The organism is Blautia sp. MSJ-9 (assembly GCF_018919065.1).
Lineage (GTDB): Bacteria > Bacillota > Clostridia > Lachnospirales > Lachnospiraceae > Blautia_A.
Genome location: NZ_JAHLQG010000017.1, coordinates 1 through 57,671, shown reverse-complemented (window position 1 = coordinate 57,671; position 57,671 = coordinate 1). Strand labels below are relative to the sequence as shown.

General features: G+C 41.9%; 45 protein-coding genes, 1 other RNA gene and 1 pseudogene (1 of these 47 running past the window's edge). 39 read left to right on the top strand and 8 right to left on the bottom strand.

The features are described 5' to 3' along the window. The 3 genes from KQI87_RS04340 to KQI87_RS04330 form a co-directional block, all read left to right on the top strand. Window positions 1–571 carry the final stretch of an AAA family ATPase gene (locus KQI87_RS04340; RefSeq protein ID WP_216459040.1) on the top strand. It extends 2,780 nt beyond the left edge of the window, so 571 of the gene's 3,351 nt are visible here — the last part of the coding sequence; the start codon falls outside the window, past its left edge; the stop codon is at window positions 569–571. 409 nt (window positions 572–980) lie between these two features. Continuing rightward, the gene (locus tag KQI87_RS04335) at window positions 981–1,532 is read left to right on the top strand and encodes a DUF3793 family protein (RefSeq protein ID WP_216459039.1); all 552 of its coding nucleotides are present in this window, start codon (window positions 981–983) and stop codon (window positions 1,530–1,532) included. Window positions 1,533–1,680: 148 nt separating this feature from the next. Continuing rightward, the gene (locus tag KQI87_RS04330; protein WP_216459038.1) at window positions 1,681–2,103 is read left to right on the top strand and encodes a flavodoxin; all 423 of its coding nucleotides are present in this window, start codon (window positions 1,681–1,683) and stop codon (window positions 2,101–2,103) included. A gap of 146 nt (window positions 2,104–2,249) precedes the next feature. On the opposite strand, the gene KQI87_RS04325 is transcribed toward KQI87_RS04330, so the two are convergent. Then, window positions 2,250–3,158, bottom strand: a complete 909-nt coding sequence (locus tag KQI87_RS04325; protein ID WP_216459037.1) for an AraC family transcriptional regulator — start codon at window positions 3,156–3,158, stop codon at window positions 2,250–2,252. Between the two features lie 117 nt (window positions 3,159–3,275). Here KQI87_RS04325 and KQI87_RS04320 point away from each other — a divergent pair, with 117 nt between their 5' ends. The 14 genes from KQI87_RS04320 to KQI87_RS04255 all read left to right on the top strand — a co-directional run bounded on the left by KQI87_RS04320 (window position 3,276) and on the right by KQI87_RS04255 (window position 19,778). After that, entirely contained in the window at window positions 3,276–4,049 is a 774-nt protein-coding gene (locus KQI87_RS04320) for an MATE family efflux transporter (RefSeq protein ID WP_253292366.1), read from the top strand. Window positions 4,050–4,156: 107 nt separating this feature from the next. Then, window positions 4,157–4,792, top strand: a complete 636-nt coding sequence (locus tag KQI87_RS04315) for a sugar O-acetyltransferase (protein WP_216459036.1) — start codon at window positions 4,157–4,159, stop codon at window positions 4,790–4,792. Window positions 4,793–5,176: 384 nt separating this feature from the next. Then, a complete protein-coding gene (locus KQI87_RS04310; RefSeq protein WP_216459035.1) occupies window positions 5,177–6,466 on the top strand; it encodes an SPFH domain-containing protein in 1,290 nt (429 codons plus the stop codon). 27 nt (window positions 6,467–6,493) lie between these two features. After that, the gene (locus tag KQI87_RS04305; protein WP_216459034.1) at window positions 6,494–7,582 is read left to right on the top strand and encodes a hypothetical protein; all 1,089 of its coding nucleotides are present in this window, start codon (window positions 6,494–6,496) and stop codon (window positions 7,580–7,582) included. An 11-nt stretch (window positions 7,583–7,593) separates the two neighbouring features. Further along, a complete protein-coding gene (locus tag KQI87_RS04300; RefSeq protein ID WP_216459033.1) occupies window positions 7,594–8,433 on the top strand; it encodes a TPM domain-containing protein in 840 nt (279 codons plus the stop codon). A 353-nt stretch (window positions 8,434–8,786) separates the two neighbouring features. Further along, window positions 8,787–9,563, top strand: coding sequence for an ABC transporter permease (locus KQI87_RS04295; RefSeq protein ID WP_216459032.1), 777 nt, complete (start codon window positions 8,787–8,789; stop codon window positions 9,561–9,563). Between the two features lie 40 nt (window positions 9,564–9,603). Further along, window positions 9,604–10,344, top strand: a complete 741-nt coding sequence (locus tag KQI87_RS04290; RefSeq protein WP_216459031.1) for an ABC transporter ATP-binding protein — start codon at window positions 9,604–9,606, stop codon at window positions 10,342–10,344. A 23-nt stretch (window positions 10,345–10,367) separates the two neighbouring features. After that, entirely contained in the window at window positions 10,368–11,477 is a 1,110-nt protein-coding gene (locus KQI87_RS04285; RefSeq protein WP_216459030.1) for an acyltransferase family protein, read from the top strand. Between the two features lie 21 nt (window positions 11,478–11,498). Then, window positions 11,499–12,605 (top strand): glycosyltransferase family 1 protein, encoded by a 1,107-nt coding sequence (locus KQI87_RS04280; RefSeq protein WP_216459029.1) that lies wholly within the window; start codon window positions 11,499–11,501, stop codon window positions 12,603–12,605. Between the two features lie 45 nt (window positions 12,606–12,650). Further along, window positions 12,651–13,643: a Stealth CR1 domain-containing protein gene (locus tag KQI87_RS04275; protein WP_216459028.1), complete on the top strand. Its 993-nt coding sequence runs from the start codon at window positions 12,651–12,653 to the stop codon at window positions 13,641–13,643. Window positions 13,644–13,664: 21 nt separating this feature from the next. Continuing rightward, a complete protein-coding gene (locus tag KQI87_RS04270) occupies window positions 13,665–14,936 on the top strand; it encodes a CDP-glycerol glycerophosphotransferase family protein (RefSeq protein ID WP_216459027.1) in 1,272 nt (423 codons plus the stop codon). A 97-nt stretch (window positions 14,937–15,033) separates the two neighbouring features. Beyond that, window positions 15,034–15,450 (top strand): adenylyltransferase/cytidyltransferase family protein, encoded by a 417-nt coding sequence (locus tag KQI87_RS04265; protein WP_216459026.1) that lies wholly within the window; start codon window positions 15,034–15,036, stop codon window positions 15,448–15,450. A gap of 11 nt (window positions 15,451–15,461) precedes the next feature. Then, window positions 15,462–16,757: a CDP-glycerol glycerophosphotransferase family protein gene (locus tag KQI87_RS04260; protein ID WP_216459025.1), complete on the top strand. Its 1,296-nt coding sequence runs from the start codon at window positions 15,462–15,464 to the stop codon at window positions 16,755–16,757. Window positions 16,758–16,889: 132 nt separating this feature from the next. Further along, the gene (locus KQI87_RS04255; RefSeq protein WP_216459024.1) at window positions 16,890–19,778 is read left to right on the top strand and encodes a CDP-glycerol glycerophosphotransferase family protein; all 2,889 of its coding nucleotides are present in this window, start codon (window positions 16,890–16,892) and stop codon (window positions 19,776–19,778) included. Between the two features lie 191 nt (window positions 19,779–19,969). On the opposite strand, the gene sigG is transcribed toward KQI87_RS04255, so the two are convergent. Together sigG and KQI87_RS04245 are read right to left on the bottom strand one after the other, a co-directional pair. Further along, window positions 19,970–20,749 (bottom strand): RNA polymerase sporulation sigma factor SigG, encoded by a 780-nt coding sequence (sigG, locus tag KQI87_RS04250; RefSeq protein ID WP_216459023.1) that lies wholly within the window; start codon window positions 20,747–20,749, stop codon window positions 19,970–19,972. Window positions 20,750–20,949: 200 nt separating this feature from the next. After that, the gene (locus KQI87_RS04245; protein ID WP_216459022.1) at window positions 20,950–21,204 is read right to left on the bottom strand and encodes a YlmC/YmxH family sporulation protein; all 255 of its coding nucleotides are present in this window, start codon (window positions 21,202–21,204) and stop codon (window positions 20,950–20,952) included. A gap of 213 nt (window positions 21,205–21,417) precedes the next feature. Between KQI87_RS04245 and nrdR the strand changes: the two genes are divergently transcribed. Further along, window positions 21,418–21,867 (top strand): transcriptional regulator NrdR, encoded by a 450-nt coding sequence (gene nrdR, locus KQI87_RS04240; RefSeq protein WP_216459021.1) that lies wholly within the window; start codon window positions 21,418–21,420, stop codon window positions 21,865–21,867. 297 nt (window positions 21,868–22,164) lie between these two features. Here the strand turns inward: nrdR and gdhA are convergent, their stop codons facing one another. Next, window positions 22,165–23,499: an NADP-specific glutamate dehydrogenase gene (gene gdhA / locus KQI87_RS04235; RefSeq protein WP_216459020.1), complete on the bottom strand. Its 1,335-nt coding sequence runs from the start codon at window positions 23,497–23,499 to the stop codon at window positions 22,165–22,167. Between the two features lie 400 nt (window positions 23,500–23,899). Here gdhA and KQI87_RS04230 point away from each other — a divergent pair, with 400 nt between their 5' ends. The 13 genes from KQI87_RS04230 to KQI87_RS04170 all read left to right on the top strand — a co-directional run bounded on the left by KQI87_RS04230 (window position 23,900) and on the right by KQI87_RS04170 (window position 35,833). After that, window positions 23,900–25,261, top strand: a complete 1,362-nt coding sequence (locus KQI87_RS04230; protein ID WP_216459019.1) for a citrate/2-methylcitrate synthase — start codon at window positions 23,900–23,902, stop codon at window positions 25,259–25,261. Between the two features lie 118 nt (window positions 25,262–25,379). Next, on the top strand, window positions 25,380–25,883 hold the full coding sequence (locus tag KQI87_RS04225) for a YqeG family HAD IIIA-type phosphatase (RefSeq protein ID WP_216459018.1): 504 nt from the start codon (window positions 25,380–25,382) through the stop codon (window positions 25,881–25,883). Continuing rightward, window positions 25,880–26,404 carry a shikimate kinase gene (locus KQI87_RS04220; RefSeq protein WP_216459017.1) on the top strand — a complete coding sequence of 175 codons (525 nt, stop codon included), beginning with the start codon at window positions 25,880–25,882 and terminating at the stop codon, window positions 26,402–26,404. Before KQI87_RS04225 ends, KQI87_RS04220 begins: the two co-directional genes overlap by 4 nt. Before the next feature lie 143 nt (window positions 26,405–26,547). After that, a complete protein-coding gene (gene efp / locus KQI87_RS04215; RefSeq protein ID WP_216459016.1) occupies window positions 26,548–27,105 on the top strand; it encodes an elongation factor P in 558 nt (185 codons plus the stop codon). A 101-nt stretch (window positions 27,106–27,206) separates the two neighbouring features. After that, window positions 27,207–28,214, top strand: coding sequence for an aldo/keto reductase (locus KQI87_RS04210; protein ID WP_216459015.1), 1,008 nt, complete (start codon window positions 27,207–27,209; stop codon window positions 28,212–28,214). A 249-nt stretch (window positions 28,215–28,463) separates the two neighbouring features. Next, window positions 28,464–28,812, top strand: a transfer-messenger RNA (tmRNA) gene (gene ssrA / locus KQI87_RS04205). 232 nt (window positions 28,813–29,044) lie between these two features. Then, window positions 29,045–29,368 carry a peptidoglycan-binding domain-containing protein gene (locus KQI87_RS04200; protein ID WP_216459014.1) on the top strand — a complete coding sequence of 108 codons (324 nt, stop codon included), beginning with the start codon at window positions 29,045–29,047 and terminating at the stop codon, window positions 29,366–29,368. A gap of 201 nt (window positions 29,369–29,569) precedes the next feature. Further along, complete coding sequence (locus tag KQI87_RS04195) at window positions 29,570–30,250, top strand: response regulator transcription factor (RefSeq protein ID WP_216459013.1); 681 nt, start codon at window positions 29,570–29,572, stop codon at window positions 30,248–30,250. Next, on the top strand, window positions 30,247–31,860 hold the full coding sequence (locus KQI87_RS04190) for a sensor histidine kinase (protein ID WP_253292365.1): 1,614 nt from the start codon (window positions 30,247–30,249) through the stop codon (window positions 31,858–31,860). Before KQI87_RS04195 ends, KQI87_RS04190 begins: the two co-directional genes overlap by 4 nt. A gap of 206 nt (window positions 31,861–32,066) precedes the next feature. Then, window positions 32,067–32,705: an imidazole glycerol phosphate synthase subunit HisH gene (gene hisH / locus KQI87_RS04185; RefSeq protein WP_216459012.1), complete on the top strand. Its 639-nt coding sequence runs from the start codon at window positions 32,067–32,069 to the stop codon at window positions 32,703–32,705. A 1-nt stretch (window position 32,706) separates the two neighbouring features. Then, window positions 32,707–33,465: an imidazole glycerol phosphate synthase subunit HisF gene (gene hisF, locus KQI87_RS04180; RefSeq protein ID WP_216459011.1), complete on the top strand. Its 759-nt coding sequence runs from the start codon at window positions 32,707–32,709 to the stop codon at window positions 33,463–33,465. A gap of 20 nt (window positions 33,466–33,485) precedes the next feature. Then, the gene (ung, locus tag KQI87_RS04175; protein ID WP_216459010.1) at window positions 33,486–34,160 is read left to right on the top strand and encodes a uracil-DNA glycosylase; all 675 of its coding nucleotides are present in this window, start codon (window positions 33,486–33,488) and stop codon (window positions 34,158–34,160) included. Window positions 34,161–34,204: 44 nt separating this feature from the next. Next, window positions 34,205–35,833 (top strand): putative polysaccharide biosynthesis protein, encoded by a 1,629-nt coding sequence (locus KQI87_RS04170; RefSeq protein WP_216459009.1) that lies wholly within the window; start codon window positions 34,205–34,207, stop codon window positions 35,831–35,833. Between the two features lie 238 nt (window positions 35,834–36,071). Here KQI87_RS04170 and KQI87_RS04165 read toward each other — a convergent pair whose 3' ends face one another. Further along, window positions 36,072–40,313: a 2-hydroxyacyl-CoA dehydratase gene (locus KQI87_RS04165; protein WP_216459008.1), complete on the bottom strand. Its 4,242-nt coding sequence runs from the start codon at window positions 40,311–40,313 to the stop codon at window positions 36,072–36,074. 225 nt (window positions 40,314–40,538) lie between these two features. Here KQI87_RS04165 and tgt point away from each other — a divergent pair, with 225 nt between their 5' ends. The 8 genes and pseudogenes from tgt to KQI87_RS04125 form a co-directional block, all read left to right on the top strand. Then, entirely contained in the window at window positions 40,539–41,690 is a 1,152-nt protein-coding gene (tgt, locus tag KQI87_RS04160; RefSeq protein WP_118410588.1) for a tRNA guanosine(34) transglycosylase Tgt, read from the top strand. Between the two features lie 248 nt (window positions 41,691–41,938). After that, the gene (gene yajC, locus KQI87_RS04155; protein ID WP_216459007.1) at window positions 41,939–42,238 is read left to right on the top strand and encodes a preprotein translocase subunit YajC; all 300 of its coding nucleotides are present in this window, start codon (window positions 41,939–41,941) and stop codon (window positions 42,236–42,238) included. A gap of 166 nt (window positions 42,239–42,404) precedes the next feature. Continuing rightward, window positions 42,405–43,487, top strand: a complete 1,083-nt coding sequence (leuB, locus tag KQI87_RS04150) for a 3-isopropylmalate dehydrogenase (RefSeq protein WP_008703487.1) — start codon at window positions 42,405–42,407, stop codon at window positions 43,485–43,487. Window positions 43,488–43,595: 108 nt separating this feature from the next. Further along, a complete protein-coding gene (ilvD, locus tag KQI87_RS04145; protein ID WP_118410586.1) occupies window positions 43,596–45,269 on the top strand; it encodes a dihydroxy-acid dehydratase in 1,674 nt (557 codons plus the stop codon). Between the two features lie 75 nt (window positions 45,270–45,344). Next, window positions 45,345–47,021, top strand: a complete 1,677-nt coding sequence (ilvB, locus tag KQI87_RS04140) for a biosynthetic-type acetolactate synthase large subunit (protein ID WP_055053869.1) — start codon at window positions 45,345–45,347, stop codon at window positions 47,019–47,021. Further along, the gene (serC, locus tag KQI87_RS04135; protein ID WP_055058074.1) at window positions 47,018–48,100 is read left to right on the top strand and encodes a 3-phosphoserine/phosphohydroxythreonine transaminase; all 1,083 of its coding nucleotides are present in this window, start codon (window positions 47,018–47,020) and stop codon (window positions 48,098–48,100) included. Before ilvB ends, serC begins: the two co-directional genes overlap by 4 nt. Beyond that, window positions 48,100–49,263, top strand: coding sequence for a phosphoglycerate dehydrogenase (locus tag KQI87_RS04130; protein ID WP_216459006.1), 1,164 nt, complete (start codon window positions 48,100–48,102; stop codon window positions 49,261–49,263). Before serC ends, KQI87_RS04130 begins: the two co-directional genes overlap by 1 nt. An 805-nt stretch (window positions 49,264–50,068) precedes the next feature. Beyond that, window positions 50,069–50,314: pseudogene (locus KQI87_RS04125) on the top strand (phosphoglycerate dehydrogenase); the annotation flags it as partial. Window positions 50,315–50,398: 84 nt separating this feature from the next. On the opposite strand, the gene KQI87_RS16515 reads toward KQI87_RS04125, so the two are convergent. From KQI87_RS16515 to KQI87_RS04110, 3 genes are all read right to left on the bottom strand, one after another. Beyond that, on the bottom strand, window positions 50,399–55,009 hold the full coding sequence (locus tag KQI87_RS16515; RefSeq protein ID WP_253292364.1) for an MBG domain-containing protein: 4,611 nt from the start codon (window positions 55,007–55,009) through the stop codon (window positions 50,399–50,401). 139 nt (window positions 55,010–55,148) lie between these two features. Then, window positions 55,149–56,177 (bottom strand): helix-turn-helix domain-containing protein, encoded by a 1,029-nt coding sequence (locus KQI87_RS04115; protein ID WP_216459005.1) that lies wholly within the window; start codon window positions 56,175–56,177, stop codon window positions 55,149–55,151. 142 nt (window positions 56,178–56,319) lie between these two features. Next, complete coding sequence (locus tag KQI87_RS04110; protein WP_216459004.1) at window positions 56,320–57,294, bottom strand: carbohydrate kinase family protein; 975 nt, start codon at window positions 57,292–57,294, stop codon at window positions 56,320–56,322. Window positions 57,295–57,671: the final 377 nt, after the last annotated feature.

Here is a 57,671-nt window from a genome sequence, read left to right as displayed (position 1 = left end):
AACAGAAACCCGCTGGAAATGGATGAAATCTCTCTCAGACACTGCGAATGGAACGATCACAGGCAAAGCAAGGATCATGCTGGAAACGTATATCCAGATGCAATATTTCGACCGCATTCTTGCACGTGCCAATATCCGCCTGATGACCATGAGTAGCGGTCAGTACGAATTAGTCCGTCGAAAAGAGAATAAGAGCAGAGTGGGCAAAACCGGATTGGAACTGGATGTAGTAGATCATTACAATGGAACCGTCCGAAGTGTCAAGACCTTATCAGGAGGAGAAACATTCCAGGCATCCTTATCTCTGGCACTGGGACTTTCCGATGAAATTCAGTCAAGCTCTGGCGGAATCCAGCTTGATACCATGTTTGTAGATGAAGGCTTCGGCTCTCTGGATGAAGATGCACTTGATCAGGCAATCCGTGCCTTAAAAGATCTCAGTCAGGGAAGCAGACTGGTGGGAATCGTTTCCCATGTAGCCGAGCTTAAAGAACGTATAGACAAAAAAATCATAGTAACTAAGAAACGAACAGAGGATGGAGTCGGAAGTGTGATTTGCATAGAAAGTTGAGTTTCTAACCAGATTGAGTAAATTTTGTTGTTTCGGTTTTAAATATTCGCTGGATTCAAGAAGTAATTATTCGGTTATGAGCAAACAGTATCTGGCAGTTGGGAAAAAATAGCAAGAGGAAAAATGATTGAAAACAGAGGGTGTAAGTTTTTTACGCATTCCTCTGTTTTTCAAAAATTACAAAAATAAAAAAGTTATACAAAATTAACTTGACAGAATATCTCAAATAGTATATATTAAGACATGAAGTTAGAGATGAATAACTTGCTCCGCTGCAGGTCTTCCTGCAGCCGCAAATTCAAGCCTTACGGTACACAAGAAGCAATGGAATGTTTCGTAAAGCTTTATTTTTTGACGGCTAGTTAGCATATACTAACTTATATTCTGCCATTGAGAAAGGAAACCTGACATGCTGGAGAAATCTGTGATCGAACATTGCTCGCCTACATTAGCATCTATTAAAACCGGAAATCTTTTTACATATAAATATGAATCTGAGGAAGAATTATGGAAAAGCGTGGAAGGCTTTAATGAATGTGTAAGAGAAAAAGGTGTTTCCCTCACAGTACTTCGCAAAAGCGAGAGCAAGGCATTAATCTATGTCTGCCGTTTTTCCAGTCTGGAGAGAGATCTGAAGAAACCTGGTGTAGCGAATTTCATGAAGAAATATGGATATGAGAGTACAGAACCGGCATACGCGCTGGAGAGACTGAGAAGCCGTCTGGCACAGCGGGAAGATTTTCCTCATGAGATTGGGCTGTTTCTGGGATATCCACTAGGGGATGTGATCGGGTTTATCAAGAATGCAGGGCAGAATTGTAAATGCGTAGGATGCTGGAAGGTTTACTGCAATGAATGTGAGGCAGTAAAAGCTTTTGCAAGATTTAAGAAATGCACCAGTGTATATGTACGTCTCTGGAATCAGGGCAGAAGTGTACGCCAGCTGACAGTGGCAGCATAAGAAAGAAGCTGTATAACAGCAATATACCCGGGACAGAGAGTCCATTTAAGAATCAGTATAATAGAAAAGCCGTACGACTTTTTATTATAATAAATTATGGCTTTGCGGCAAAGAGGAAGCAGAGCGAATTTTAAGGAGGATTTTAATCATGAGTAAAGTAGCAGTTGTATATTGGAGCAGCACAGGAAACACAGAGGCAATGGCAAACGCAGTTGTAGACGGAATCAAAGAAAAAGGCGGAGAAGCTGTTCTTCATACCTGCGAGGATTTTGACGGATCTAAAGTAGCTGAATATGATGCAATCGCTTTCGGATGCCCTGCAATGGGAGATGAAGTTCTCGAAGATACAGAATTTGAGCCAATGTTCGACGGATGTAAAGATGCCCTGAAAGGCAAAAATATCGCTCTGTTTGGTTCCTATGGATGGGGAGACGGCGAATGGATGCGCAACTGGGAAGAGTCCTGTAAAGAAGCAGGCGCAAATCTTGTATGCGACAGCGTAATCTGCCAGGAAGAGCCAGATGATGAAGCAACAGATGCATGCAAAGCTTTGGGTGCTGCATTAGTATAATAGAATAAGTAAGAAATATTGGGAGACTGCCTGCATGAAAGTGTGGCAGTCTCTTTTTTGTGATTTGTCAAAATCAGGTAAACACCCTGCTTCAATGCAAGAAAGTAAACAGTGTGGATTGTGTAAAAATGGTAATGGCAGTTAATTCAAGTTAGTAAGGTTTCATGTTTATGAAGGATTCGATATTCTCTTGGTATACACCCATAACATTCCGCAAAATATTTGGAAAAATAACTCAGATGATTAAATCCGCACAGCATAGCAATTTCCGTAATACTTTTCTGGGTAGTGCACAGAAGCTGACAGCTGATCTTTAACCTATATGCGTTCAGAAAGTCAACGGGCGACTGCTGCATATAATGTTTAAAGATCTGGCAACATTTACTGCGTCCGACATGTCCGGCAGCAGCAATATCATTGAGTGATATTTTTTCAGGATAATGCTGATAAATAAAAGACACCATATCTTTCTGAAGAGTCAGATCCTGATTAATTTCTTCAGCATGTTCAGAAACTGCCAACAATCCGTTTTGGATCAGATATCCCCACAGCTGTAACATAATACCGGTTACCTGCAGCTCATAGGCAGGGGAATTCTGTTTTTTCAATTCAACAATCCGTTGTAATTTTTCTGCGGCTTTTCTACCACTTGTATCTTTTGCGCAAAAATGCAGATATTCCAGAGCACTGTTCTCGAGAAATGGTGCAAAATACTGCTCATAAAGGAGTTGATTATTTCCAAATAAAGAAGGATGAAATAAAATGCAGACAAAATAGCAGTCCTGCTGTTCATAGGCATATCCATAATGCATCTGTCTCGCATTGACCATCAGAGAGTCACCTTCATTTAAAACAAGTCTCTTTCCATTCACATAATATCTCATTTTTCCATTGATAACATAGATCCATTCGATGTCATCATGCCAGTGACAGGGAGCACACATATCATAATAAGAAGAAAGATGTGCAGCTCTGATATACAAAGGAATTCCGGCTCGATCATAAGGAATCACTTCGGAGGAATCCGGCATAAGTTCTGTTTTAATCAAACTCAAAAAACTCACCTCGTGTACGATTTTTATAAAAATTAAAGATTATTCTGATAGATTTCTGTATCTGTGAATACTATAATTATAGCATCTGCAGAAGTAAAAAATCAATCAGAGGGACATATGAAATCAGAAAAAAGAATATTTTACAGAAAGTTATGGGGACTGATACTTCCGATCACGATCCAGAATCTGATGACAGCACTGGTAAGCGCATCCGATGCTTTTATGCTTGGATTTGTCAATCAGACATCTTTGTCTGCGGTTTCACTTGCAACGCAGGTTCAGTTCGTACATAATCTGTTTATGCTGGCACTCACCATAGGGGCAACGACTCTGGCGGCGCAGTACTGGGGCAAAGGCGATACGGATTCAGTTGAGGAGATCCTGGCGATTGTTCTTAAGATTTCCATGGCAGTTTCGTTTGTATTTTTTGCAGCTGCAATGTTTTTCCCCAGAAGTCTTATGAGGATCTTTACAGATGATCAGGAACTGATCCGGGCAGGGATTCCTTATCTTCGGATTGTAAGTGCATCCTATTTGTTTCTTGGATTTTCGCAGATTTATCTCTGCATTATGAAAAACAGCGGAAGAACTGCAAGAAGCACTGTATATGGCTCAGTAGCAGTAGTGATCAATATTGTATTCAATGCGGTCTTTATCTTTGGACTGGCGGGAATTCCGGCTATGGGAATTGCAGGAGCAGCATTGGCTACAACTGTTTCGAGAGCAATCGAATTTTTGCTGACGTTTTATGAGAATACCAAACGTTCTCTGGTTTGTATACGGGTAAAATATATCCGCCACAGTTCAGCAAAACTGAGAAAGGATTTCTGGCATTATACATCACCTATTCTGGAAAATGAACTCAAAGAGCCCTTTCTATACACAGTATAAAATGAATTTTAAACAGAGAATAATTATTTAGTTATGAACAGGCAACGAAACAGATGATTTTATCTGCTTGAGTAACATAAAAATTATAAAATAAAGGAGATACGACAATGAATCAGAGAGAAAGAATGTTAAGCGGACTTCCATATAAGGCATGGTTAGATGGTCTGGAAGAAGACAGACAGGCATGCAAGCAGAAAATTTATGATTTTAATCAGCTGCCGCCATCCAGACAGAGCAAGGAAGCTCCGCAGATGATCAAGAATATTTTTGGAAAAACAGGCGAAAATGTCTGGGTAGAAGCTCCGTTCCACTGTGATTATGGATGGAATATTGAAGTTGGCGAAAATTTTTACTCAAATTATAATCTGACAATCCTTGATGTAGGTAAGGTAACACTTGGAAAAAATGTTCAGATCGCGCCAAACGTGTCTATCTATACAGCAGGCCATCCGGTTCATCCGGACAGCCGTAATTCAGGATATGAGTATGGAATTCCTGTAACAATAGGCGATAATGTATGGATCGGTGGAAACACAGTAATCCTTCCGGGAGTTACCATTGGTAATAATGTAGTAATTGGTGCCGGAAGTGTGGTCTCCAAAGACATTCCGGACAATATGATCGCAGTTGGAAATCCATGCAGAGTAATCCGTGAGATCACAGATGAAGACAGGATCTATTATTTCAAAAAACAGAAATTTGATGAAGAAGCATGGGAAGAAGTAAAGAATAAAAATAAATAAAAGACTTTGTCAGGGTTGCTGTATAAGAAAAAACTTATGTAGCAACTTTTTTGTCTCTGAAGTAATCAGACGTAGGTTCTGCAAACAGGAGTTTTTTAGGATTCTTTTTGGGATATGTTGCAAAATGACAGAAAAGAGGAGTTTTTGCGCATGACAGAGGAAAGGAAGTGTGGTATGATGAATTCATACATAAAAAATTCGCACAATTTAACCGGATCAAGTAAATCACCTGATTCAATTGCAAAAAGAAATAAGCAGTTATTTGGTTATGAGCAAGTAAGTAGCGAAACGGATAATTTTATTCGCTTGATTAAATCAGACAAGTAAAAAACTGGATAATTATGTAAAGAAGATAAAATTTGCGCTATGAAAGGAGATATATTTATGGGATTAATAAAAGCAGCAGCCGGCGCGTTTAGCGGCACAATGGCGGATCAGTGGAAAGAGTTTTTCTACTGTGATGCGATTGATAAAGATGTCCTTGTTGTAAAAGGTGAGAAGAGGGTAAGCGGACGTTCCTCAAATAAGAAGGGCAGTGACAATATCATTACAAGCGGTTCAGGAATCGCAGTTGCAGATGGTCAGTGCATGATCATTGTAGAACAGGGAAAAGTGGTAGAAGTATGTGCAGAGCCTGGACAGTTTACTTATGACGCATCCACAGAACCGACCATCTTCTCTGGAAGTCTAGGAGATGGGATCCGCAGAACCTTTGAGACAGTAAAGAAACGTTTTGAGTACGGCGGTGACACAGGCAAAGACCAACGCGTTTATTATTTTAATACAAAAGAGCTGGTGGATAATAAATTTGGTACAGCTAATCCAATTCCGTTCCGTGTTGTAGATAGGAATATCGGTCTTGATATTGATGTATCTGTACGCTGTAACGGTGTGTATTCTTATAAAATTGTTGACCCGCTTCTATTCTATACCAATGTATGTGGTAATGTTGAGATGCAATATGACAGAGAAGAGATCGAGGGACAGTTAAAGACAGAGTTTATCAGTGCCCTTCAGCCTGCATTTGCAAAGATTTCAGAACTCCAGATCCGTCCAAGTGCGATTCCGGGTCATGTACAGGAATTATGTGATGCCATGAATGAGGCACTTACAAAGAAGTGGATAGAGACCAGAGGTCTTGCAGTTGTTTCCATTGCAATGAATCCTGTAACACTTCCAGAAGAAGATGCACAGATGATTAAAGATGCGCAGAAGAATGCGATTCTGCGTGATCCGACCATGGCAGCAGCTACTCTTGCAGGGGCACAGGCAGACGCGATGAAAGCAGCAGCATCTAACACGGCAGGTGCTATGAAGGGTTTCATGGGAATGGGCATGGCAAATCAGGCCGGTGGAGTCAATATGCAGAATCTTTATCAGATGGGAGCACAGCAGCAGGCAGCACAGGCACAGGCGGCTGCGAAAATGCAGCCGGCATCCGGTGCAGGCACATGGAAATGCGAATGCGGTGCAGAGAATACCGGAAAGTTCTGTTCAGAATGTGGAAAACTGAAACCACAGCCAGCGGAGTGGACATGCAGCTGTGGTACAGTAAACACCGGAAAGTTCTGTTCAGAGTGTGGAAGCCCAAGACCAGCTGGCAAATGGATCTGCAGCTGCGGCACAGAAAATACCGGAAAGTTCTGCGCAGAATGCGGAAAACCAAGACAGTAAGAGAATACAGTACAAGGGGGAGAACCTATGTCTGATTTAAAAGAATACAAATGCCCTGCCTGTGGTGGCGCAATAGAATTCGACAGTAAATCACAGAAAATGAAATGCCCGTACTGTGATACAGAATTCGAAGTAGAAACTTTGAAAGAGCTTGATGAGCAGATGAAGCGGGAAGCCAGGCAGGAAGATGATCTGTCAGGCTGGCAGACAGATGCAGGTGGAGAATGGCAGGAAGGCGAAACAGATGGAATGAGCGTTTATACTTGTCAGTCCTGCGGTGGTGAGATCATTGCAGATGAGACAACAGGTGCATCTAATTGTCCATATTGTGGAAATCCTGTAATTATGACAGAGAAATTCAAGGGAGACCTCAGACCGGATCTGGTAATTCCGTTTAAACTGGACAAAAAAGCAGCAAAAGAGGCCTACTATAAACATATTAAAGGAAGACGGCTTCTGCCGAAAGCATTCCGTAAGGAAAATCACATAGATGAGATCAAGGGAGTATATGTTCCGTTCTGGCTTTTTGATGCAGATGTTGATGCAAATGTGCGTTATAAAGCGACAAAGGTGAGGATGTGGAGCGACAGTGACTATGACTATACAGAAACCAGCTATTATTCCGTAGAAAGAAGCGGTGATATGTCATTTGCTGCTGTACCGGTAGATGGTTCAGAGAAAATGCCAGATGATCTTATGGAGTCTATCGAGCCGTTTAATATGGCAGAAGCAGTAGATTTCCAGACAGCCTATCTCTCTGGATACCTGGCAGATAAGTATGATGTCAGTGCAGAGAAGAGTGTGGAGAGAGCACATGTCCGCATGAGACAGAGTGCAGAGGATGTACTGGCAGATACAGTGAAAGGATATGCAACTGTAGAGCCGGAGAATACAAATGTGCGTATGTCCGGAGGCAAATCCCAGTATGCGTTGTATCCGGTATGGATCCTGAATACAACCTGGAAAGGTGAGAAGTACATATTTGCCATGAACGGACAGACCGGAAAGATGACCGGTGATCTTCCGGTAGACGAGAAGATCTATCGAAAATGGCTGTTAGGGATGACGATAGGATTTACAGCTCTTGCTTATCTTGTTGGAATGCTGATTTTTTAGGAGGACGAAGAATGTTAAAGAGAAAGATCATACCTGTATTTCTGGCTTCTGTCCTTGCTGTATCAGGGACTACAGGATTTTCGGCCGGAGTTTTTTCGGAGAATGTTTATGCGTCAGAAGAAGCACATACACAGAGGCTGGCGGATTTTGCTGATCTGCTGGACGCGGATCAGAAAGAAGAACTGGAAGTAAAGCTGGATCAGATCAGTGAAAATTATGACTGTGATGTTGTAGTTGATATAGAAGAGAGCATAGACGGTATGGATCCGACAGCCTATGCAGACGATTTCTTTGATTACAATGATTACGGAATGGGAAATGATAAGAGCGGTATTCTTTTTATGTTGACCATGTCTGAACGTAAATGGGCGATATCCACTCATGGAGAGGCTATCAGCATTTTTACTGACGCGGGACAGGAATATATCACAGATAATATTGTATCGTATTTTTCTGATGGAGATTATTACGAAGGTTTTACGCAGTTTGCAGATCTGTGTGAGAAATTTATTGTTCAGGCGCAGAGTGGGGAACCTTATGATACCGGAAATCTGCCGGAGGAAGAAATACCCTTTTATATTTCGTTTCTTATCGCGCTTGTGATCGGCTTTGGCATTGCGCTGATCGTATCTTTGGTGATGAGAAGCGGAATGAAGACAGTTCATATGAAGCCGGATGCAGTAGATTATATGAAAGCGGGAAGTCTTCATATTAACAGGAGCCGTGATATGTTCCTGTATCATCATGTTACACGTACAGCGAAGCCGAAGAATGACAATTCCGGCGGCGGAAGCAGTACACATACAAGTTCTTCCGGTGAGACACATGGAGGTTCCAGCGGCTCATTCTAATAATATATAATAACGAAATCCTGGGTTTTGCAGCTTTGAGAGAAGAATGAAAATCCGGGATTTTTGTTATTTCGCTGAAGCGATCTGCTACAGGTGGAGAATCCTGTTTGCAGGATTCTTTCGTGTAATTTGTGTAATTAGCACAAATCTGACATAGTTCTATAATTCATATCGCGATTTTTGGAAGGGAATTCGTGCAAAATATCAGGATATCAGTTGCAAGACTGGAAAGAATATGCTACAGTACAAGGTGGCTTGTTTTGTATTATCGGGCCTTAAATTGTTATCGTTTATCTTGCAGACGATAATAAAAAACTACAAAACGAAAATAAAATAGAAACGATGGAGAGGACATGAAAAAATACGTTGATAATTTTATGCAATACCGGTTTCTTCTGTCGGAACTGGTAAAAAAAGGAATTAAGCTGAAATACAGACGTTCTTATCTGGGAATTGTATGGTCCATGCTGGAACCACTGCTTACAATGATCGTGCTTACCATTGTATTCGGTACCCTGTATGGAAATACGGACCGCACTTTCCCTGTATATATCCTGACCGGACGACTTCTGTACAGCTTTTTTTCACAGTCCACAAAGGCTGCACTGAAGTCCATCAGACAGAACTCGGCAATGATCAAGAAAGTCTATGTGCCGAAATATTTGTACCCATTGTCCAGCGTGCTTTTTAACTATGTGATCTTTCTGATCTCACTGATCGTGCTGGCAGTTGTAAGTGTAATACTTGGAGTAAAACCTACGATTTATCTGATCCAGGCACCAGTGGCATTGATCCTGATCCTGATCATGTCATATGGATTTGGAATGATCCTGGCAACCATCGGCGTATTTTTCAGAGACATGGAATATCTCTGGTCAGTAGCGCTGATGCTGATCATGTATACATGCGCGATCTTCTATTATCCGACAAAGCTTTTAAAGAGTGGATGGGCGTGGATCCTGAAATATAATCCATTGTACTGTGTAATTGATATTTTCAGATGCTCTGTATTTGGTGAAGTGATGAATATTCATTATTTTGAATATGCACTGGGCTTTTCTGTTCTGATGATGGCAATTGGATTATTCTGCTTTAAGAAGAAACAGGATGACTTTATTCTTTACATTTAAATATCAGAAATAATAAAGAGATTAAATATAAGGAGAAAAGATGAGCAAACAACCGGCTATTATTGTTGACAATGTCAGCATGAAGTTTAACCTCAGCAAAGAGAAGGTAGACAGCCTGAAAGATTACATTATCAAGTCTATCAAAAAAGAGATTAAATATAATGAATTTTGGGCATTACAGAATGTAAGCTTTACAGTGGAAAAAGGAGACAGGGTAGGAATCCTTGGTCTCAATGGTGCAGGAAAGAGTACCCTTCTGAAAGTGATCGCGGGTGTGTTCAAACCGACAGAAGGAACAGTTACCAAACACGGAAAAATGGTTCCTCTTCTGGAACTTGGAGCGGGCTTTGACCCTCAGTATACAGGAAAAGAGAATATTTATCTTTATGGAGCAATGCTTGGATATACCAAGGAGTTTATTGATGAGAAATACGATGAGATCGTAAAATTTTCTGAATTGAAGGATTTTATCGATGTACCGATCAAGAACTATTCTTCCGGTATGAAATCCAGACTTGGTTTTTCTATCGCAACTGTAGTTTCTCCGAAAATCCTGATCCTTGATGAGGTATTATCTGTCGGAGATGCGAAATTCCGTAAAAAGAGCGAGAAGAAAGTACTCAGCATGTTTGATTCAGGAGTGACGGTACTGTTTGTCTCCCATTCTCTTGCACAGGTGCAGAGAATTTGCAATAAGGCGATGATCCTTGAGAAAGGAAAACTGATCGCATACGGAGACATTGATACGATTTCTGAACAGTATGAGAAAATGACAAATTAAGTAAAAGCTGTCCGGAGGGGACTATGCCAAATGGGTTAAAAAAAGAGGATTCAGCAGCATTAAAAGGGTTTGCGGTTTTGCTGCTGATTTTTCATCACTGCTATCGTATGGCAGATAGGATTGAAAAATATAATGTGGATTTATGTGGTCTGACTTCAGAACAGATCGTTGCTGTGGCAGAATGCTGTAAGATCTGTGTGGCGATCTTTGCATTTGTATCTGGCTATGGATTGATGTACGGGTATTCATCCAAAGCAAAGAAAAGAGATCCACAGGTAGTCTCACAATGGATTGCCGGACATGTTCTTTCTACAATGTCCGGTTTCTGGTTTACGGCAGTTATTTCCTATCTGATTTATTATTTGATGAAATTTAAGGATTTTGCTGCATGGAGAGAGGCATTTGGGAAAAATGCGTTTGCTGTAGTGGTAGATATTCTGGGTATTTCGAAGCTTATGAAGACAGATAGTCTGAATGGAGCCTGGTGGTATATGAGTGCTGCCTTTGCCTTTATTATTTTGCTTCCTTTTCTGGAAGCAGTGATCGGCAGGTTCGGAAGTGTATTCTGTATTGCCAGTATTTTTCTGTTTCCGCGAATGATCAAGATGAAATTTCCCGGAGGTTCAAGACCATATTCATTCCTGATGATCTTTGTGATCGGCATGGTGTGCTGCAGACATAATTTCTTTCAGAAATTCCATGAATGGGGACAGACGAAACTGCAAAAAACAGTGAAATTTCTGGGTGTGACAGCTTTGATGTGCAGTGGCTTTTTCTTTTATCATAAGATAGATATGAAGACTTTCTGGGAATTTCAATATGCAGTGGTTCCATTCCTTGTGATCATATTCTGCGTTGAATATCTGTTCAGGATTGTCCCGTTGTCTGCATTTCTCAGATATCTGGGCAGACATTCCATGAATATCTGGCTGGTACATACATTTGTAAGAGACTGGGGAGGTCAATATGTATTTGCCCTTCATAAGTTCTGGCTGATTCCGATCGGAGTTCTGATCATTTCACTTGGAATCAGCTACTGTCTTGATTTTCTCAGGAAAATTACAGGATATGATAAGCTGATACAACTTGCACAAAACAAATTAAAATCACATACTGTTGTGCAGAACGGATAGAAACAGGTGAGGGAGCGCAGGATGAAGATACTTCAGATTGGAATGGGAAATGTGGCCGGAGGTCTGGAAGCATTTGTAATGAATTACTACAGAGTTCTGGTCCATAAGGATGTACAGTTTGATTTTGTATGCATGTATGATAAAATTGCATATGAAGAAGAAATCCGGAGACTGGGCGGAAGAATTTATTATATTCCGAATGTAAAGAAAAATTACCGCGGTTATGTAAGAGAATTAAAGAGAATACTAAAAGAGACAAAGTACGATGTGGTTCATGTAAATATGCTCTCAGCGGCAAATATTGTCCCGCTTCGTATTGCTCATAAGATGAGAGTTCCGAAAGTGATCGCACACAGTCACAGCTCATCCTGCCCAGGATTTATCCGTAAAACAATGGATCAGTGGAACAGACCAAAGATTGCCAGATATGCTACGGACAGAGTTGCCTGCGGTGAGATGGCAGGCAGATGGCTGTTTGGAGACAAGGCATATCAGAATGGTGAGGTTGTCCTGATCAATAATGCGATATATACAGAGCGGTTTAGTTTCTCAGCAGAAGAGAGAACGGAACTTAGAAAAGAAATGGGCTGGGAAGGTAAAACAGTGATCGGTCATGTGGGAAGATTTGATATTCCCAAGAATCATGACCGCATGGTAGATATTATGAACTGCCTTTCTGCAAAAGATAAGAATGTTGTTTTGTGTCTGATCGGACCGAAGGAAGGTCTGTATGGGCAGATCAGAGAGAAAGTTCAGAAGGCAGGTCTGGAAGATCAGATATTTTTTGCAGGAAAGCAGGAGAATGTACCAAGATATCTGTCCGCAATGGATGTCTTTCTGTTTCCGTCGCTTTTTGAAGGGGTTCCTTTTGCACTGATCGAGGCACAGGCGAATGGACTGCCATGTGTGATGTCAGATGCGGTATCTGAGGAAGCGGTTGTTTTTTCAGAGAATGTAAGGCGTCTGTCTCTTCAGACGGAAGATAAGATATGGGCTGATACGCTCATGGAGATGAGCTGCCTGGAGAGAAAATCCCAGAGTGTGATTCATGACAGGATGCAGGAGGCACATTTTGATATTACAACAGAAGCAGAACGTCTCAGAAAACTTTATCTTGGAAACAGATAAAGTTTAAAATGGATAGAAAACGTGAAAACAAACAGGAGCTGTAGAATGAGCAAGATAGATTTTGTACTGACCTGGGTAGACGGGGCAGACAGAGAATGGCAGAAAGAGCGCCGTAAATATAATCCTGCAAAAGGAGCAGATGACTCGGCTGCGAGATACCGCGACTGGGACAATCTTCAATACTGGTTTCGAGGTGTGGAGAAATTTGCGCCGTGGGTGAACCGGATATATTTTGTGACCTGCGGACATGTGCCATCATGGCTGAATACTGCACATCCAAAGCTGAAACTGATCCGTCATTCAGATTATATGGATCCGGAGTATCTGCCTACTTTTAATATCAATTCCATTGAACTGAATTTTCACAGGATCCCGGAGCTTTCAGATCAGTTTGTATATTTTAATGATGATATGTTTCTGCTGAATGCTGTTGCGGAAGAGGATTTCTTTAAGAATGGACTTCCGAGAGACTGCTGTATAGAGACAGCTCTGGTACAGGATGACATCCGAAATCCGTTTGCTGCGATGCTGATGAACGATGCAGCGCTGGTGAATATGCATTATTCCAAGAGTCAGGTGATAAAGAAGCAATGGAAGAAGTGGTTTAGTCCTGCCTATGGAAAGATGGCACTCAGAAATCTTCTGATGCTTCCATACAGAGATTTTTCCAGCTTTAAGTATACACATCTTCCAAGTGCGTTCCTTAAGAGCACTTATGAACAGCTGTGGAAGGAAGAGGGAGAAGTTCTGGATGAAGTCTGCAGAAACCGGTTCCGCACTTCGTTTGATGTGAACCAGTATGTGATGAAATACTGGCAGTATATGGAAGGAAAATTTGTTCCTCAGTCTCCTGGAATTGGCAGATTTTACACTATTGGCCTGCATGATGAACAGATTCATTCTGCAATCAGGGGACAGCAGTGTAAGATGATCTGCATTAATGATACTGCAGAAGTGGGTGACTTTGAGAAACAAAAAAAACGGATCATCGAGTCATTTGAGAGCATTCTGCCGGAGAAATCATCTTTTGAATTATAGTTTGTGCAGCAGGAGGAGAGAATGAGATTAGATTCCATTCAGGAACAATTTAAGAAAAAAGGCATCTGGAATACGATTAGGTATTATTTCTGCCGTGTCATGTCAAAAGCTGCATTGAAACTGGTGGGACCTTTTGCAGCAAAGCATGGAAAAATTCACAGGAATTATCTTGTGTTTAAGAACAGGACCATGCAGGATATGACAGACAATGCCAGAGCTTTCTATGAATATCTGATCCAGAATGAGAAGTATAAAGATTACCGGATCATCTGGATGGTTTCGGATAAAAGAAAATTCCGGAATTATAAATATAAGAATGTAAAATTTGTAACAGCAGAGAGTAAAAATGGCTGGACAAGTCCACTGGCATATTATTACGGGGCTGTTTCCGGATTTTTCTTTTATACGAATAATTCGGCTTATCTGAATCTGCATCACTGTCCCGGACAAGTGACTGTAAATCTGTGGCATGGATGTGGGTATAAAGATGTGCCGAGAGAGAAACATGAGAGTACAGGAGCAAGTATGATGCATTTTGACTATGCACTTGTACCCGGAAAGGCATTTGTGGAAACGAAATCCCGTTACTGGAAATGTCCGAAGGAGAAAGTACTTCCTCTTGGATATCCCAGATATGACTGGATGCTGAGACCATCTATGAGCAGTCAGGAAATAATCCGGAAGCTGCTGGGAATGACGGCTGATAAGATGATCATCTGGATGCCCACATTCCGAAACAGTGAAGTTCTGGACAGTGCGGAGAGCAGGATTCAGTTGCCTTTCCCGTTGCCTGGACTTAGAAACGAAGAGGAACTAAAGCAGCTGGACAGAACTCTTGGCAGGTTGGATATCCTGCTTATCATCAAGAAACATCCGGTTCAGACGGACTGGAATATCCAGGAAGAGGATTTCCGGAATATCCGTTATGTAGATCAGAAACTACTGGATAAAAAAGGAATACAGTTGTATGAACTGATCAGTGCCAGTGATGGCCTGATCTCGGACTATTCTTCAGTTGCAGTGGATTATATGCTTCTGAACCGGCCACTGGCTTTCGTGCTGACAGATATGCAGCAGTATAAAGAAACCAGAGGATTTGTTTTTGAGAAACCGGAGGAGTATATGCCAGGTGAGAAAGTTTATGATCTGAAAGGACTGGAAACTTTTGCAGAGCATATAGCTTCAGGAGAGGATCTGTACCGGCAGGAGAGAGCACGCCTGCTTCCGATCATGCACCAGATGCCTGTAAAAGAGAATTATGCAGAAGCACTGGCAGAATATCTGAAATTATGAGATACTAGGTCTAAATATAAAAGTGATTATGAGTGGCGGTAAATCGAATGGTTTTATCTGCCTGACTGAAATAAAAATATGAGAAATGGAGAGTACTATGGAAAAAGTAATTGGATATACACAGGGAACTTTTGATATGTTTCATATTGGCCATCTGAATCTTATCAAAAATGCAAAACGTCACTGCGATTATCTGATCGTTGGCGTAAATGCTGATGATCTGGTGGAATCATATAAGCATAAGAGACCAATCGTTCCGTTAAATGAGAGAGTGGAGATTGTCCGCGCGATCAAATATGTGGATGAAGTGATCGTTACTACAACTCTGGATAAGAAAGAGGTGTGGGAGAAAGTACGTTTCGATGAAATCTATATTGGAGATGACTGGAAGGGAAATGAGCGTTGGGAAAAAACCGGCAAAGAGATGGAACAGCTGGGAGCAAAGCTGGTATTTCTTCCTTACACAAAAGATACATCATCAACCATGCTTCGTGAGAAATTAAAAGAGTTTTAAGGGGTGTGCATATGGGAATCAAAAAGAGAGTTAAGAAGAAAGTAAAGAAGATCAAGAACGCGGCAAAAAAAATTAAGAACGTTCAGGCTCAGAAGGGCAGAAAGGCAATGCTTTCTGAGTTATGGGCAACGATCACATACGGAATTTACGATGGTCGTACCATCAGGCGGATGAAGAAATTCCCTCCTGCGCTGGTAGAGAACAGGATACTGTTTGAAACCAACGATGATTTTACAGATAATGGACGTGCATTATTCGATTATCTGATCGAGAATGGATACAATAAGAAATATGAGATTGTATGGCTTGTTCATGAACCTGAGAAGTACAAAGAATATGCAGTAGAGAATGTAAAATTTGTAAGAAACTTCAAGAAGGGTTCTACGATCCGAAGAGCAGAAGCATACAAATATGCCCTGACATCCAGATATATTTTCTATACCCAGGCATTCAACTGGATCGGAATGTCCAGAAGAAATCAGCTCTTTGTTGACTTGTGGCATGGATGCGGATATAAGGCAAACAAGAACGGACGAAAGGTATTCTTTGACTACTGTCTGGTACCGGGCGATATTTTCATTAAGACAAAAATGGAATTCTTTGGATGCACTTCCAAGAAGTTACTGCCCTTTGGATATCCGCGTTATGATATGATGCTCAGAGGCTGTGAACGCGCAAATGAATATAAGGAAAAACTTCTCAAAGAGACAAACAGTGACAAATTGATCCTCTGGATGCCGACGTACAGACATGCATCCAGTGAACGTCTCAATGAGGAGACATTAAATAATGAGTTTAATATCCCGATCATTGACGATGCGGATAAGCTTCTGGAGCTGAATAATTTCTGTAAGGAAAATCATATCCTGATCGTGATCAAGAAACATTATCTTCAGATCCCGTATGATTTCGGGGAGAATGTTCTTACAAATATTGTTTATCTGGAGAATAAAGACCTTGCGGATAATGGACTGCAGCTTTATGAGTTTATCAATTGCTCAGACGCACTGGTTTCTGACTATTCTTCTGTTGCTATTGATTATCTGCTTCTGGACAGACCGCTGGGATTCACACTGGATGACTATGAAGCTTATACAGAATCCAGAGGATGGGTATTTGATGATCCGCTGGAATATATGCCAGGTGAGCATATGTATAATATGCAGGATTTTGAGAACTTTATTCTGGATATTAAGAACGGTAATGATAAATATGCAGAACAGCGTGCGGCTGTAAGAGCGAAAACACATAATGTGTGCGATAATTACTGCCAGCGAGTACTTGATTACTTTAATATTACGATGTAATGCTGCAGTATGCCGACGACACGTATTCATACAGAATGAAAAAAGTAAAACTGCCAGGAGCTGTTTTTGTGCAGCAGGGCAGTCTGCGAATATCTGTAGCACAGTAAAGTCATAACAGGAGAAGAAAGATAAATGAAAATATGTATTTGGTGTACCAAGATATTTGATCTTGGAGGAACTAAGCGAGTTGTCACACTTCTTGCAAATGAACTTGTAAAAGAACATGATGTAACGATCATGGTATATCAGGACCGATTTAAAGAAGATCGTAACATGTACCATATGAGTGAAGACATCAAAGTGGATTTCATTGATAATAGTGAATTTGTAAATCGCCATCATACACCGGCTTTCTGCCTGCGCTATCTGGTGAGAAAGCTGAATGCAAAGTATGGAATCTTTAATAAAGAGAAATACAATGATATTCTGGCAGATGCGATCTTTCCAAAGAAGACAAGAGAGAAATGGGTCGAATATTTAAATGAGCAAAATTATGATATTATTATCACAACTGCTGCATTGAGTCTGCGTCTGGGTATGCTTGCACCGGAACTGAATGCAAAGACGATTGGATGGCAGCATAACTGCTATGCCGGATATCTGGATGTGCCGAATGTTGTATTCTGGAAACAGGAATGCCTGCTTCAGGAGTATCTGCCAAAGCTGGACAGATATATTGTCCTCAGTGAATATGACCAGAGGGATTATAAGAAATTCCTTGATATTGATACAGAAGTTAAGATCAATCCACGAAGCTTTGTCAGTGAGCGTAAATGTGACCCGAAATCCAAGCATTTTCTTATGGCTACCCGATTTGTATATGCCAAAGGTCTTGACCTGATGATGGAGTCTTTTGAGGAATTCTGCAAGCAGGATGATGAATGGCAGTTAGATATTATCGGAGCCGGCGATCTCTGGAATCAGATTGTGGCAGATGCCAAGAGACGTGGGATTGCAGACAGAGTGAACTTTGTAGGTTATACAAATGAACCGGAAAAATATTATCTGAGTTCCTCCATTTTCCTTCTTCCGTCCAGATGGGAAGGATGGCCGATGGTTATCATGGAAGCTTTTGAATTCGGACTTCCGGTCATTGCATTCCACACAGGTGCCATGGACTTGATCATTGATGATGGAAAGACAGGATATCTGCCGGAAGCATTTGATACAAAGAAATTTACAGAAGCCATGCTGAAGCTTGCGCATGACGAAGAACTCCGCAGAGAGATGTCCAGAAATGCGATCTGGAAATCTGAAGATTTCGCTATTGAAAAGGCAGTCAAAGAGTGGAACAATCTTTTTAATCGCGTTATGGGAATCCAGACTTTCTATATGAAGAATGAAGAACAGATTCTGGAATGCCGCGAGAAATACCCGCTGCGTACCGCTTATGCGGAGTTTGTCAAGGAATATCAGTTAAGAGATAACACCATTCTTTATGAGGCATTTGGTGGACGAGGAATGATTGACAATCCTTTTGCATTGTTCCAGTATCTGCTTGAGAAAGAAGAATATCAGGATTATACACATATCTGGGTACTTGATGATTTCGACGACAACAGAGCGCAGATTGAGAAATATGAGAAATATCCGAATGTGAGATTTGTAAAATATAAGACAAAAGAATACTGCAAAGCCATTGCAACTGTAAAGTATCTGGTAAATAATGTAAGTTTTCCGAGTTATTTTCTTAAGAGAGAAGGACAGGTACTGATCGATACCTGGCATGGAACTCCGTTAAAGAATATGGGATTTGATATTCCGGGGGCAAACATTTCCCAGGGAAATACAGCCAGAAATCTGTTCAGTGCAGACTATATCGTATCTTCTGGTCCTTATATGACAGAGACCGCATATAAGAAGTCTTATAAGATGCAGAATCTGTATGAGGGAACTGTACTGGAAGAAGGTTTTCCACGCAATGACAAACTCTTTAACAGCGACAGGGCAGAAGTGATCCAGAGACTGCAGGATTGCGGAGTAGAAGTAACTGCGGATAAGAAGGTTATTCTCTATGCTCCAACCTGGAGAGGAGAGCAGTACAGCACTCCGGATACAGATCTTCAGGATGTGTATAAACTGCTCCAGGTTATGGAGAGCAGTGTAGATACAAATGAGTATCAGGTGCTTGTTAAACTCCATCAGATCGTATATCACTATATGAAAGAGAATCAGATAGAGTTAGGAACTGCGAAAGCGAAATTTGTCCCGGCTACTATGGATACAAGTGAGCTTCTGTCAGTGACAGATGTGCTGGTTTCTGATTATTCCAGTATTTTCTATGATTTCATGCTCACAGGAAGACCAATCTTTTTCTATGTTCCGGATATGGAGAATTTTGAGGACTACAGAGGTCTGTATTTTGGATTTGATAATCTTCCGGGACCGGCAGTATACTCACCTGAGAAATTGGGCGAACTTCTGAAAGATATTCAGGGTGTGGCTGATTCTTATAAAGAGAAATATGAGAATGTTAAGGCTCAGATTGGTCTGAAAGATGATGGCAATGTATGTAAACGTATCGCAGAAGTTCTGATCGATGGAAAAGAACCGACGAATCCGGTATTTCTGAATCAGACAGATAAAGTGAAACTTCTGGTATATGCAGGGGATTTCAATGAAACACAGGAAACAGACACATTCTATGAATTTCTGAAAAAGGTGGATTTCGAACATTTTGATATCACACTGATCGGAAATGGTGCAAAGGAAGAAGAGTCTTCCGAGAAACTGGATGAACTGCCGAAAGAGGTCAGAGTTCTTTACTGGAAGCGTTCTTATCCTGCTACAGATGAAGAATATGTGCGTCACAATAAATTCATGAAGTCAAAGAAAACAGAACCTTCTGAGGCGCTTAAAGATTTCTATAAACGTGAGCTTCGCAGAATACTTGGAATGTCTAAGTTTGATTATGCGGTAGTATTTACAGATATGAAGAAATTCTTCCCTGTAATGTCAGGAGCGCTGGATGTGAAGCAGATATTCAATATGGATAACTGGCAGGAAGTTCTGAATAAATAGAGCACTTACAGTTCTGTTGTCTCCAGGAAACTCTCGAAGACAGTGAAAAATAAAAAGATATGTAAGGCAGTCTGGTGATTAAATGTGCCAGGCTGCTTTTTTCGTGTGAAATTTCAAATGAAATTCTGAATTATGGTATTCCAAGGAATACGGATAATCGTTCAGTGTAGGACAGATAGTGGCTTACGAATTTAGGGCCGCAGGTAGTTGCGCATGGATTTCAGTGCATTTTTTTCCAGGCGGCTGACCTGGGCCTGAGAGATTCCAATCTCCTGGGCTACTTCCATCTGTGTTTTGCCTTCATAAAAACGAAGTTCTATGATATGTTTTTCTCTGTTGTTCAGACGCTGCATAGCTTCTCTGAGAGATAAATTCTCAATCCATCGGTCCTCTTTATTCTTCTTATCGCTAATCTGATCCATAACATACAGAGTATCTCCGCCTTCTGTGTAAACTGGTTCAAAGAGACTCACAGGATTCTGGATCGCGTCCATGGCATAGACGATCATTTCTTTTTCTATGCCGATCTCCTGAGCGATTTCTGCAACTGTAGGTTCTTTGAGATGCTGTTTCATATAATTTTCTCTGGTGTAAATAGCTTTATATGCAATATCCCGAAGCGAACGGCTGACACGGATACTGTTGTTATCCCTGAGATAGCGCCGTATCTCTCCTATGATCATGGGAACTGCATAAGTCGAGAACTTTACCTGCAGGGTAGTGTCGAAATTGTCGATGGCCTTGATCAGGCCGATACATCCGATCTGAAAGAGGTCATCTGCATTTTCGCTGCTGTTCTGAAATCTGCGTATTACGCTGAGAACCAGTCTGAGATTTCCCTTGATGTACAATTCCCGTGCCTGTTCGTCGCCTTCTTTGATCCGACGGAACAGTTCATCTTTTTCTTCTGCATTGAGAACAGGAAGTTTCGACGTATTGACTCCACAGATTTCTACTTTATTCAGTGCCATCTTCTTGAATCCTCCTTATCATCCTTGAACGTGAAATAATAAAGTTGAGATGTTCCGTTACTGAGAACAAAGTAAACAGTAACGTGTTTTCAGTAAGAATGATTCTCATATGGAGGAATATTTATACTTATATCTGGAAAATATAAAAATTATTGACCCTTGACAAAATGGAGAGCAATCTTGCATAGAGACTGTTAGCGTTATCCTTTATGAAAACATTTTTCTTCATCAATCTCTACAAGAATAATGTCATCACCAATCTGGCAGATGCAGTCCCAGGGGATGCGGTATTCACTGTCGCGGCCGAAAAGACAGCAGAATTTTCCGGGACCTGGTACGATCAGGGCAGTCATTCTGCTGGTTTTGCAGTCAAATTCTGCATCAATGGGACACCCGAGACTACGGCAGGTGCAGGTATTGATCACTTCTTTTTGTCTTAATTCACAGATTCTCATGGATACTCCCTTAAAAACTGGTCTGTCTGGAATCTTTTTAACAATTTATGTATTTTTGCGAAAATTTATGCAAGTCCTTTTATTGACACAGCAATTGGAAATACAGTATAATAAAAATATGTAATGATATCAGGGAAAAAGCGCATTTTGACTCTGACATTCTATAATAATTGCACCGAAAATATGATATGACTTAAAAAGGGGGGACGTCCTATGAAATGTCCATTTTGTAATCAGGATAATACGAGAGTAGTTGATTCCAGACCGGTTGAGGATACGAATTCTATCCGCCGTCGCCGTTTATGTGATGCCTGTGGCAGAAGATTTACTACATATGAGAAAGTAGAGAGCATACCGCTTAATGTGATTAAGAAAGATCAGAACAGAGAGCAGTATGACCGTTCGAAAATACAGTCAGGAATTCTAAGAGCATGTTACAAGAGACCAATACCGATAGAGAAGATAGAAGAGATGATGGATGCTATAGAAGGTGAAATCTTTAATACAGAAGAGAAAGAGATTTCCAGTACCAGAATTGGTGAGATTGTCATGGAGCATCTCAAGGATCTGGATGCAGTAGCGTATGTGCGTTTTGCGTCAGTGTACAGAGAATTTAAGGATGTCAGCACATTTATGGATGAACTGAAGAAATTTATGAACTGAATATGCACAAATTTTGGGATATATGGCGTGAATTTATGCTGATTGCATAAATAAATTGAGTTGCAGAGCAAACGATACTTTTTGGGCTTTACACGAGGAGGTTCATATAACCTGCATCGCCAAGTGTATTACTGACACGAAGTGAGTAGCGATAGGATTTTTGAGAAAAATAGAAGATTAGCCAGTAATATATAAATGAAAAACCGACGGGAACTTATCATTCCCGCCGGTTTTTCATTTGTATTTTTTATGGGGTAGTTTAACTGATATCAGATCAGATAATCGTTATATTAGTTATTAAACAATACCCTGAGCTTTCATAGCATCTACAACTTTTTCGAAGCCTGCGATGTTAGCACCTACAACGTAGTTGCCCTCCATACCATAACGTTTGGAAGCGTCATCAACTTTATTGAAGATGTCAACCATGATCTGGTGAAGTTTTGTATCAACTTCTTCTGCTGTCCAGGAAAGTCTTGCAGAGTTCTGGCACATTTCAAGTGCGGAAGTAGCAACACCACCAGCGTTAGCTGCTTTACCAGGCATGAATGTTACGCCGTTTGCCATAAGGTAATCTGTTGCTTCACGGGTAGTAGGCATGTTAGCACCTTCTGCAACATATTTGCATCCGTTTGCAATAAGAGTTTTAACAGCGTCAAGGTCAAGTTCGTTCTGAGTTGCACATGGAAGATAAATATCACATTTGATGTTCCAGATGCCTTTTCCTTCTGTGTAAGTAGCACCTTCAACACGGTCAGCATATTCTTTGATACGTCCACGTTTTACTTCCTTGATATCTTTTACGATGTCAAGTTTGATTCCTTCTGGATCATAGATATATCCGTTGGAGTCGCACATAGCAACAACTTTACCGCCAAGTTCAGTAGCTTTTTCTACAGCATAGATAGCAACGTTACCGGAACCTGTTACGATGAGAGTTTTACCGGAGATTGTATCATTTTTAGCTTTAACCATTTCGTCAAGCATATATACAAGACCGTATCCTGTAGCCTGTGTACGGATTAAAGATCCGCCGTAGGAAAGTCCTTTACCTGTAAGAACACCTTCATACAGACCACGATTTCTCTTGTACTGTCCGTAAAGGTAACCGATCTCACGTCCGCCTACACCGATATCACCTGCAGGAACGTCCATGTCAGCACCGATATATTTGGAAAGCTCTGTCATAAAGCTCTGGCAGAATGCCATTACTTCTCTGTCAGATTTTCCTTTAGGATCGAAGTTGGAACCACCTTTACCGCCGCCGATCGGAAGACCTGTAAGAGAGTTCTTGAAGATCTGCTCGAAACCTAAGAATTTAAGGATTCCCTGGTTTACTGACGGATGGAATCTTAAACCACCCTTGTACGGTCCGATTGCACTGTTGAACTGTACACGGTAACCTTTGTTAACCTGTACAACGCCCTTGTCGTCTACCCACGGAACACGGAAAGAAATGATTCTTTCTGGCTCAACAAGACGCTCAAGAATAGAAAGTTTACGATATTCTTCTTCATTTTTGTCGATTACGACTTTAAGGGAGTCTAAAACTTCCTTTACTGCCTGGTGGAATTCAGGCTCATTTGGATTCTGTGCTACGACTCTTTCGTATACCTCTTCAGTATAAGACATAATGATTTCCTCCTCGTCGATCGTTTGTGTATTTTTTAAATCGACGTTATTATACACTAAAGTGTTACAAATGGAAAGAGTTAAATGAAATTTTTTTTGTAAAAATTTTTTGAACAAATTTTGACTTGATAAAAACAGTTAAATATGAGAAAATGTTAAGAATCATCCATACAACTTGTGAAAGAAAAAACAGATTACATAAAATATAGACCAAATAGGAAAAAAATGGTATAATTTGAATAAATAGCTGTGGAACAGTTATTGGTTTATGAGCAGATAACGAAGCGGATTGTGAATATATCCGATCGAGCTCATTAGATATATGTAACTGCATTGTAATACGAGGATGAAGAGGGGGATTTTATATCGACAGAATTGTAAAGAAAGGGGATTTAATCACATGGCGGGATTTAAAACAAAAGTAACACCTGAAATTGAGAATCTGACTGATATCTGTAAGGAACACACAAGTCTGGATCTTTCTCTGTACGCAAAGTACGATGTTAAAAGAGGACTCCGTGATATTAATGGTAAGGGTGTCCTTGCAGGTCTGACGCAGGTTTCCAATGTCAAAGCTACAAAGATCGTGGATGGCAAAGAGGTTCCATGCGCGGGAAGTCTTTCCTACAGAGGCTATGATATCAAAGATTTGACCAGAGGATTTATCGAAGATGACAGATATGGATTTGAAGAAGTTACCTATCTGCTGCTGTTCGGAAGTCTTCCTGATAAGAAACAGCTTGCAGATTTTACACAGCTTCTGGCAGATCAGCGGTCACTCCCGACAAATTTTGTCCGCGATGTTGTGATGAAGGCACCGAGTAAGGATATCATGAATGCGCTTTCAAGAAGTGTGCTTACATTATATTCCTATGATACGAATCCGGATGATACATCACTGCCGAATGTACTCAGACAGTGCCTGAATCTAATCAGTGTATTTCCATTGCTTTCTGTTTATGGATATCAGGCTTATAACCATTATATCAAAGGCAAGAGTCTCTATATCCATAATCCGAAGAAAGAACTTACTACAGCAGAGAATATTCTGCGAATGCTCCGCCCGGATAAGAAATATACACATCTGGAAGCAAAGATTCTGGATATCGCGCTGATCCTTCATATGGAGCATGGCGGTGGTAATAACTCAACCTTTACAACTCATGTAGTCTCTTCATCAGGAACAGATACCTATTCTGCGATCGCTGCAGCGCTTGGTTCATTAAAGGGACCGAAGCATGGCGGTGCCAATATCAAAGTTGTCAAGATGTTCAATGATATGAAGAAGGAAGTTAAGGACTGGACAGACGAAGATGAGGTTCGTGCGTACCTTAAGAGACTTCTGCATAAAGAAGCATTTGACCAGAAAGGTCTGATCTATGGTATGGGACATGCCATTTATTCTGTATCTGACCCGAGAGCCGAGGTCTTTAAGGCATATGTTGAGAAACTGGCAGAAGAGAAGGGCAGAATGAAAGACTACGGCCTTTATTCTATGGTAGAGCGTCTGGCACCAGAAGTGATCGCAGAGGAACGTCGTATTTATAAAGGTGTAAGTGCCAATGTGGACTTTTATAGTGGCTTTGTTTACAGTATGTTGGATCTGCCGCTTGAACTGTTTACACCGATGTTTGCAGTTGCACGTATCGTAGGATGGAGTGCTCACAGAATGGAAGAGCTTATCAATGCAGATAAGATTATCCGTCCGGCATACAAGAACGTTCTGGAACCGGCAGTATATGTTCCGCTCAGTGAACGCTGATCTTAGGGATTGCGGCTGTACTGTAAAAGAATGGATTCGTAACTGTGAAGGTACTGAACAGTTACACGGATTATTTTTAAAAGAATAACGGAAATACAAATAAAGGAAATGACTACGGATGTTTAATTGTTTTTTTCCGGATGAATATCTGGATTCTACTTATATGATCGACTTTGACAGTTTGTATGCGCAGGGATACAGAGGGCTTTTGTTTGATATAGATAACACTCTGGTACCTCACGGCGCACCGGCAGATGAGAGAGCATGCGCATTGTTTGCACATTTGAAGGAACTGGGGTTTAAATGCTGTTTCCTGTCGAACAATCAATATGAGAGGGTTTCTTCTTTTAATGATGCGATAGGAGAGCAGTTTATTGAGAACGCACACAAGCCTTCAACAAAGAATTATATCAGAGCGATGGAGCTGCTTGGAACTGACAGGAGTAATACGATTTTTGTTGGAGACCAGCTGTTTACTGATATATATGGGGCGAAACGCGCAGGAATCCGGAATATTCTGGTGAAGCCGCTCAATCCCAAAGAAGAGATTCAGATCGTACTGAAACGATATCTTGAAAGAATTGTACTATATTTTTACCGTAAAGAGGAGGGGAATTCATGAACCATATTGTTATCATAGGATTTATGGGTTCAGGAAAGACAAGAGTAGGAAAACGACTGGCGAAGGATTTTAATATTCCTTTCATAGACGTTGACCGTGTAGTATCAAAGAAGATGAACCTTACAATGAAAGAGATTTTTGACAGATTTGGCGAGCCTTTTTACAGGGCACTTGAGACAACTGTGATCAAGGCACTGATCGATGATCCGGAGCAGAAGATCATTTCTCTTGGATCCGGCCTGCCGATGCAGGAGCAGAATGCCAAATATATCAAGAAGCTTGGAACTGTGGTATATCTGAAAGGATCTTACGCTACGCTGAAGAAAAGGCTGGAGAATTCCAGCAGCAATCCTTTGATCGAAGGTGAAGATAAAGAAGACAAGATCAAGAAGCTTCTCAAGCAGCGTGATCCTGTTTATGCGAAGTTTGCGGATGTTGAGATGGTCACAGGAGACAAGCCTTTTGAAGATCTGATCGCACAGCTTGAAGAAAAATTAAAAACATATGTAAAAAATAGTTGAAAAAAGTGCCGGAATATTATAAAATCAGATAAGAGTGTGTCACGGAATCGAAGAGAAGAATAAGAAAGACACACACTTTGAACCGGCTGTTGCTGTGAGAAACAGCATCGCTGAACTTGTACTATTAAGGAGGAAATATAACTATGATTTCAGCAGGTGATTTCAAAAACGGTATCACACTTGAAATTGACGGAAACGTATGTCAGATCGTTGAATTCCAGCACGTAAAACCAGGAAAGGGTGCTGCTTTCGTAAGAACAAAATACAAAAACATCATTACAGGAGCAGTTCTTGAGAAATCTTTCCGTCCAACAGAGAAATTCCCGGCAGCACGTATTGAGCGTACTGATATGCAGTATCTGTATGATGATGGTGATCTGTACTATTTCATGAACGTAGAGACATATGATCAGGTTGGTCTTACAAAGGATCAGGTTGGCGATTCTCTTAAATTCGTTAAAGAGAATGAAATGGTTAAGATCTGTTCCCATAACGGAAACGTATTCGCTATCGAGCCGCCTCTGTTCGTAGAACTTGAAGTTACTGAGACAGAGCCAGGATTCGCTGGAAACACAGCACAGGGTGCTACTAAACCGGCTACTGTAGAGACAGGTGCTCAGGTTCAGGTTCCGCTGTTCGTTAACCAGGGTGACAAACTGAAAATTGATACAAGAACTGGAGAATATCTCTCTCGAGTATAATATTCAGGTAAGTAATCATACTGCCATCGGTGAAAGCCGGTGGCAGTTTTTGAGTTTATGGAGAATTGTTTTATAAATACAAGATCAGGAGGAGAGAATGAATGGAATATGTAACACTTGGAAAAACAGGTCTTAAAGTATCTAGAATGGGACTCGGCGGGATTCCGATCCAGAGAATTGATGCAGAAGGAACTAAGACTTTGCTGCATAAACTGGCAGATCAGGGGGTAAATTATATCGATACAGCCAGAGGATATACAGTCAGTGAAGAATACCTGGGTTATGCATTAGAGGGGATCAGAGATAAGTTTATACTTGCCACAAAATCTATGGCACGTACAAAAGAGGCTATGGCAGCAGATATTGAGAAGAGTCTTAATAATCTTCGTACAGACCATATTGATCTATATCAGGTACATAATCCAAGTATGGAGCAACTTGATCAGGTACTGGCAGCAGGCGGAGCACTGGAAGCGTTACAGGAAGCAAAAACAGCAGGAAAGATCGGACATATCGGGCTGACTGCTCATTCTACAGAAGTATTTGCCCGTGCACTGGAACTGGACTGGGTAGAGACGATCATGTTCCCGTATAATATTGTGGAGAGTCAGGGAGAAGAACTAATCGCGAAATGTACAGAAAAGAACATCGGGTTTATTGATATGAAACCTCTTGCAGGTGGTGCGATCGAGAATGGAACACTCGCAATGCGTTACATTTGTGCGAACAAAAATGTGACCATTGTAATTCCGGGAATGGCGGAAGAGAAAGAGATGGAAGAGAATATCAAAGCCTGTCTAGACCCTTCTCCGTTAAACGAGAAGGAACTGGAAGAGATTCAGGCAGTCAGAGACCAGCTTGGTACAAATTTCTGCCGCAGATGTAATTACTGTGCACCATGCAGTGTAGGGATCAGCATTCCGAATGTATTCCTGTTTGCAGGATATCTTAACCGTTACGATCTCGGAGACTGGGCAAAAGACCGTTACGGTTCACTGGCAGTAAAAGCTTCCGCATGTATAGAATGCGGCGCATGTGAAACCAGATGCCCATATCATCTGCCAATCCGTAAGATGATGAAGGAATGTGCAGAGCAGTTTGGAGAATAAAGAATATTTTTTGTTTTGTACATAAAAAGTGATCAGAGGGATAGACTGTTCTCTGATCACTTTTACTTTATATGACAGGGATAATGGAAAAATAGCAATAAAAATTATCTTGACAGTTTTTGATTTTACCAATATAATAATAAACAGTCGGCGTATAGTATATAAGTGATATGCCAATGTTGAGAAACACGCTTTCGTCTAATTACCAGTATTGTTCGACAGCAGAACAATGTAACGAAGTCACAGTTCGGGCTTGTACTGGTTTCGACGGGGGCTTTGAAGTTGGGGAAGCCATCCGCAGACTCCTGGACTGCGTACCAACCGGGAAACTAAATATAAACGCAGACGAACAGTACGCGTTAGCAGCCTAATTGCTGCTCGTCAGCCCTGATGCACTCACACTTCAGGGGTCTGGCGTCGACCATGTGAGAAACCTTGCCGGGTAAGCTTTGCCCCGGTAGATGTATCATGAAGCTACTGAGATGATAAGCCTGTCGGTGGGCGTATCATTGAGGGAATGTTAAAACAGCGACTGTGATGGGAGATGCCTCAATGAATAGGCTTTCGGACGCGGGTTCAATTCCCGCCAGGTCCATAAAAATTCCTTGATTTTACAGGGGTTTATCTTTTAATTTTTCAAAGGTAAGCAAGGAGTAATCAAGGTACAGTGAAGAGTTTATCCGCAAAAGTGATACTTTACGGATAAACTTTTTTTATACATAAAAGTATCAATATAGTTGAAGAATGCGATCTGGGATATTACCTGGGAGTAACAGATCAGAGGTTCAGATCATAGAATAGAAGGTGACATAGAAAAAGCGGGAGATATTTTGCTGAATGATGATCATCATGTAGCTATTGCTGTAACATCCGGTCCAAAAGCTACAGAAGTTTCAGATATACCAACAGAAAACTATACATTTAAATCGAAGACAGTCAAAGTGGGAGACAAAAATGCTTCTGTACTTTTATTACAGGAAATTTTAAGAGCCAGAGGCTTCAAAGGTAAATATGGAAAAATACTTAAACTTACCTGGAAAGCAGATGAAAACACTATATATGCGCTAAAGACTGATCAGGGATCCAGAAAAGAAATTTTGAAAGCAGATGGGATCTGTGGACCTGCCACATGGAAAGATCTGATTGCCATCTGAGAGAATCTCCCGGGGAAGACAGCCCAGGAGGAAATTTCTTCTCCATGTTCACAAAACCTACATAAATGTTTGATATAGTACCGATATAGAAGATTACAGAATGCTGTTTGTTATGTAGGAAGTTAAACAGTAACTGGAAAGCAGAAACAGTCAGAGATTGTTTCAGAAATAGAAAGATAAAAGAAAACGGAGGGGATAAAGATGGATACATTGAAAATCCTGGTGGTAGATGATGAGAGTCGTATGAGAAAACTGGTAAAGGACTTCCTGACAAAAAAGAACTTTCAGGTGTTAGAAGCTGGTAACGGTGAAGAAGCTATGGATATCTTTTATGAAGAAAAAGATATCGCACTGATCATTTTGGATGTTATGATGCCGAAGATGGATGGATGGGAAGTGTGTCGCGAGATTCGTAAGAATTCTAAAGTGCCGATCATTATGCTGACAGCAAGAAGCGATGAAAGAGATGAGCTTCTTGGATTTGAACTTGGAGTAGACGAATACATTTCTAAGCCATTCAGTCCGAAGATTCTTGTGGCAAGAGTAGAGGCAATCCTTCGTCGTACAGGACAGGCAAATCCTGAGGATGTGCTTTCCGCAGGAGGTATTGTGATCGATAAAGCAGCACATCTTGCTACTGTAGATGGAAAGCTTATGGAATTAAGCTTCAAAGAATTTGAACTTTTGACATATTTTCTGGAAAATGAGGGGATTGCTCTTTCCAGAGAGAAGATCCTCAATTCTGTATGGAATTATGACTACTTCGGAGATGCCCGTACTATTGATACTCATGTTAAGAAACTCAGAAGCAAAATGGGTGACAAAGGAGAATATATTAAGACAGTCTGGGGTATGGGATATAAATTTGAGGTAGATGAATGATGCTGGGCAAAAATGCAGATAATAGAAACCAAAAGGGAAAAGAACCTCAAAAACAGCCCGGAAAGAAAAACAGGAAGCATGTGAAAGCCAAGAAATTTCATTCTCTGAAACATCAGATATCTGTATTATTTATTGGACTTTTGCTTCTTTCTATTTTCAGTATTACGCTGATCAATGGACTGTTTCTGGAGAAATACTATGTGTCAAAAAAAGTAGAAGTACTTCAGGAAGCAAAAGAACTCCTTTCACAGATGAATCTGGATGATATTCTGGAATATGATACAGATTCAGATGAAGATTCAAGTGATGCTTCAGAAGAAATACCGGACGAGGTTGAACGAAGCAGTTCCAGAAATAACTTGACCTGGATTATTGTAAATGAAGAGAATAGTGGTTACTACTATTGGGGCGAGAACAATATGTCCAAAATGCTCCGAAGCAAACTGTTTGGATACATTAATGATCTGGATCAGGATATGGAACGAAGCCATGTTCTTAAGAAGACAGATAACTGTATGATGTGGCAGGTTCATGACCGTTTTGCGGGAATGGAGTATGTAGAATGCTGGGGACAGTTTGATAATGGATATTATTTTCTGATCCGTTCTCCGCTGGAAAGTATTAAAGAGAGCGCTGCGATTTCAAACAGTTTTTATTTTATAGTAGGAGCGATCATTGTAGTGATCAGTGGCCTGGTTATATTGGTGGTAACTAATCGTATCACACGTCCTATCAGCGAATTGACAAAGCTTTCTGAAAGAATGTCTGATCTGGATTTTGATGCCAGATATCAGAGCTGGGCAGGAAATGAAATAGATGTGCTTGGTGATAATTTCAATAAGATGTCCAGAAAACTGGAGAGCACGATTTCTGAGTTGAAATCAGCTAACAATAAACTGCAGAAAGATATTGAAGATAAGATCAAGATTGATGAGATGAGAAAAGAGTTCCTGGATAATGTGTCCCATGAGTTGAAAACTCCGATCGCATTGATCCAGGGATATGCGGAAGGTCTGAATGAAAATATTTCAGATGATCCGGAGAGCAGAGCGTTTTACTGTGAAGTTATTATGGATGAAGCGTCCAAGATGAATAAACTTGTCAAGAATCTGCTGACATTGAATCAGTTAGAATCAGGAAAGGATGCTCCGGTAATGGAGCGATTTGATATTGTATCTCTGATCCGGGGAGTGCTTGGATCTATGAATATTATGATCGAGCAGAAAGAAGCTACAGTGATCTTCGAGGAAACGGAGCCTGTATATGTATGGGCAGATGAATTCAAGATAGAAGAGGTTGTAACTAACTATACAAGTAATGCACTGAATCATCTGGATGGAGAACACAAAATAGAAATAAAAGTACTTCGTGAAAGTGATTGTGTGAAAGTAACTGTATTCAATACAGGAACACCGATTCCGGAAGAAGATCTGCCAAATCTTTGGAATAAGTTTTATAAAGTGGATAAAGCACGTACAAGGGAGTACGGAGGAAGTGGTATCGGGCTTTCGATTGTCAAAGCGATCATAGAAGGCATGAACCAGAAATATGGTGTGTGCAATTATGACAATGGTGTAGAGTTCTGGTTTACGCTGGACTGCAGACAGTAACAGATCTACAAAGAAAAATTTTAAACATAAAAAACAGACAGAAGCAAAGAAAGCACTTTGCAACTGTCTGTTTTTGGGTTATACTGTTGTATAGTAATCCAATAAAATAGTTGTTCTATTGTTACTGAGAATGGAGTGAACAGTAACATTTTATTTGATTGCACCACTATAATGAGGAAAATGGATAATGACATCAGGAGGATAACATGATAGCAATACTTGATTATGACGCTGGAAATATCAAAAGCGTGGAAAAAGCACTTCATTATCTTGGAGAAGAAACGGTGGTATCCCGTGATCCACAAATCCTGTTAAACGCAGATAAGGTAATTTTGCCGGGCGTAGGAAGTTTCGGACAGGCTATGGATAACCTTCATACATACGGACTTGTACCGGTGATTCATGAAATTGTTGAGAAGAAAACACCATTCCTGGGAATCTGCCTTGGACTTCAGCTCCTTTTTGAAAGTAGTGAGGAGACCCCAGGGGTTGCGGGTCTGGGAATTCTGAAAGGTAAGATTGTCAAGATTCCGCCTGCGCAGGGACTTAAGATTCCTCATATGGGATGGAATTCTCTGCATCTTCAGAATAATGGCCGGCTGTTCCAGGGGATTCCGGAACAGACTTATGTATATTTTGTTCATTCTTATTATCTTCAGGCAGAAGATCCTGAGATCGTAAAAGCGACCACAGAATACAGCACCTGTATTCATGCTTCTGTAGAGAAAGATAATGTATTTGCATGCCAGTTCCATCCGGAGAAGAGCAGTAAATGGGGCCTGAAGATTCTTGAGAACTTTGCAGCTATCGGAAAAGATGAAAACAATGAAAAGGAGGGAAGATAAAATGTTTACAAAGAGAATTATTCCCTGCCTTGACGTAAATAACGGCCGTGTGGTAAAAGGTGTAAATTTTGTTCAGCTTCGCGATGCCGGTGATCCGGTGGAAATTGCGAAAGCCTATGATGCAGCCGGTGCGGATGAATTGGTATTTCTTGATATCACAGCATCCTGTGAACAGAGGGATACAGTTGTAGATATGGTAAGACGTGTGGCTGCCAATGTATTTATCCCGTTTACAGTTGGTGGTGGAATCCGTACAGTGGATGATTTCAAGAGGCTGTTAAGAGAGGGTGCAGATAAGATTTCAGTAAATTCTGCAGCTATTGACAGGCCGGAGCTTATCAGCGAAGCTGCTGATAAATTCGGAAGCCAGTGTGTAGTAGTTGCCATTGATGCAAAGAGAAGAGAAGACGGCGGCTGGAACATTTATAAACATGGTGGAAGACTGGACACAGGAATTGATGCCATAGAATGGGCAAAGAAAGTGGAAACTCTCGGTGCAGGTGAGATTCTTCTTACCAGTATGGACTGTGACGGTACGAAAGCAGGATATGATCTGGCTCTTACCAGAGCAATTGCAGATGCAGTATCCATTCCGGTGATCGCATCTGGCGGTGCGGGTACACTGGAGCATTTTTATGATGCACTTACAGAAGGAGGAGCAGATGCTGCATTAGCTGCGTCTTTGTTCCATTATAAAGAACTGGAGATTTCCCAGGTTAAGGATTATCTGGCAGATAAGGGAATCTCTGTGAGAAAATAGAAAAGAGGGAAAGAACTGTTATGTCAGCGATTACAGGCGACTGGTTAGAAGCATTGAAGGGAGAATTTCGCCAGCCATATTATGCAAAGCTTTACAAGACAGTAATGTCAGAATATCAGACGAAAAAAATTTTCCCGCCTGCAGATGATTTATTCAATGCATTTCATTTTACACCGCTTCATGAGGTGAAAGTTGTGATCCTTGGGCAGGATCCATATCACAATGACGGACAGGCTCATGGTCTGTGTTTCTCTGTAAAGAGAGGGGTGGAAACACCGCCGTCATTGGTAAACATTTATCAGGAACTTCATGATGACTGTGGATGCTATATTCCAAATAACGGTTATCTGGAGAAATGGGCAAAGCAGGGGGTGCTTCTTCTGAACACTGTTTTGACTGTACGTGCCCATCAGGCGAATTCACATCGTGGGATTGGCTGGGAGCAGTTTACAGATGCTGCGATCCAGGTTCTGAATGAGCAGGACCGTCCGATGGTATTTCTGCTCTGGGGACGTCCGGCACAGATGAAGAAATCTATGCTGAACAATCCGAAGCATCTGATCCTGGAAGCACCTCATCCAAGCCCTCTGTCTGCTTACAGAGGTTTCTTCGGATGTAAGCATTTCAGCAAAACAAATGAATTTCTGATTGCCAACGGTCTGGAACCGATCGACTGGCAGATAGAAAATATATAAGAAAAGAGGTAATGTGTAGTCAAAAAAGGACTCACAGCAACAACATGAATCAGAAAAATAATCTAGTGAAAAATGCGTCCTTTCTGATGATTGCAGCGATGATCTCCAAGATGATCGGACTTCTGTATAAGAGTCCACTTTCCAATATTATCGGAAGCCTTGGAATGGGATATACAAGCCTTGCGCAGAATGCATATATGATCCTTCTTATGATCGCATCATTCAGTATTCCGCAGGCAGTGTCAAAGCTGATTTCTGAGCGTATTGCTCTGAAAGATTACAGAAATGCGCATAAGTTTTTCAAGGGTGCCATGATCTATGCCATGGTAGTCGGAGGTGCGGTAGCACTGTTTTGCCTCTTTGGAGCGGGGCTGATCATTCCGAAGAACCAGAAGGATGCGATCCTTGCACTTCAGATCCTTGCGCCGACAATCTTCCTGTCTGGTATTCTGGGTGTGTTCAGGGGATATTTTCAGGCATACAGAAACATGATGCCGACTTCTATTTCCCAGATCCTGGAACAGGTATTTAATGCGGCAGTCAGTCTGATCGCGGCATGGGGATTTATCAATGTTTTTGCAGATGGTTCGGAGAACAGTGTTGCGAAATGGGGAGCTGCTGGTTCTACAGTAGGAACCGGAGCCGGCGTAGTAGCTGCATTGATCTTTATGCTTCTTGTTTATGGCGTGAACCGCGGTAAGATCATGCATCGTGTGAACAGAGATCACAGACATCAGGAAGAGTCTTATAAAGAGATATTCCGTGTTATTGTGCTTGTAGTTTCGCCGATCATCCTCAGCGCATTTGTTTATAATGTCAACGCTTATATCAATGGATATCTTTTTTCTGATATCCTTGGCAAAAGAGGTGGAGATGCTGCGCAGATCGGTATTCTTTATGCGGAGTATGCAACTTACTTCATGACTATTATTAATATTCCGCTGACATTGTCCAGTACAGCGCCGACTTCGATGATCCCTGAGGTGTCTGCATTGTATGCAACAGGTGATATTGAAGCAACCAGAGCCTGTATTGACCAGACTGTGCAGCTGTCCATGGTGGTTTCTGCACCATGTGCAATGGGACTTGCAGTACTCGCACAGCCGATTGTGTTCCTGCTTTATGGAAATTCCACAGGACTTGCAGCCAATCTTCTGATACTTGGTTCATTCTCCATTCTGCTGAATGGAATGTCAAATATTTCCAATGGTGTTCTGCAGGCGATCGGGCAGCAGAGAATTCCTGTGATTACAGCAGCGATCGCGCTGGTTGTAGATATTATTGTGGTTGTAATATTACTGTTTACTACAAATCTTGGAGTTTATGCATTGCTGATTGCGATGGTGATCTATTCTGTCGTTGTATGTGTGTTGAACGACCTGGCAATGAAGAAATATCTGCAGTATAAGAATCCGTGGAAACAGGGTTATCTGTATCCGATCCTTGCTTCCATTCCTATGGGAATTGTTGCAGGATGCATCTGCTATGGACTGAACATCTTTGTGAAATCCAACTTCATCTGTCTGATTGTATCTATTCCAATCGCAGCAGTTGTTTATCTGTTTGCTTACCTGATTATCAGTAAGCCGTCAGAATCAGAACTGAGAAGAATTCCGGGTGGAAGCTATCTTGTAAGAATTGCGGAAAAACTTCCATTTTGGCAGAATATATAAAGAACAAAAGATGAAAAATAAGAATTAGAAAATGAAAGAGCTATATTTCAGAATCCAGTTAAATTTTCAAAATGGATGGTGAAAATATAGCTTTTTTATTTGGGGTATCAGGTCAAAATGGAGATTTGGTATATGTAGTTATTTTTATATAATGTACAGTAAAATCCCGGTTATCTGTCAAATGGACAGAGATCCGGGATTTTTAGAATTAGAAACAGTATTGATTTTCAGGCACTGTTTAAGCGTCTTTTTCCTGCGCTTTCTTCAGGTTCTTCTGTGCTGTGGAGAGCATCAGTTTGATTCGGTTCAGCTGGTTAACTTCGCTGGCGCCTGGATCATAGTCGATGGCTACAATGTTTGCTGTAGGATATTCGCGGCGGATTTCTTTGATAACACCCTTACCCACAATATGGTTCGGCAGACATCCGAAAGGCTGGATACAAACAATATTCGGAACATCTCCATGGATCAGTTCCATCATCTCACCTGTCAGGAACCATCCCTCACCTGTCTGGTTTCCGGTGGAAACGATCGGAGATGCCATTTTTGCCAGATCTCTGATATCAGCAGGCGGTGCAAAATGGCGGCTCTGTGCAAGAGCTTCGCTTGCAGGCTTTCTCACCCATTCGATTGCTTTGATTCCCCAGTTTGCCATGGTTGCCTTGGACTTCTTGAATCCAAGATTTTCTACCTTAAAGTTCTGATTATAGAAGCAGTAGCACATGAAATCGATCAGATCCGGTACAACTGCCTCAGCGCCTTCAGATTCCAGAAGCTCTGCCAGATGATTATTTGCAGCAGGCAGGAACTTGACAAGGATCTCACCTACGATGCCGACACGAGGCTTTTTCACATCACTGATCGGAATGGTATCAAATTCATGAACCATTTCGCGGCACATTTTTTTAAACTGGCTGTGGCTGATACTGCTTCCGCTTAAGAAAGAGATCACACGCTGTTCCCAGATTTTATGTTTCCTGTTTACGATTCCCTCTTCCAGTTCATAAGGACGCATACGATATACGCATTTCATCAGGATATCTCCGAATACGGCACCGTAAGCAACTTTCTTCACTAATGGAAGCGTAAGTTTGAATCCGGGATTGCTTTCCAGACCGCTTAAGTTAACAGAGATAACCGGAATCTGTTCCATACCGGCTTTCTTTAATGCGCGTCGTATAAATGCAATATAGTTGGAAGCACGACATCCGCCACCTGTCTGTGACATGACAACGGCCGTTTTGTTCAGGTCATATTTACCGGAAAGTAGAGCATCCATGATCTGTCCCACAACGATCAGAGACGGATAGCAGGCGTCATTGTTTACATACTTCAGACCAACATCCACTGCATGCTTATTGTCATTCGGAAGCACCTCCAGGTTGTATCCGCAGGAATTGAATGCTGCCTGCAGGAGGCTGAAATGGAACGGTGACATCTGCGGGCAGAGGATGGTATATTCCTTTCTCATTTCCTTTGTAAAGGATACTTTATCAATGGAAGCAGGTTTGACAGTACGTTTCTGTCCTTGTGCTTTCTTCGCGCGGATCGCTGCGATCAGGGAACGGATACGGATTCTTGCAGCACCAAGGTTATTTACCTCGTCAATCTTTAAACAGGTATAGATTTTGTCACTTCCGTCAAGGATTTCATAAACCTCGTCTGTAGTAACTGCATCCAGACCACATCCGAAAGAGTTCAGCTGGATCAGATCCAGATCATCGCGTGTCTTTACATAGTTTGCAGCAGCATACAGTCTGGAGTGGTACATCCACTGGTCATTGACGCGGATCGGGCGTTCCACAGGTGCCAGATGAGAGATGGAATCCTCAGTAAGTACGGCAATACCATAGCTGTTGATCAGATCCGGGATACCATGATGGATTTCCGGGTCAATATGGTATGGGCGTCCTGCAAGGACAATACCATGGCGTCCTGTATCTTCCAGATATTTCAGGGTTTCTTCCCCTTTTTTCTGTACATCGCGGCGTGCAGCAGCCATTTCCTCCCAGCCCTTATGCACAGCAGCTTTGACTTCTTCTGCCGGGATATCCTTAAATTCCTCTATCAGACGATTTGCCAGAATTTCCTCAGAAGTAAATGCAAGGAACGGATTGCGGAAGGTAAAGGACGGATCGTTTAATTCGTCTACGTTATTCTTGATATTTTCGGCATATGAGGTAACGATCGGGCAGTTATAGTGGTTGACTGCATCCGGGAACTCGTTACGTTCGTATGGGATACATGGGTAGAAAATAAATTTCACGCCATTGCGGATCAGCCAGGTTACATGGCCATGGGCAAGTTTGGCAGGGTAGCATTCGGACTCACTTGGGATGGACTCAATACCTAACTCATAAATCTTTCTGGTGGAAGTAGGGGAGAGTACAACCTCATACTTTAGTTCTGTAAAGAAAGTATACCAGAAAGGATAATTCTCAAACATATTCAGAACACGGGGGATACCTACTTTGCCTCGCGTTGCCTTATCAGCAGTAAGCGGTGTGTAGGAGAAAATACGTTTATATTTATATTCATAAAGATTCGGAATATGATCTTTGTTCTTTTCCTTACCAATACCACGCTCGCAGCGGTTACCGCTTACATACTGACGGCCTCCGGAGAATTTGTTGATAGTCAGACGGCAGTTATTGGTACATCCACGACAGTTTGCCATAGAAGTTGTATATTTCAGTTCGTTGATCTTATCAATGGAGAGCATAGTCGTTTCAGCACCTTCCTGATGGCGTTCACGGGCAATCAGTGCGGCACCGAAAGCACCCATGATTCCGGCAATATCCGGACGGATAGCTTCGCAGCCTGCAATCTTTTCGAAACTTCTCAGAACTGCATCATTGTAGAAGGTACCACCCTGTACAACGATGTGTCTGCCAAGTTCGGAAGCATCAGAAACCTTAATAACCTTATAGAGTGCATTTTTGATAACAGAGTAAGCAAGGCCTGCGGAAATATCGGATACCTCAGCTCCTTCTTTCTGTGCCTGCTTTACCTTGGAATTCATGAAAACAGTACATCTGGTACCAAGATCAATAGGATGCTGTGCGAAAACAGCAGCTTTTGCGAAATCCTGTACTGTATAATTCAGGGATTTGGCAAAGGTTTCAATAAAGGAACCGCATCCGGAGGAGCATGCTTCATTTAACTGTACGCTGTCAACGGTCTTGTTGCGGATCTTGATACATTTCATATCCTGTCCGCCGATATCCAGGATACAGTCTACCTCCGGGTCAAAGAATGCAGCTGCATAGTAATGGGATACGGTCTCAACCTCGCCCTCATCCAGGATCAGAGCAGCCTTAATCAGAGCCTCGCCGTAACCTGTAGAACAGGAATAAGCGATCTTAGCGTCTTTGGGAAGCAGTTCATAGATTTCTTTAATAGAACGGATGGTAGTTTTTAACGGGTTTCCGTTGTTGCTGCTGTAAAAGGAATAGAGAAGTGTTCCATCTTCGCCTACCAGTGCAGTTTTGGTTGTGGTGGAACCTGCATCAATACCCAGATAGCAGTTTCCTTTATATGTAGCCAGATCTCCTGTTTTTACTTTGTAGGAACTCTGACGTTTTGCAAATGCATCGTATTCTTCCTGAGAAGCGAAAAGTGGTTCCATACGTTCTACTTCGAAATCCAGCTTAATGGAATTGCGGAGTCTGTCTTTCATTTCTGTCAGGGAAATGGAGTTGTCTTCTTTTGCATTTAATGCAGAACCAATGGCTGCAAAAAGATGGGAGTTCTCCGGAATGATGGTGTGTTCCTCATCCAGCTTCAAAGTACGGATAAAAGATTCTCTCAGTTCGGACAGGAAGTGAAGCGGACCACCCAGGAATGCAACATGTCCACGGATGGGTTTTCCGCAGGCAAGACCGGAGATGGTCTGGTTTACAACTGCCTGGAAAATAGAAGCTGACAGATCCGGTTTGGTTGCACCGTCATTGATCAGCGGCTGGATATCCGTTTTGGCGAAAACACCGCAGCGTGCAGCAATCGGGTAGAGCGCTTTGTAATCTTTGGCATATTCATTCAGACCTGTGGCATCTGTCTGGAGAAGAGAAGCCATCTGGTCGATGAAAGAACCGGTACCGCCTGCACAGATACCGTTCATACGCTGTTCTACGTTTCCGTTTTCGAAATAAATGATCTTGGCATCCTCACCTCCAAGCTCGATGGCAACATCTGTCTTTGGTGCCAGCTTCTGCAGAGAAGTAGAAACTGCAATAACCTCCTGGGTAAAAGGAACGCCCAGATGGTTGGCAAGGGTCAGACCGCCGGAACCTGTGATCACAGGATGGAGAGTCATCTCGCCATACTGGTCAAAGGCCTCCTGAAGAAGGTCTGCAAGGGTTTCCTGAATGTTCGCAAAATGACGCTTGTAATCCGCGAAAATGAGATTTTCATTCTCATCTAAGATCGCGATCTTTACAGTAGTGGAACCAATGTCAATTCCAAGTGTTTTGTAATTCATAAAGTAAATTCAAGCCTCCTCTTTCTGTATAAAAGAAAAAATATTGAAGTAATTCTTTCCTATTAAATATCTGTTTCCAGATATGGAATATTCCGTAATATTATACGCTAATGGTCTGGAAAAGACAATATGAAAGTTTACCAAGGTTTGAGTGAATTGCAGTTGAAAATTCAGCTATTTCAAGATATAATAAAAAAAGTAATTTTTATCAAGAGGAGAAGAAAAATGGCAGAATATAAACTTCTGAAAACAGAGGGGCGTGCCAAACGTGCGGAGTTTCATACAGTGCATGGTACGATCCAGACTCCTGTTTTTATGAATGTGGGAACGATTGGTGCGATTAAAGGCGCTGTATCCACCATGGATTTACAGCAGATCGGAACACAGGTAGAATTATCAAATACTTATCATCTTCATGTGCGTCCGGGTGATAAAATAGTAAAGCAGTTAGGCGGCCTTCATAAATTTATGGTATGGGACAAACCAATCCTTACAGACTCAGGCGGATTCCAGGTATTTTCCCTTGCAAAGCTGAGAAAGATCAAAGAAGAGGGAGTTTATTTTAATTCCCATATTGACGGGCATAAGATCTTTATGGGTCCGGAAGAGAGTATGCAGATCCAGTCCAATCTTGCTTCCACCATTGCCATGGCATTTGATGAATGTCCAAGCAGTGTGGCTGACAGGGATTATGTGCAGAAATCTGTAGACAGGACCACAAGATGGCTTGCCCGCTGTAAAGCGGAAATGGCGAGACTGAACAGTCTGCCGGATACCATTAACAAAGAACAGCTTCTGTTTGGAATCAACCAGGGTGCTGTTTATGAAGATATCCGTATTGAGCATGCCAAAGCAATCTCTGAAATGAATCTGGATGGCTATGCTGTCGGCGGTCTGGCAGTTGGAGAAACCCATGAAGAGATGTACAGGATCCTGGATGCGGTAGTTCCATATCTTCCTCAGAATAAACCTACTTACCTGATGGGCGTGGGAACACCGGCCAATATTCTGGAAGGTGTTGAACGTGGAATTGATTTCTTTGACTGCGTATATCCAAGCCGTAACGGTCGTCATGGACATGTATATACCAATCATGGAAAGATGAATCTGTTCAATGCAAAATATGAACTGGACACACGTCCTATCGAAGAAGGCTGTCAGTGTCCTGCATGCCAGCATTACAGCAGAGCCTATATCCGTCATCTTCTGAAAGCAAAGGAAATGCTGGGAATGCGTCTCTGTGTACTTCACAATCTGTATTTCTATAATCATATGATGGAAGAGATCCGAGATGCTCTTGATGCAGGAAACTTCGCAGAATATAAGAAAATGCGGCTGGAAGGCTTTGAAGAGGGCAAAATAAACTCGAAAAGATAATCTGTATATAAAATAATTATTAAATATGCCAAAAACTCTTGAAGTAAAGCGTTTTTTTGTGTATGATGTGTAGTGACGCTTTAATCAGATTGTTATGCATGAAAACAAGATTTCATACAGAAGGTAACGGAGATTATAAGTGGATCGCAAAGCAGCTCTTCAGTATGAGCAGCCGTCAGGACGGTCTGTGAATACATGATGGACTGCAAATATGCAGAATAACAGGAAAAGTTACAGGAGGAATCAAAATGAACGCATCAAGCGGAATGGGTATGGTTGGCGCTATTGTCTGGATGGTAGTACTGTTCGGAATTATGTACTTCTTAATGCTTCGCCCTCAGAAAAAAGAGCAGAAGAGACTTCAGGCAATGTTAAATGACATGGAAGTTGGCGACAGCATTGTTACTACCGGCGGCTTTTATGGAGTTGTCATTGACATGACAGAAGAAGATGTGATCGTAGAATTCGGTAACAACAAAAACTGCCGTATTCCAATGAGAAAACAGGCAATCGCTGAAGTTGAGAAAGCCGGAAGCACTGCCGAATAATGAAAGAGAAATGATAAAAAGCAGAACACATAGTCAGTGATGACTGTGGTTCTGCTTTTTTGATTGGCACTTTTGCATTTTTTCACTTTAATAGGTTGAAATCTGTCGGAAAGTGCGTTATTATAATAACAATTACGCAATTAGAGTATTTTTGGAGGAAATTATTATGGATTATAAGATTGCATTGATCCCCGGCGACGGAATCGGACCGGAAATCGTAAGAGAAGCAAAGAAAGTACTGGACAAGGTATGCGAGAAATATGGACACAGCTTTTCCTATTCAGAAGTTCTGTTAGGCGGTGCATCCATCGATGTACACGGCGTACCCCTTACTGATGAGGCAATTGCCACTGCCAAATCATCAGACGCCGTACTGATGGGCTCTATTGGCGGAGATGCAAAAACTTCTCCATGGTATAAGCTTGAGCCATCCAAACGCCCGGAAGCAGGACTTCTTGCAATCCGTAAGGCATTAAATCTTTTTGCAAACTTAAGACCGGCTTACCTTTACAATGAGCTGAGAAAAGCCTGCCCTCTCCGCGATGAGATCATCGGAGACGGATTTGACATGATCATTGTACGTGAGCTTACAGGCGGTCTGTATTTCGGAGAACGTCAGACTATTGAAGAGAATGGTGTGAAGAAAGCAATTGATACACTTTCCTATAATGAAAACGAAATCCGCCGTATTGCCATCAAAGCATTTGAGATCGCACGTAAGAGAAGAAATAAAGTGACAAGCGTAGATAAGGCAAATGTTCTGGATTCTTCCAGACTCTGGAGAAAAGTGGTAGAGGAAGTTGCCAAAGACTATCCAGATGTTACCTTAGAGCATATGCTAGTTGACAACTGCGCAATGCAGCTTGTACGTGATCCAAAACAGTTCGATGTTATCCTTACAGAGAACATGTTCGGAGATATCCTTTCAGACGAGGCAAGTATGGTAACAGGCTCCATCGGAATGCTTTCATCTGCAAGCTTAAATGAAACAAAATTCGGTCTCTATGAGCCAAGCCATGGTTCTGCACCTGATATTGCAGGACAGGATAAGGCAAACCCTATCGCAACCATCCTTTCCGCAGCAATGATGCTTCGTTTCTCCCTTGATATGGACAAGGAAGCAGATGCAGTGGAAGCAGCAGTGCAGAAAGTCCTGACAGAGGGATACCGCACAGGTGATATCATGTCAGAGGGATGCAAGCTTGTAGGAACAAAGGAAATGGGCGATCTGATCGCAGCAGCTCTGTAAGAATTGATATTAAGAGGATTCAGCCGGCGCAGGCAGATTACGGAGTCAGGAATTCCGGTTGAATCATTAAAAAATAAATAAAATAGTAAGAAAAGAGGAAATAAAACAATGAGAAGTGATGCAGTAAAAACAGGCACACAGCAGGCACCTCACCGTTCCCTGTTTAATGCTCTTGGAATGACAAAAGAGGAAATGGACAGACCTCTGGTAGGTATTGTAAGTTCTTACAATGAAATCGTACCGGGTCATATGAACCTTGACAAGATTACACAGGCAGTTAAGCTTGGTGTGGCAATGGCAGGCGGTACACCTGTTATGTTCCCGGCAATCGCAGTATGTGACGGTATTGCAATGGGACACGTTGGAATGAAATATTCTCTGGTTACCAGAGACCTGATCGCAGATTCCACAGAAGCAATGGCAATGGCACATCAGTTTGATGCACTGGTAATGATTCCAAACTGTGACAAGAACGTACCCGGACTTCTGATGGCAGCAGCCAGACTGAATGTTCCTACTGTATTTGTAAGCGGCGGCCCAATGCTTGCCGGACATCTGAACGGACACAAGACAAGTCTTTCCAGTATGTTCGAGGCAGTAGGTGCTTACGCAGCAGGGAAACTTGATGAGGACGGTCTGACAGAATGCGAAATGAAGACATGTCCTACATGCGGATCCTGTTCCGGTATGTATACAGCAAACTCCATGAACTGCCTGACAGAAGTTCTTGGTATGGGACTGAAAGGAAACGGAACCATCCCTGCTGTATATTCCGAACGTATCCGTCTTGCAAAACATGCAGGTATGCAGGTTATGGAAATGTACAGAAAGAACATCCGTCCAAGAGACATCATGACAAAAGAAGCAATCCTCAATGCCCTGACAGTAGACATGGCACTTGGATGCTCCACAAACAGTATGCTTCACCTTCCGGCTATTGCTCATGAGATCGGAATGGACTTTGATATCAGTTTTGCAAACGAGATCAGCGCAAAGACTCCAAACCTCTGTCACCTTGCACCTGCAGGCCCGACATACATGGAAGACCTGAACGAAGCTGGCGGTGTATATGCAGTTATGAACGAACTGAATAAGAAGGGACTTCTTCATACTGAGTGCATGACAGTTACAGGCAAGACAGTAGGCGAGAACATCAAAGATTGTGTAAACTTAAATCCTGAAGTTATCAGACCGATCGACAATCCATACAGCCAGACAGGCGGACTTGCAGTTCTTAAGGGTAACCTTGCACCGGACGGTGGTGTTGTAAAACGTTCTGCAGTTGTGGAAGAGATGATGGTCCATGAAGGACCTGCAAGAGTCTTTGACTGTGAAGAAGACGCAATCGCAGCTATCAAAGGCGGCAAGATCGTAGAGGGTGACGTAGTAGTTATCCGTTACGAAGGACCGAAAGGCGGCCCTGGCATGAGAGAGATGCTGAACCCTACATCTGCAATCGCAGGTATGGGACTGGGATCTTCCGTAGCCCTGATCACAGACGGACGTTTCAGCGGTGCATCCAGAGGAGCATCCATCGGACACGTATCACCGGAAGCAGCAGTTGGCGGGCCAATCGCACTTGTTGAAGAGGGCGATATCATCAGCATTAACATTCCGGAACTGAAACTGGAGATCAAGGTTTCTGATGAAGAAATGCAGGCAAGAAAAGCAAAATGGCAGCCTCGCAAGCCAAAGGTAACAACAGGATATCTTGCAAGATATGCTGCAATGGTAACCTCTGGAAACAGAGGAGCAATCCTTGAGGTACCAAAAGCAAAATAAAGATGAACAAGTACCCGGCGGGAATTACAGCATAACCTGTGATTCCTGCCTGAAAAGTTAGGAGGATACGTAAAGATGCAGCTTACAGGCGCTGAAATCATCGTTGAATGTTTAAAAGAACAGGGCGTTGACACTGTATTCGGATATCCGGGCGGTGCCATCCTGAATGTATATGACGCCCTCTATGAATATAAAGACCAGATCACACATGTACTGACCTCCCATGAGCAGGGAGCATCCCATGCAGCAGACGGATACGCAAGAGCAACCGGTAAAGTCGGTGTGTGTCTTGCAACTTCCGGCCCCGGAGCTACCAATTTGGTAACAGGAATCGCTACCGCATACATGGATTCCGTACCAATGGTGGCAATCACATGTAACGTGGGAACCCCGCTGCTCGGAAAGGATTCTTTCCAGGAGGTTGATATTACAGGAATTGTAATGCCTATCACAAAGCACAGCTTTATTGTAAAAGACATTACTACTTTGGCAGACACTGTCCGCAGAGCATTCTATATTGCAAAGAGTGGACGTCCCGGTCCTGTGCTTGTAGATGTGACCAAGGATGTGACAGGTGCGAAATATGAATATACTGCCTGCGCTCCTGCTGAGATCACACCGAAAACAGACACTATCAAAGACGAAGACATTGCAACTGCAGTACAGATGATCAAAGAAGCGAAGAGACCATTTATTTTTACAGGCGGCGGTACGATTATCTCAGAGGCATCCAGAGAAGTGACAGAACTTGCTCACAGAATCGACGCTCCTGTATGTGACAGTCTTATGGGTAAGGGAGGATTTTCAGGAGAAGATCCCCTGTACACAGGAATGCTTGGAATGCATGGAACCAAAACTTCCAATCTTGGTGTCTCAGGCTGCGATCTCCTGATCGTGCTGGGAGCCAGATTCAGTGACCGTGTCACAGGAAACACGAAGACCTTTGCAAAGAATGCGAAGATTCTCCAGATTGACGTAGATGCTGCAGAGATTAACAAGAACATCGTAGTAGATGCAAGTGTAGTAGGAGATGAGAAAGAAGTTCTCAAACGTATTCTGGCAGAGGTTCCGGAAATGAGACATCCGGAATGGACTGCACATATCAGTGAACTGAAGGAAAAATATCCGTTAAGATATGATCATTCCCAGCTTACAGGCCCATACATTATTGAGAAGCTGTACGAACTGACAAAAGGAGATGCCATTATCACAACAGAGGTTGGACAGAACCAGATGTGGGCAGCTCAGTATTTCAAATACAAAGAGCCAAGAACCTTCCTTTCTTCCGGTGGCCTGGGAACTATGGGATATGGTCTTGGAGCAGCCATCGGAGCCAAGATGGGAAGACCGGACAAGACTGTGGTAAATATCGCAGGTGACGGATGCTTCCGTATGAATATGAATGAGATTGCAACAGCAGTCCGCTGTGGCAGACCTTTAATTGAAATCGTATTGAACAATCATGTACTGGGAATGGTACGTCAGTGGCAGACCTTGTTCTATGACCACAGATATTCCCATACAATTTTAAATGATGCAGTAGATTTTGTGAAGCTGGCAGAAGCCATGGGAGCAAAAGCAATCCGTATCACAAAGATGGAAGAGGTAGAGCCTGCATTAAAAGAGGCTCTGGCATGTCCGGGACCTATCGTACTTGACTGTATGATCGATCAGGATCTCAGCGTATTCCCGATGGTACCGGCAGGCGCAAGCATTGATGATATTTTTGATGAGGAGGATATGAAAAAATGAGCAGAGTGTATAATTTTTCCGCAGGACCGGCTGTACTGCCGGAAGAGGTACTGAAAGAAGTAGCAGAGGAGATGATGGACTATCAGGGATCCGGTATGTCTGTAATGGAAATGAGTCACAGAAGTGCTGATTTCCAGAAGATCATTGACGAGGCAGAGCAGGACCTTCGTGATCTGATGAAGATTCCGGATAACTATAAAGTATTATTCCTTCAGGGCGGAGCTTCCCAGCAGTTCGCAGCAATCCCTATGAACCTTATGAAGAACAAGGTAGCTGATTACATTGTAACAGGACAGTGGGCAAAGAAAGCATACCAGGAAGCACAGAAATATGGAAAAGCAAACAAGATCGCTTCTTCTGAGGATAAGACTTTCTCCTATATTCCTGACTGCAGCGACCTTCCGATCAGCCCGGATGCAGACTATGTATACATTTGTGAAAACAACACAATCTACGGAACAAAATTCAAGAAGCTTCCGAATACAAAAGGAAAAACTCTGGTAGCAGATGTTTCTTCCTGTTTCTTATCTGAGCCGGTTGATGTATCCAAATATGGAATCATCTACGGCGGTGTTCAGAAGAACATTGGACCTGCGGGTATGGTAATCTCTATTATCAGAGAAGACCTGATCACAGACGATGTTCTGGAAGGCACCCCAACTATGCTGAAATTTAAAACACAGGCTGATGCCGGTTCTCTTTACAACACACCGAACTGCTACTGCATCTATGTATGCGGTAAGGTCTTCAAATGGCTGAAGAAAATGGGCGGCCTGGAAGAAATGCAGAGACGTAACATTGAGAAAGCGAAAATCCTCTATGATTTCCTTGATCAGAGCAAGCTTTTCAAAGGAACTGTTGTACCGGAAGACCGTTCTCTCATGAATGTACCATTCGTAACAGGTGACAAGGACATGGATGCCAAATTTGTAAAAGAAGCAAAAGAGGCAGGACTTGTAAACTTAAAAGGACACCGTACAGTGGGCGGTATGCGTGCAAGTATCTACAACGCTATGCCAAAAGAAGGCGTAGAAGCACTGGTTGCTTTCATGAAGAAATTTGAGGAGGAGAATGCGTAATGTTTCAGTATCATTGCCTGAATCCCATCGCAGAAAAAGGTCTGGGATTATTTGATGAAGACTATAAGAAAACAGAAGAACTGGAAGGAACCGATGCCATCCTTGTAAGAAGTGCAAAGATGCATGATATGGAACTTCCGGAGAGCGTAAAAGTAATCGCACGTGCAGGTGCAGGTGTCAATAACATTCCTGTCAAAGACTGCGCAGAGAAAGGTATCGTAGTATTTAACACACCGGGTGCCAATGCAAACGGTGTTAAGGAACTTGTTCTTGCAGGTATGCTCCTTGCATCCCGTGATATCGTTGGCGGTATCGAGTGGGTTGCCAAAGAGAAAGACCAGGAAGACATCGATAAACTCGCTGAGAAACAGAAAAAACAGTTCGCAGGATGCGAGATCATGGGCAAGAAACTGGGTATCATCGGTCTTGGTGCCATCGGAGCAATGGTGGCAAACGCTGCTTCCGCACTTGGAATGGAAGTATACGGATATGACCCATACATCTCCATTGATGCTGCATGGAATCTTTCCCGCACCATCAAACATATCAAGAGCCTGGATGAGATTTATTCCCAGTGTGATTACATCACCATCCATGTACCTCTTCTTGACAGCACAAAAGAGATGATCAACAAAGAAGCATTAGACAAGATGAAAGACGGCGTAGTACTTCTGAACTTTGCCCGGGATCTTCTGGTTGATGAGGATGCTCTGATCGAAGCATTAGACAGCGGAAAAGTAAAGAAATATGTGACAGACTTTGCAAACCATACAGTAGCAGGGCATAAGGGAATCCTGGTAACTCCACATCTTGGAGCTTCCACAGAGGAATCCGAAGAGAACTGTGCTGTAATGGCAGTAAAAGAAGTAAGAGATTTCCTTGAGAACGGAAATATCAAGAACTCTGTAAACTTCCCCAACTGTGATATGGGAACCTGCGTAGCAGTAGGACGTATTGCCATCTGCCACAAAAACATCCCGAACATGATCAGCCAGTTCACCAAGATCCTTGGTGCAGAAGGCCTGAACATCGCAGATATGACAAACAAGAGCAAAGGCGAATACGCATATACTCTCATCGATCTGGAAAGCGTAGCATCCAGAGAAGCACTGGATGAGCTGAAAGCAATTGAAGGTGTTTCCAGAGTTCGTGTGGTAAAATAATAGTCAGACCATATTATTAACAAGATAAAAAATCTCCTGCTTTAATTACATGATTGTAATGAGCAGGAGATTTTTTACATTGAAACCGCCGTGTACTGAATGGTACGCATGGTGGTAGTGTGCCATGCTTGTTTGGTTTATTTATCGTTTGCTGCCTATCCATCGGCAGATATAATGTGCAACTATATCTCCGGCGAGAATAGCAAAGAAGAGAGCAACATATTTCATCATGGATTCACCTCTTTCTGATTAAGATCACAGATAGTTACTGTTCACTCCGTTCACAGTAACTTAGCCAAAATTCATTCCAGATTGCCTGCGGCAATGGAATTTTGGCATATTCATGCCAAAACACCTCGCGGGATAGTGGTGTGTGAACAGTAACCACAGATACATTATATCATACATCAGACAAAAAAAGAGATTGACTTTTTACGGGAAGTAGAATATTATAAATACAGCTAAGAAAAGTGATTATATTTGTCATAGGCAAAGCAAAAACCCCAGGAGTGTGCGAGACTCCTGGGGCTTTTTGTTCCGTTTATGTAAGGTGGCTTATACCTTTAGGCTGTTACTGCCTGTCGTTCCTGTCCAACCATTTGCAAACGAAGTAGCTAACAACATTTGCCGTAACAGAAACAAGAAAAGCGATTATAAAATCTGTCATAGGACTTCACCTCCTTTCTGCTGGAGGTTCGGCAGCTTTTAAATTATATCACAGCTTAGAACAAAACGGAACTCAGTATGTCACTTTTTCTTTATTTCTCAAAAAGTGCCCCTCTGAAATGTTGCAGATAGCTCCCAATCCTGTGATATGGGAACCTGCGTAGCAGTAGGACGTATTGCCATCTGCCACAAAAATATCCCGAACATGATCAGCCAGTTCACCAAGATCCTTGGTGCAGAAGGCCTGAACATCGCAGATATGACAAACAAGAGCAAAGGTGAATACGCATATACTCTCATCGATCTGGAAAGCGCAGCTTCTAAAGAAGCACTGGATGAGCTGAAAGCAATTGAAGGTGTTTCCAGAGTTCGTGTGGTAAAATAAGAAACATTGATCTGAAAAAGCAATAAAAAATCTCCTGTGATTCTGGTTGCAATCACAGGAGATTTTTTATTATTTTACTATAGACTATTTTTTGACTTTGAATTTTTTTATATCGGAATATGGACTGTAAACTCTGGATTTATTCTTGGAGGTCTTATTCCAGGAACGTACTGTCACATACCAGGTGCCTTTCTTTACATTTGTAAAGGTTACAGTTACGGTATTTTTGCCTTCTGTACGTTTCACATATTTCTTAACCGGATATTTCTCACCTGCGGAGGTCTTGTATTTGTTTCCGAGCAGGATTTCATAACCTGTGGTGTTTTTGCATTTTGTGTAAGTAACAGTCACAGTGTTTTCTTTTACAGTAATATCTTTGATCTTTGGCTGCTGTGGTGTGACAACAGTGATCTTGATCTTCTTGATCTTTGTCCAGGAACCATAGACCTTATTGCCCTGTGCATCCAGAACCCAGCTTCGGGCTGCCACATACCAGGTACCCTTTGCCAGATATCTGAAAGATGCCTGTGGCTTGCCTGTTGAGGAAACTGTCTTGCTGAACTTTCCTGTCTGGAGCATATTTGATTTCTTACTGATCACGAAGTCATAACCCTGAGCACCTACACATCCTTTGGAAAGTTTGACAGTTAATTTGTTTCTGTCAATGGAATGGCTGGAAATCTTTGCGTTGGCAGGACGCAGGTATGTGCCGTTTTCATCTGTGATACTTCCGTCTGTATGAATGACTCTGCCATTGAGAGATTCTGTACCAAATGCTATGAAATAATCCTGTCCTTTGGAAAGGGTAAAGTCAGCATATGGAATACTGCGCTCAAATGCACCGCCTACAGTTACAGTCTGGATACACTGCAGAACCCCATTCTCAACATCATACCAGAACAGATTTGCCATAAGTCCTGCACAGGAAGCATCTGTCTTTACGGAAAGCACAGACGGGAAATCGAAAGCTCCGCTTTTTTCGAGATGGAAACCGAAATCATTCTGGTTTGTGGAGATCAGGCTGTATAACGCTGCCGGGATATATTCTGCTGTGTTTGTAACAGAAAGATCGGTATCCGCAGGTGTTTCTGATGTAATGGAAGTACCGTTGATTTTCCAGATGAAACCATTTTCCATATCAAGGCTCAGGGAAATATCTTTGCCTTTTATCTCGGATAAGACAGAGGCAGGAAGTACCTTGGCACCATTTAGGGTAATGGAAATGGTATCTTTTTCTTTGGAAACCTTAATCAGATCATTGACAGCATCCCAGCCTTTCTTCTGGAAACTTCCCTCAATATAAGGTTCCCCGTCACCAAGTTTTCCGAGGGTTTTTGTATCCTGATGTTTGCACCGCTTACAGGTGTAAGTTATGATTCCGTCAGTTTCTGCAGTAGGTTCTGTAGTGATAACACCGTTGTCATAGTCATGGCCATATGCGGAAATGGTGTATCCGGAAGATACTAATACACCACAGTCTGTGCAGTAGGTATCTCCACTGTATCCACTGGAAGTACAGGATGGAGAGGAGTAGTAACGTCCTGCTGTGTGTTTGTGTTCACATTTACTTCTGATAATTGTGTAATCAACAGTTTCTCTTTCATAATTGCCTTTGCCTGCATCAGAACCGGTATAAACTGCGGTAGCGGGATTGTCTCCGACATTTAGATCTTTAGTTTTATCTGAATCTTGCCATTCCCAGTTTTTAGGAAGAGGATTAGTAGCAATCTCATTTACTTTCTTACAGGACCACGGAACGGATATTTTGGCTGTAGATGGATAGCCTGGTGCTTCAGAAGCTGGATTGATAGTTGCCTGTATCGGACCATATATCTTTGTAGCATAATTATCTTTGCTGATTTTTATCCATACGTTTGTTTTTTTGGCATCTGCTACTGTTTTTACGTTTGGACAGGTTGAACTCCAAATAGTAGTTTCGTTTGGACTTTCTGTTGAATATTTCACATTACTGCCAGTTGGAAAGATGCCCGTGATAATTGGGTGTTCATCTCCATCATATGTTCCATTATATGCTGTAATTTTAATGGAATCTTCATCAAAGGTTGCCGGCTTAATCGTGAAAGTCCAAGACTTATCCGCTGTAAAACTTTTTCCTGCTATATTTGCCTTTACAGTATAAGTTCCTACATCGACAGCTCCATTTGTTTGCGGGTTATTATCACCATTTTTGTAATAGGACAGGGTAATGTTTCCTATATTTTGAATATCGCATTGTAAAGAAGCTGTTTTTTCTGTTCCGTCATATGTTAAATTAGATGGCTCAGTAAATATAAAGTTCTGTTTTCCGAGGGTTTTTGTATCCTGATGGTTGCAACGCTTACAGGTGTAAGTTATGATTCCATCAGTTTCGGCAGTTGGTTCTGTAGTGATAACACCGTTGTCATAGTCATGTTCATATGCGGGAATGATATGACCATGGGAAATTGTTTCATTACAGTCTGTGCAGTAGGTATCTCCACTGTAGCCGCTGGAAGTACAGGATGGAGAGGAGTAGTAACGTTCTGCGGTGTGTTTGTGTTCACATTTACTTCTGATAATTGTGTAAGTAACAGTTTCTCTTTCATAATTGCCTTTGTCTTTACCAGTGTAAACTGCGGTAACAGAATTGTTTCCAACCTGTAAATTTTTAGCTGCATCATCTGTCTGCCACGCCCAGTTTGCAGGAAGAGGACTAGGAGCAATCTCATTTACTTTCTTACAGGACCACGGAACGGGTATTTTGGTATTTGATGGTGATGGATAATTTGGTGTTTGGGTTGCTCGATTGATGATTGCTTTATATTCTTGTGAAGTCCAGGTAGCATAATTGGGATTGGAGATCCGTATAAAAATTTTGGTATTTTCTGCGTCGGTTACCGTTTTTACAGCAGGAATATCGTCGTCAGAATTCAAAGTTTTCCATGTTTGTTTATTATCAACACTGTATTCAATAGTACTATTTTGGGGAATTGTATTTTTGTTAATATTGATAATTGGATGAGATTTTCCATCATAATCATCTGCGTGGTTAGTGATTGTAGGGGTAAGTGTTCCTGGGTTAATATTAAATTTCCAGTTGCCACTTGTAATATCAGAAGCTGCTTTATAAAAATTGCCTTCTTTTACATCAATCTTTACAATATAAGTCCCAACATCTTTAGGCTCGGTTATCTCGGTTGTTGGATCATTTTCTTTGAAATATTTTACAGTGAAGTCTCCTACGCCTTTAATGTTGTTCTTCGTAGTGATGTTAGGAGAGTGTGTGTTTCCATCATAAATAAACTCAGAACCGTTAAATTCAAAAATCGCACTGGTAACAGTACGTTTGGTGTTATTAAATTCATTTGAGTTTGAATTAAAAATATAACTTCTTCGTTCTGTTCCAACAGTTACAATATGATCTTCGCCAGTCAGCCATGCATACAGCTTTTTATCATTAGAGTCAACAGCTTTATGATTAAATGGACTCCAATGAGTATTGTCTATAGTTATTGGATCGTTTCCTTCATTAGGAATGGTGCAGAGATATACATTAGGACTGTTGGGGTCGTAGTTACCAGAGCTATCCAAATTCTGGTGAGGAATGCAACCAATTTTTGCATTTACAGAACCGCCACTAATGGTAATGTTACTGCAAAGGCCTCTATTGTCCATGTCGCAAAAGCCGCTGCCAATGCCAGCGCCACGAGAAGAACTGGCATTTACAGAACCGCCACTAATGGTAATATTGCTACAAGAGCCGGTGCGATTAAGGGCATAGCCACTGCCAATGCCGGCGCCGTAATAAGAACTGGCATTTACAGAACCATCACTAATGGTAATGTTACTACAAGAGCTGCTGACCATTTCAGGGCCAAAGCCAGGACCACTGCCAATGCCGGCGCCGGAATAAGAACTGGCATTTACAGAACCACCATTAATGGTAATGTTACTGCAAGAGACATTTACGCCATTATAATCTTTGACCATGCCGCCGCCAATGCCGGCGCCGGAATAAGAACTGGCATTTATAGAACCACCACTAATGGTAATGTTACTGCAAGAGCCATTTACGCCACCGCCAATGCCAGCCCCGTAAGCATACTGAGTAGAATTTTGGGCAGTTAATATTCCTGGAGTGCCTGAAGAATTATCTATTGTAAGGTTAGCTATATTGTCTTTCTGTAAGCCTGCGGAATTCATGTTCGTTGTTATAAGGTTATTTTCGTTTTCTAAATATATGCAGACTTGAGCTTGGACAGTAGATGTGATTTGCAATGCTGGTCCAGAAGCTGTCTCAATGTTTACATTATTCAGATAAATATTAACTGTTCCTGAAGTAATACTCTCAATTATGATGGGAATACTGGTAGTAGCTCCAGTACCGTTAAATTTGTACGAACCAGCAGAGGTTATTTTCCATTTGTGCTCGTTCTTATCATAGAGATCGCTACTGTTAATATCGTTTATATTAATCTCTTTTATAGGTTCCGTTCCATCTGCAGTAGCCGACATAATATTTACTTCACTGCTAAATTCGGGTACGTTCTCCGAACTGAACACAGATAATTCTTCTTCTGTTTCTTCTAGTACTTCCTGATTATCATCGGAAAAGATTTCAGGAGTTTCTTCAGTTACCTCTTCCAGATTTCCGGAAGTAAATTCCCCCGCAAATATAGTCTGGGGGGGGGGGCATGTTTGTGGAACATAGTGCAAGTGCCATAATCCCGGCTAATAATTTCTTTCTCATAAAGATCGCCTCCCTGTTATAAAATATATGTTTATAGGGATATTATACATCATGGAATGAAATTATATAATGCCCGTTAGAAGGCAAAAAAGTGCCTTTTTGCTATTATTTATTTACAAACGGTCTCAATTCTTCACGTTTTTCTATATCCAACATATGGAAAATGCGGGAAAGATAATGTTTGATCGTATTGGGGGACAGAGACAGTTGTTTTGCGATTTCCTGATTGGTCCAGCCTTTGCTTGCGAGCATGGCTATGGAGTATTCCATAGGCGTCAGTTTATCTGTAACAGAAGACTGAAGCTGTGGGTTATGAATAGCCATCCAACCACGACTGAAGGCAATAACTGCCTGGGAAAGCTGTCTGTAACTCTCCGGTTCTGCAGGCTTGATGCAGGCTTCAATCTGTCCAAGCATTAACCCATGATGTTCGATAAACGGTTCCAGAAATCCATCCGGTTTTGCCATGTTCCATGCTGTCATCAGAGTTTCTCTGGCCTCGTCCTGCTGCTTCAGGTTGATCAGACACATAATGATCACGCAGTAGAGATATTCCATGGCAACAGGATAGCAGCCGTCAAGCATCAGAAAGACAGACTGGCATAATCCCAGTGCCCGTTTATATTCTTTGTGAAGATAAGCGTTATGAGCGAGGACATAAACTGCATAAGCGCGAAGCCCTGAAGGTAAGGAGGGCAGAAAATCCTGAAGAGAAGGAAGTCCGTCTGTGGGAAGATGCATCAGTACCATGGCCAGATAGTTGGCAAAAACACAGGAAGCCATGATTCCTTTTGATGCAGAACTGTCTTTTGAGAGAAGAAGACATTCCTGAATATTTCTGAATCCCATTCTGGAGGCAGATGGATTTCCCAGAGTAAGATTGGAAAAAGAATATAAAAGTGCTGCGGACAGGCGCAGACAGAGATCCTTGTCCTGGAGGTAAAGTTCCGCAATATTTCTGCATTCTTCTGCACGTCCCGAGAAATAATATAATTCAGCCTGTGCAATCTGCCGTTGATCCGGATCCTGAAAATTGTCCACAGTAGCCTGTGCCTGTCCGGGAGTAAAAGAACTGTTCATCAAGGGCATAAGACGGGAAAGAGCAGAATCCTGAAAATTATCTGATGAATTCATTATAAAAACACATCCTTATATAATAGTAACAAACCGGAACCGGTATCAGCATAAACAGTCCGGTGTAAATGTGAGAACTAAAAGGAAGCCCTGTCTGGCAGTGCAGCGGGCTTCATTATTATTGTCTGTTAAGGAAATAAAATTAACATCCTCTTGACTTCATAAAGTCAAGAACCTCTTCTTTGGTGGACATAACGCGAAGAGCACCCTTGCGTGTGGTGATCAGAGAAGCTGCCGCATTTGCGAATGTGAGCAGTTCTTTTAAGTTCTCTTCTGTCAGATTGTCCAGGCCATGTTCCAGAACATAGTTTAAGGAACTTGCGCAGAAGGTATCGCCTGCACCTGTTGTCTCGATAGTCTTTTCCTGAAGGAAAGGAGCAGCTTCCACTTTCATGTCTTTGTAGTAAGCGCGGCTTCCGTCTTTTCCAAGTGTGATAAGGATAAGCGGAATGTTGTATTTCTCTTTCAGAAGTGCGGCACCTTTGTCATAGTCTGTAGTTCCGAACAGGAATTCAACTTCGTTATCTGAGATTTTCAGAATATCGCATTTGCCAAGGCCGTATTCGATTTCTGCCTTTGCGTCATCCAGAGATTTCCATAATGGCGGACGAAGGTTCGGGTCGAAGCTGACGATACATCCGGCTTCTTTTGCAACGTCGATGGCATAGCGGGTTGCCTCGCGTACTCCCTCGTGAGTGGAAGAAAGAGTTCCGAAGTGGAAGATTCTGGAATCTCTGATCAGGTCTTCCTGGATTTCATCTTTGGTGAGCATCATATCTGCACCCGGGTTACGGTAGAAGGAGAAATCTCTGTCTCCGTCAGGATAGGTGTGTACGAAGGCAAGTGTTGTATGTACGACCTTGTCGATCACAAGGTTGCGGGTGTCGATCCCTACTTCCTCTACGGCATTCTTAAGCTGAGTTCCGAACATGTCGTTTCCCACTTTTCCGATGAATGCAGTTTTTTTGCCAAGCTTCTCAAGCATTGCAAGCACATTGCATGGAGCACCGCCCGGATTGGCTTCCAGCATAGGATTTCCCTGTGCGCTGCTGCCGTTTTCAGTAAAGTCAATCAATAATTCGCCTAATGCGGTTACGTCAAAGGCTTTGTTTCCCATTTTGTATCCTCCTTGTTGTGATGGAAAGAAGCATAGTATCCGGAACAAGATTCCTTCCATGATTAATAACATAAATTTAGCGCAGGAAAGGGAATTTGTCAAACAATTTTCTTTATTTTTTTGTGTAAAGATGCTAAAATAAACATAACTTGATTTGTTATTGTTTACAGGTGACGTTTAATGTACCATAAATACGCTGCCAGTAAGAGTAACCGATCATCATATTTCTGACAATCGGGGAGGTAACGCAGCTATGGACCCGTCTTTAGGATTTAGCACTATCATTTTTTGCAGTACCAAAAATTCGACCACTACTCAAACCAGCATATTTGCTGGCTTTTTTTCTTTTTAAAAAACTTGACAAAATATTTTTTACC

Excerpts from the sequence above, each read along its gene's own strand:
- KQI87_RS04335 (WP_216459039.1), top strand. The coding sequence starts at position 981 with ATGCTGGAGAAATCTGTGATCGAACATTGCTCGCCTACATTAGCATCT.
- KQI87_RS04330 (WP_216459038.1), top strand. The coding sequence starts at position 1,681 with ATGAGTAAAGTAGCAGTTGTATATTGGAGCAGCACAGGAAACACAGAG.
- KQI87_RS04320 (WP_253292366.1), top strand. The coding sequence starts at position 3,276 with ATGAAATCAGAAAAAAGAATATTTTACAGAAAGTTATGGGGACTGATA.
- KQI87_RS04315 (WP_216459036.1), top strand. The coding sequence starts at position 4,157 with ATGAATCAGAGAGAAAGAATGTTAAGCGGACTTCCATATAAGGCATGG.
- KQI87_RS04310 (WP_216459035.1), top strand. The coding sequence starts at position 5,177 with ATGGGATTAATAAAAGCAGCAGCCGGCGCGTTTAGCGGCACAATGGCG.
- KQI87_RS04305 (WP_216459034.1), top strand. The coding sequence starts at position 6,494 with ATGTCTGATTTAAAAGAATACAAATGCCCTGCCTGTGGTGGCGCAATA.
- KQI87_RS04300 (WP_216459033.1), top strand. The coding sequence starts at position 7,594 with ATGTTAAAGAGAAAGATCATACCTGTATTTCTGGCTTCTGTCCTTGCT.
- KQI87_RS04295 (WP_216459032.1), top strand. The coding sequence starts at position 8,787 with ATGAAAAAATACGTTGATAATTTTATGCAATACCGGTTTCTTCTGTCG.
- KQI87_RS04290 (WP_216459031.1), top strand. The coding sequence starts at position 9,604 with ATGAGCAAACAACCGGCTATTATTGTTGACAATGTCAGCATGAAGTTT.
- KQI87_RS04285 (WP_216459030.1), top strand. The coding sequence starts at position 10,368 with ATGCCAAATGGGTTAAAAAAAGAGGATTCAGCAGCATTAAAAGGGTTT.
- KQI87_RS04280 (WP_216459029.1), top strand. The coding sequence starts at position 11,499 with ATGAAGATACTTCAGATTGGAATGGGAAATGTGGCCGGAGGTCTGGAA.
- KQI87_RS04275 (WP_216459028.1), top strand. The coding sequence starts at position 12,651 with ATGAGCAAGATAGATTTTGTACTGACCTGGGTAGACGGGGCAGACAGA.
- KQI87_RS04270 (WP_216459027.1), top strand. The coding sequence starts at position 13,665 with ATGAGATTAGATTCCATTCAGGAACAATTTAAGAAAAAAGGCATCTGG.
- KQI87_RS04265 (WP_216459026.1), top strand. The coding sequence starts at position 15,034 with ATGGAAAAAGTAATTGGATATACACAGGGAACTTTTGATATGTTTCAT.
- KQI87_RS04260 (WP_216459025.1), top strand. The coding sequence starts at position 15,462 with ATGGGAATCAAAAAGAGAGTTAAGAAGAAAGTAAAGAAGATCAAGAAC.
- KQI87_RS04255 (WP_216459024.1), top strand. The coding sequence starts at position 16,890 with ATGAAAATATGTATTTGGTGTACCAAGATATTTGATCTTGGAGGAACT.
- sigG (WP_216459023.1), bottom strand. The coding sequence starts at position 20,749 with ATGGCACTGAATAAAGTAGAAATCTGTGGAGTCAATACGTCGAAACTT.
- KQI87_RS04245 (WP_216459022.1), bottom strand. The coding sequence starts at position 21,204 with ATGAGAATCTGTGAATTAAGACAAAAAGAAGTGATCAATACCTGCACC.
- nrdR (WP_216459021.1), top strand. The coding sequence starts at position 21,418 with ATGAAATGTCCATTTTGTAATCAGGATAATACGAGAGTAGTTGATTCC.
- gdhA (WP_216459020.1), bottom strand. The coding sequence starts at position 23,499 with ATGTCTTATACTGAAGAGGTATACGAAAGAGTCGTAGCACAGAATCCA.
- KQI87_RS04230 (WP_216459019.1), top strand. The coding sequence starts at position 23,900 with ATGGCGGGATTTAAAACAAAAGTAACACCTGAAATTGAGAATCTGACT.
- KQI87_RS04225 (WP_216459018.1), top strand. The coding sequence starts at position 25,380 with ATGTTTAATTGTTTTTTTCCGGATGAATATCTGGATTCTACTTATATG.
- KQI87_RS04220 (WP_216459017.1), top strand. The coding sequence starts at position 25,880 with ATGAACCATATTGTTATCATAGGATTTATGGGTTCAGGAAAGACAAGA.
- efp (WP_216459016.1), top strand. The coding sequence starts at position 26,548 with ATGATTTCAGCAGGTGATTTCAAAAACGGTATCACACTTGAAATTGAC.
- KQI87_RS04210 (WP_216459015.1), top strand. The coding sequence starts at position 27,207 with ATGGAATATGTAACACTTGGAAAAACAGGTCTTAAAGTATCTAGAATG.
- KQI87_RS04195 (WP_216459013.1), top strand. The coding sequence starts at position 29,570 with ATGGATACATTGAAAATCCTGGTGGTAGATGATGAGAGTCGTATGAGA.
- KQI87_RS04190 (WP_253292365.1), top strand. The coding sequence starts at position 30,247 with ATGATGCTGGGCAAAAATGCAGATAATAGAAACCAAAAGGGAAAAGAA.
- hisH (WP_216459012.1), top strand. The coding sequence starts at position 32,067 with ATGATAGCAATACTTGATTATGACGCTGGAAATATCAAAAGCGTGGAA.
- hisF (WP_216459011.1), top strand. The coding sequence starts at position 32,707 with ATGTTTACAAAGAGAATTATTCCCTGCCTTGACGTAAATAACGGCCGT.
- ung (WP_216459010.1), top strand. The coding sequence starts at position 33,486 with ATGTCAGCGATTACAGGCGACTGGTTAGAAGCATTGAAGGGAGAATTT.
- KQI87_RS04170 (WP_216459009.1), top strand. The coding sequence starts at position 34,205 with ATGAATCAGAAAAATAATCTAGTGAAAAATGCGTCCTTTCTGATGATT.
- KQI87_RS04165 (WP_216459008.1), bottom strand. The coding sequence starts at position 40,313 with ATGAATTACAAAACACTTGGAATTGACATTGGTTCCACTACTGTAAAG.
- tgt (WP_118410588.1), top strand. The coding sequence starts at position 40,539 with ATGGCAGAATATAAACTTCTGAAAACAGAGGGGCGTGCCAAACGTGCG.
- yajC (WP_216459007.1), top strand. The coding sequence starts at position 41,939 with ATGAACGCATCAAGCGGAATGGGTATGGTTGGCGCTATTGTCTGGATG.
- leuB (WP_008703487.1), top strand. The coding sequence starts at position 42,405 with ATGGATTATAAGATTGCATTGATCCCCGGCGACGGAATCGGACCGGAA.
- ilvD (WP_118410586.1), top strand. The coding sequence starts at position 43,596 with ATGAGAAGTGATGCAGTAAAAACAGGCACACAGCAGGCACCTCACCGT.
- ilvB (WP_055053869.1), top strand. The coding sequence starts at position 45,345 with ATGCAGCTTACAGGCGCTGAAATCATCGTTGAATGTTTAAAAGAACAG.
- serC (WP_055058074.1), top strand. The coding sequence starts at position 47,018 with ATGAGCAGAGTGTATAATTTTTCCGCAGGACCGGCTGTACTGCCGGAA.
- KQI87_RS04130 (WP_216459006.1), top strand. The coding sequence starts at position 48,100 with ATGTTTCAGTATCATTGCCTGAATCCCATCGCAGAAAAAGGTCTGGGA.
- KQI87_RS04115 (WP_216459005.1), bottom strand. The coding sequence starts at position 56,177 with ATGAATTCATCAGATAATTTTCAGGATTCTGCTCTTTCCCGTCTTATG.
- KQI87_RS04110 (WP_216459004.1), bottom strand. The coding sequence starts at position 57,294 with ATGGGAAACAAAGCCTTTGACGTAACCGCATTAGGCGAATTATTGATT.